Genomic DNA, 47,493 nt, shown 5'->3' on the forward strand with positions numbered 1-47,493 from the left:
TTGCGCTTTTCAAAAGTGAGCCGCTGTAAAAGCGGAACCGTTAGCAGCCGTTACCGCAGAAACGGATATGTACTCGGTCCAATCCAACATCCTGATCGGCCCTGAGGCCGCCATCGGGGGCAAGCCCCCTCCCACATTTTTACCGAGTACCGCCAAGCTCCTCTGTGTATCAGATGCGGAAGCTGCCCACCAATTGCTTCAGGCGCGACGCCTGTTGCTCCAGGTCCGTGCAGGCGCGCAGTGTCGATTGCAGGTTTTCCACGCCTTCCTGGTTGAGGGTGTTGATTTCAGTAATGTCCATATTGATCGACTCCACGACCGAGGTCTGCTCTTCGGTGGCGGTGGCCACGGACTGGTTCATCCCGTCGATCTCGCCTATGCGCTGGGTCACGCTGTTCAGGCGCTCGCCGGCCAGGTTGGCGATTTCCACGCTGTCCTGGCTGTGGCGCTGACTTTCACTCATGGTGCTCACCGAGTCGCGGGCGCCGATTTGCAGTTCCTCGATCATCTTCTGCACCTGTTGCGCCGATTCCTGGGTGCGGTGCGCCAGGTTGCGTACTTCATCGGCCACCACCGCGAAGCCGCGACCGGCTTCTCCGGCACGCGCGGCTTCGATGGCGGCGTTGAGTGCGAGCAAGTTGGTTTGCTGGGAAATACTGGTGATCACTTCAAGGATCTGGCCAATGTTCACCGTCTTGCTGTTCAGCGCCTCGATATTGCTGCTGGAGGCGCTGATCATGCTCGACAGCTGGGTCATGGCCTTGATATTGCGCTCTACCACCTGCTGGCCGTCTTCGGCCAAATGCCGCGCATCACTGGCCTGGCTGGAGGCCTGCGCCGCGTTGCGCGCGATTTCCTGGGCGGCAGCGCCCAGCTGATTGATCGCAGCGGCGACGCTGTTGGTGCGGTTGGCCTGTTCGTCTGAATTGACCATCGACGAGTTGGACGCGCTGACCACCCGCAGTGCCACTTCATTGACCTGCTCGGTGGCCGATGACACTTCGCGGATCGAGGTGTGGATGCGCTCCACGAAACGGTTGAATGCGGTGCCCAGGGTGCCGAACTCGTCGTTGTTCTGGATGGTCAGGCGCCGGGTCAGGTCGCCTTCACCGTCGGCAATGTCCTGCATGGCGCGGGTCATCACGTGCAGCGGTTGCAACAACACGCGGATCAGCATGCCCAGCAACGCGATGATGATCACCACGGCGATGAGGGTGGCGATGACTGCCGACGTGCGGAACTGGGTGAGCATGGCGAACGATTTGGCTTTATCCACCGAAATGCCCAGGTACCAGTTTACCGAGGGCAGGCCCTTGATCGGGGTAAACGTAACGATATTGGTCTTGCCATTGGCCTGCACTTCGCTGAAATCAGCGCTGATCTTCGGCGTGTCGTTGGGGTAGACGTCGGCCAGGGTCTTCATGACCAGGGCCTTGTCCGGGTGCACCAGCACTTTGCCGTCGGCGCTGACCAGGAACGCGTAACCCATGCCGCCCAAGTCCAGCGCGCCAATGTTGTCCACCAGGGTTTGCAGGCTCAGGTCACCGCCCACCACGCCGATGCTCTGGCCGGCCTTGGCACTCGGTGTGGCGATGGAAATAATCAAACTCCCCGTGGCCGCGTCGATATAGGGCTCGGTCAGGGTCGAGCCGTTGCTGTTCTGGGCGTCCTTGTACCAGGGACGCACACGCGGGTCGAAACCGTCGGGCATCCTGGTGTCGGGGCGGATCGTGAACTTGCCCTGGCTGTCGCCGACGTAGGTGGCCATGAACGATGAGGTCAGGGCTTTCTGTTCCAGCAGGCTGGCAACCACCGACGGTTCGGGATTGAGGGCGATATTCTGTGCGGCGTTTTCGACCAGCGCGATACGCCCGGTGAGCCAGGTCTGAATACTGCCGGCGGTGACGTCGCCCATTTCATGCAGGTAGCTATTGAGATCGTCACGAATCGCATTGCGCTGAAGGTAGTCGTTATAGAGGGTAAACAACGCAAAGGCGGCGATGACGATAAGGGAGGCTGCAAGCAAAATTTTGTGGCTGAAGCGCAGGTTTTTATTCATGGCTTGTAAGGTCCGCTAAGGTCTTGATGTCCGGGGCGCGCCCTCTAGACAAGGCGCAAAATGGCAGCGTAAAAAAAGGTGTGATATTTCTGCTGATAGCTCCGTTGGTCCGTATAGGAATTATCTGACTATTTTTTAGTCTTTGTCGGGCTTACATCCGTCTATATCGACCTCGCGGCACTAAAGATTAACCATAGGTGACGAAATGCCTGACTCCACACAACTGCTTATCGGTGCCGGCCCGGATGGCCAGCCCATCGCCCAGCCCATGCGCCTGGCCAACCGTCACGGGTTGATCGCCGGCGCCACGGGCACCGGCAAGACCGTCACCTTGCAGCGCCTGGCGGAAGCGTTCAGTGACGCGGGGGTGGCGGTATTCGCCGCCGACATCAAGGGCGACCTGTGCGGCCTGGGCGCTGCGGCCAATCCCCAGGGCAAAGTCGCCGAACGCATCGCCGGGATGCCCTTCCTTGATTACGCGCCGAAGGCTTATCCGGTCACGCTGTGGGATATCCACGGTCAGTCCGGTCATCCGTTGCGCACCACCATCAGTGAAATGGGCCCGTTGTTGCTCGGCAGCCTGCTGGAACTCACCGACAGCCAGCAGTCGGCGCTGTACGCGACATTCAAGGTGGCCGACCGTGAGGGCCTGCTGCTGCTGGACCTTAAAGACCTCAAGGCATTGCTCAACCACCTGCGTTATCACCCTGAACTGTTGGGCGACGATGCGGCGCTGATGACCACCGGTTCCAGCCAGGCGTTGTTGCGGCGCCTCGCGGTGCTGGAGCAGCAGGGCGCCGAGGCCCTGTTCGGCGAGCCGGCCCTGCAGCTCGAGGATATTTTGCAGCCCGCCGGCGACGGGCGCGGCCGTATCCATCTGCTGGACGCCAGCCGCCTGGTGCATGACGCGCCGAAGGTCTATGCGACCTTCCTGTTGTGGCTGCTGGCGGAACTGTTCGAGCAACTGCCCGAGCGCGGCGACGGGGAAAAGCCGCTGTTGGCGCTGTTTTTCGATGAAGCGCACCTGTTGTTCGCCGACACCCCCAAGGCGTTGCAGGACCGTCTGGAGCAAGTGGTGCGGTTGATTCGCTCCAAAGGGGTGGGCGTGTACTTCGTCACGCAATCGCCGGGCGACTTGCCTGACACGGTGCTGGCGCAACTGGGCCTGCGTATTCAGCATGGCCTGCGGGCATTCACCACCAAGGAGCAAAAATCCCTGCGGGCGGTGGCGGACGGTTTCCGGCCCAACCCGGCCTTCGATGCCCTGGCGGTGCTGACCGAGTTGGGCACCGGTGAAGCGCTGGTGGGCACCTTGCAGGAAAAGGGCACGCCGGAGGTGGTCCAGCGAGTGCTGGTCGCACCGCCACAGTCGCGGATCGGGCCGCTGACCGAGGCCGAACGGGCGGCATTGATCGCCAGTTCGCCGCTGCAGGGCCGTTACGACAAGCCGATTGACCGCGAATCGGCCTACGAGGTGCTGATGGCGCGCAAGGACTTGGGGCCGACCGAGGAGACCAAGCCTGCGACGCAAGAGCCCAGCTTCACCGACAAGGCCGGTGCGTTCCTGGGAACCACGGCAGGCAAGGCGCTGAAATCCGCCATGCAGCAGGCCGCCAATCAGATGGGGCGGCAGTTGGTGCGCGGCTTGCTGGGCTCGTTGCTGGGCGGCAGCAAGCGCAAGTGAGGTTCAGGGTTTGGGCCTGGCATGGGCGGCCAGCCGTTGCAGTGCCGCGCGCAGACCCGGATCGTTGATCCCTTCAGCGGTGGCCTGGAGGGTTTCGGCGGCATTTTCCGACAGGTCCATCGTATGCCCCGCCGTGCTGCGCAGCACGGTGGGCGGCTGGACCTTGAACTGGATACGCACCAGGCCGGCAAACTCATCGAACACCATCAATTGGCGCTGCAGGCGTTTTTGCTGGTAACGCAAACGGGTCGCCCAATGGCCGTCAGTGACAATTAATAGCAGATTGCCTTCACGCCAGGACGCCACATGACAGTGTTCGCGCGCGGCCGGTTGCAACTGGCTTTCGAGCAGGCGTTGCAAATGCCCCAGCCGTTTCGCGTGGCCGAAGATGGCTTTCAACGGCTTGGCTTCGCGAAGCAACACGCCGGGAGCGCGGGCTGGAAGAGGGCGAAAGGCCATGTTTAGACACCTTAGGTAACAGAGCCGCCATCTTAACAGAAAGCGTCCGTGGGCCCCGAAGCCATGCATCGGCAGGGCTTTTCCCGTGAAATCAATAAGTAACTTCTGCGCTTGATGGGTTGAAGTTCCAGCAAAAGCCCTTATTTTAAACAGGCGCTCTCACAGCGCCGTGCCCGCATCCGGGAACAACGCCACTTTCCTCACCCACGATTCCGGGTAGAATGCGCGTTCGCATGCGGCCGTGAGGGCTGCTCGGGCCACTGACGGTGCGCCCTCCATCCCTATGTGTGGAAGAACCTGCCGATATGTTTGCGCCTTTGTTAAAGAAACTTTTTGGAAGCAAGAATGAGCGCGAAGTCAAACGCATGCTCAAGACGGTGCAGCTGGTCAATGCCTTCGAAGAGCAGATGGTTGCCCTGTCGGACGAGCAATTGCGCGCCAAGACCGAAGAGTTCAAGGCCCGCATAGCCAAAGGTGAAACCCTCGACAAGCTGCTTCCCGAAGCCTTTGCGGTCGCCCGTGAAGCCGGTAAGCGCGTCATGGGCATGCGCCACTTCGACGTCCAGTTGATCGGCGGCATGACCTTGCATGAAGGCATGATTGCCGAAATGCGCACCGGTGAAGGCAAGACCCTGGTGGCAACCCTGGGCGTTTACCTCAACGCATTGTCCGGCAAGGGCGTGCACGTTGTGACGGTGAACGACTACCTGGCTCGCCGCGACGCCAACTGGATGCGCCCGCTGTATGAATTCCTCGGCCTGACCGTCGGCGTGGTGACGCCGTTCCAGCCGCCGGAAGAGAAGCGCGCCGCCTACGCCGCCGACATCACCTACGGCACCAACAACGAATTCGGTTTCGACTACCTGCGCGACAACATGGCGTTCAGCATGGAAGAAAAATTCCAGCGCGAACTCAACTTTGCCGTGATCGACGAAGTCGACTCCATCCTCATCGACGAAGCCCGTACCCCGCTGATCATCTCCGGCCAGGCCGAAGACAGCTCGCGCCTGTACACCGAGATCAACAAGTTGATCCCGCGTCTGGAGCAGCACATCGAGGAAGTCGAAGGCGTGGTGACCAAAGAAGGTCACTTCACCATCGACGAGAAGACCCGTCAGGTCGAACTCAACGAAGCCGGTCACCAGTTCGTCGAAGACATGCTGACCCAGATCGGCCTGCTGGCCGAGGGCGAGAGCCTGTACTCGGCGCATAACCTGGGCCTGCTGACCCACGTGTATGCCGGCCTGCGCGCGCACAAGCTGTTCCATCGCAACGTCGAATACATCGTGCAGGAAGGCCAGGTCGTTCTGGTCGACGAACACACCGGCCGTACCATGCCCGGTCGTCGTCTGTCCGAAGGCCTGCATCAGGCCATCGAAGCCAAGGAAATGCTCAACATCCAGGCCGAGAGCCAGACGTTGGCATCCACCACCTTCCAGAACTACTTCCGTCTGTACAACAAGCTGTCCGGCATGACCGGTACAGCCGACACCGAAGCGTTCGAATTCCACCAGATCTATGGTCTGTCGGTAGTGGTCATCCCGCCGAACAAACCACTGGCGCGTAAAGACTATAACGACCTGGTGTTCCTGACCGCCGAAGAGAAATACGCGGCGATCATCAACGACATCAAGGACGGCATGGCCAAGGGCCGCCCGATCCTGGTGGGTACCGCGACCATCGAGACGTCCGAGCACGTGTCCAACCTGCTCAACAAGGAAGGCATCGAGCACAAGGTCCTCAACGCCAAGTTCCACGAGAAGGAAGCCGAGATCATCGCCCAGGCCGGTCGCCCCGGCGCGCTGACCATCGCCACCAACATGGCCGGTCGTGGTACCGACATCCTGTTGGGCGGTAACTGGGAAGTGGAAGTGGCCTCCCTCGACAACCCGACCCCCGAGCAGATCGCCCAGATCAAGGCTGACTGGCAGAAACGCCACCAGGCCGTACTGGAATCCGGTGGTTTGCAGGTGATTGCGTCCGAGCGTCACGAATCGCGCCGTATCGACAACCAGTTGCGTGGTCGTGCCGGTCGCCAGGGTGACGCCGGTTCCAGCCGTTTCTACCTGTCCCTGGAAGACAGCCTGATGCGTATCTTCGCCTCGGACCGGGTGAAGAACTTCATGAAGGCCCTGGGCATGCAGTCCGGGGAAGCGATCGAACACCGCATGGTGACCAACGCCATCGAGAAGGCTCAGCGCAAGGTAGAAGGCCGCAACTTCGACATCCGTAAACAGCTGCTCGAGTTCGATGACGTCAACAACGAACAACGTAAAGTGATCTATCACATGCGTAACACGTTGCTGGCCGCCGACAACATTGGCGAAACCATCGCTGACTTCCGCCAGGACGTGCTCAACGCCACCGTCAGCGCGCATATCCCGCCGCAGTCGCTGCCTGAGCAGTGGGATGTGGCCGGCCTGGAAGCCGCGTTGAAGAGCGACTTCGGCGTCGACCTGCCGGTTCAGCAGTGGCTGGACGAGGACGATCACCTGTACGAAGAGACGCTGCGCGAGAAGCTGATGACCGAGCTGCTGGCCGCGTACAACGAGAAAGAAGAGCAGGCGAGTGCCGAAGCACTGCGCACCTTCGAGAAGCAAATTGTCCTGCGCGTGCTGGACGACCTGTGGAAAGACCACCTGTCGACCATGGACCACTTGCGCCACGGTATCCATTTGCGTGGCTACGCCCAGAAGAACCCGAAGCAGGAGTACAAGCGCGAGTCGTTCACGTTGTTCTCCGAGCTGCTGGATTCGATCAAGCGCGACTCGATTCGCGTGCTGTCCCACGTTCAGGTGCGTCGCGAAGACCCGATCGAGGAAGAAGCACGCCTGCGTCAGGAAGCCGAGGCACTGGCTGCGCGCATGCAGTTCCAGCATGACGAAGCGCCTGGCCTGGACGCGCCTGAGGTGTTGGGCGAAGAGGTCGATGTGGCCCTGGCTCAAACCCCGGTACGCAATGATCAGAAGCTGGGCCGCAATGAGCTGTGCTACTGCGGTTCGGGCAAGAAATTCAAACACTGCCACGGCCAGATCGAATAAGATTTTCGCCTGACGCTGCAACATCCTGCGCCGCGACCGGCATCAGCCGTCGCGGCGTTTTGCCATTAATTCCCGTCGACAGTGACGGCATACACATCCTCTCTCTCAAGGAGCGCATACATGGCTGTTGGTCTTGGTCCTTTGCCCACATTGCACCCGGTCGCCGGTTTTGAACTCGGTATCGCTTCGGCCGGTATCAAGCGTCCGGGGCGCAAGGATGTGGTGGTGATGCGCTGTGCCGAAGGCTCGACCGTCGCCGGTGTGTTCACCCTCAACGCCTTTTGCGCTGCGCCGGTGATCCTGGCCAAGCAACGTGTGGCCGGGTCGATTCGTTACCTGCTGACCAACACCGGCAATGCCAACGCCGGTACCGGCGAGCCTGGCCTGGTCGCCGCTGCGCGCACCTGCGCCAAGCTGGCTCAGTTGACCGGCGTAGACGCCAGCCAGGTGATGCCCTATTCCACCGGCGTGATCGGTGAGCCCTTGCCGGTGGAGAAAATCGAAGGCGCCCTGCAAGCCGCGCTGGATGACCTGTCTGTGGATAACTGGGCGGCTGCGGCCACCGGCATCATGACCACCGACACCTTGCCCAAGGGCGCGAGCCGTCAGTTCGTGCACGATGGCGTCACCGTCACGGTGACCGGTATCAGCAAGGGCGCCGGCATGATCCGCCCGAACATGGCCACCATGCTCGGTTATATCGCCACTGACGCCAAAGTCTCCCGCGATGTGTTGCAGCGCCTGATGCTGGACGGCGCCAACAAGTCGTTCAACCGCATCACCATCGACGGTGACACCTCCACCAACGACTGCTGCATGCTGATCGCCACCGGCCAGGCCAACCTGCCGGAAATCACCTCCACCGAAGGCCCGCTGTTTGCAGCGTTGAAGCAGGCGGTATTCGAGGTGTGCATGGACGTGGCCCAGGCCATCGTGCGGGACGGCGAGGGCGCGACCAAGTTCGTCACCGTTGAAGTCAACGGCGGCGGCAACCATCAGGAATGCCTGGATGTGGGTTACACCGTGGCGCACTCGCCGCTGATCAAGACCGCCTTGTTCGCTTCCGACCCGAACTGGGGCCGCATCCTCGCAGCCGTTGGTCGCGCCGGGGTGCCTGACCTGGACGTGAGCAAGATCGACGTGTTCCTCGGCGACGTGTGCATTGCCAGCCGTGGCGCTCGCGCCGAAACCTACACCGAAGCCCAGGGCTCGGCAGTGATGCAGCAGGAAGAAATCACCATCCGCATCGAGCTGGGTCGCGGCGAGTGCAGCGAAACCATCTGGACCACGGACCTGTCCCACGAATACGTGAAGATCAACGCGGAATATCGCACCTGAAAGCAGGAGCGAGCTTGCTCGCGAAAAACTCAACGCCATCGCGTTCATCCAGGGTGTACGCGATATGGTTGACGTTCTTCACGAGCAAGCTCGCTCCTGCAAGGGTTACAACGAGAGGAAGCAGTGGCGGTGAAACGAGTGCATGTAGCAGCAGCGGTGATCCGCGGTGTCGAGGGCAGGATCCTGCTGGCACGCCGCGCCGATACTCAACATCAAGGCGGCCTCTGGGAATTTCCCGGCGGCAAGGTGGAGGCCGATGAGTCGGTCCCCACGGCCTTGTCCCGCGAATTGCAGGAAGAGCTGGGTATCCAGGTCACCACCGCGCGGCCGTTGATCCAGGTGCAACATGACTACCCGGACAAACAGGTGCTGCTGGATGTCTGGGAGGTCTCGGCCTTCACCGGCGAGCCCCACGGCGCTGAAGGGCAGCCGTTGGAGTGGGTGACGCCACGGGACCTGGTCAACTATGCGTTCCCGGCGGCGAATACACCGATTGTCGCCGCTGCGCGCTTGCCCGCCGAGTACCTGATCACCCCTGGCGAGCTGGAAACCCCGACGCTGCTGCGTGGCATCCAGAAGGCGATCGCCGGTGGCATCAAGCTGGTTCAACTGCGCGCACCCAACGGCTACGACCCCAAATACCGTGACCTGGCAGTGGATGCGGTGGGCCTGTGTGCCGGCAAGGCGCAATTGATGATCAAGGGGCCGTTCGAATGGCTGGGGGATTTCCCCGCAGCCGGCTGGCACATGACCTCGGCGCAATTGCGCAAATATGCGAGCAAGGGCCGTCCGCTGCCTAAGGATCGTTGGCTGGCGGCTTCTTGCCACAATGCTGAAGAGCTGGCGCTGGCGGAATTGATGGACGTGGATTTTGTCACGCTGTCACCGGTTCAGCCGACTCAAACCCATCCCGAGGCCCAGCCGTTGGGTTGGGAGCAGGCGGCGGAGCTGATCCGTGGGTTCAGCAAGCCGGTGTTTTTATTGGGCGGCGTTGGGCCTGCGCAGCGTGAGCAGGCGTGGGCGGCTGGCGCGCAGGGTGTGGCGGGGATTCGGGCGTTTTGGCCCGAAGACTGATGCTGCTCTGACGGGCGCTATCGGGATGTAGGAGCGAGCTTGCTCGCGAAAAGCGTCAACGATAACGCGTGCTTTCTGAATGGGCGCGGCGCCTGTGAGTTTTTCGCGAGCAAGCTCGCTCCTACACCCCGATGAGGCCCTGCCAGCCCCCGAAAAACATCAGTGTGGCTTGGCAGCCGCCTGCCACAACACCTCGGCAACCCCCTGGCGCCTGGCAATTACCCTGGCCGCCACGAACAGCAAGTCCGACAACCGATTGATATACGCCAACCCCACCCCCTCCAACGGTTCTACCGCATTCAAGTGCTGACAGCGACGTTCGGCACTGCGCGCCAGGCTGCGGCACACATGGGCCTGGGCGATCAGCGCTGAACCACCGGGCAGGATGAAATTCTCCAACGGCCCCACCTCTTCGTTCCAGCGATCGATTGCCGCTTCCAGCCGATCCACTTCCGCTGCAGTCAACGCCTTGTAAACCGGCATCGCCAGCTCGCCGCCGAGGTCGAACAATCGATGCTGACAGGGCGTGAGCACTTCGATGACATCATTCAATTCGGGGTGCTTGCCGCTCTGTTCCTCCAGATTGGCCAACAGCAACCCCAACTGACTGTTCAGCGTATCCACCTCGCCAATGGCCTCGACCCTGGGGTGATCCTTGGGCACGCGGCGGCCGTCGCCAAGGCCGGTTTCTCCCTGGTCGCCGGTGCGGGTATAGATCTTTGACAGGCGAAAGCCCATGGTCATTGCTCCAGTCGGGTGAGTTCAGCAGGGGATAATTGGCTGCCGGCCAGCGGCAGGCGCAAGGTGAAACACGTGCCTTGGCCGAGGGTCGAGTGCACTTCCATCTGGCCCTTGTGGTTATTGGTAATGATGAAATACGACACCGACAATCCAAGCCCGGTGCCCTGGCCTATTTCCTTGGTGGTGAAGAACGGCTCGAAGGTGCGTTTGCGCACGTTTTCGCTCATGCCGATGCCATTGTCTTCCACCTGGATCTCGGCCCAGGGCGGGTTGAGGCGGGTGCGCAGGATGATGCGCCCCGGTTCGCTGTCGTCCTCACGCAGGTGAATCGCCTGGGCGGCATTTTTCAGCAGGTTGAGCAGCACTTGCTCCAGTTCGTTGGCCGTGCCCGGCACCGGGCCCAGTTGCGGATCGAACTGGCGGATGATTGCCTGGCCCTTGAAGTCAAAGCCGATGGCCAGGTCGAAATCGTTACCCGCGATCTCCACGGCCTGGTCGATCAGGGCCGGCAAGTCGCAGGGCGCCATTTGCCGATTGCTGCGTCGGCTGAAGCTGAGCATGTGCGTGACGATTTTCGCTGCACGCGCGCCCGCCTGTTGAATGCCGTCAAGTAACTGCGGGACTTCGCGCGCTTGCAGGTAACGGTTGACGGTTTCCAGTTCGATACCTGCCTGTTCGGCGTGTTCCAGGTTCCTGGGCAGGTCGGGTGACAGGCGCCGCCGGATGTTTTGCACGTTGTGCAGGATCGCGCCCAGCGGGTTGTTGATTTCATGGGCCATGCCGGCCGCCAGGCCGCCGACGGAGAGCATTTTTTCCGATTGCACCATCATTTCTTCCAGGGACAGGCGCTGGGTGATGTCGTCGATGCGGATCACCACGCCACGCCCGGCACCGCCCATCAACGGGTAGAACGTCAGGGCGTAGTGCTTTGGCTCGTCGTCCTTGACCCAGGTGACCCGCTCGATCCGCTCCACCGTGTGCTGTTCCACCGTGGCCTTGATTTGCGGCAGGTACGGCTTGAGCGGTTGGAACGCGAGGAAGATCGGCTGATTGAGGGCTTCATCCAGGCGCGTGCCGGAAAGCGCAGTGGCTTCCTGATTCCACTGGGTGACGTAGAGCTGTTCGTCCAGGGCAATCAGCGCTGAAGGCATTGAGTCGATAATGCTGTTGAGGTAATTCTGAAAACCGGTGAGTTTTTTCTCGATTTTGCTGCGCACCTGGACTTCCAGTTCCAGCTTGCGGTTGGTATGGCGGGTTTCCTCGGCCAGGCCCTGGGCCTGGTCGTAGGCGGCCTGGGAATCATCCCGCGCACGTTTGAGCTGTTGTTCACGGGCCTCGATGCGCGACAGCATGGTGTTGAACGCTTCCGCCAGGCTGCCGATTTCGTCACGGTTGCCGGGGCCTGCGCGCAGGGCGTAGTTCTCTTCGCGCGTCACCTGGCGCGACAGTTCTTCAAGCTCATGGATGGGGCGGGTGATCAAGCGTTTGATCTGCCGGGCAATCACCAGCCACAGCAAGACGCTGAAAATCAGGATGCCCAGGCTCGCGGTCAGGGTGCCGGTATAGAACGCCACCGGTAGCTCACTGCTGGCCACCAGCAGCAGATGCCCCGAAGGCTGGCCGGGGCGGGGCAGGGTGATGATCTGGTTGCTGCGAAACTCGGTGAGGCGCCAGGCTTCGACATGCCGGTAATTGTCGGGCAGGTGCAGGCGGTCGCCGTGTTGCATCTGCGCCAGGCGATTGCCCTCGCCGTCGTACAGGGCGGCGGCGCGCAACGGCGAATAGCTGGTCAGCTCATTGAGCAGGGCATCGGCCTTGTCCGGGGATTGAAGGGCCTCGGCGGCGAGTGCCGGGTTGGACACCAGTCGACCGATGGCCTGCAACGCCTGGGGCGCCATGCTTTCCTGGGAGATCCAGTAGGCGGCGCTGATAAAGGTCAGGTTGGCCACCAGCAATACGGTGGTCAGCAGTACCAGCAGGGCGGCCAGCAATTTCTGCCCTACCGGTAAGTTTTCAAGACGCTGGCGCAGTGGCATCAGGTTTTTCGCAGGCAATAGATATAAGGCAGGGTAGCGCGTGCCTCAGTCGTGGGGCAATCGGCGTGCAACCAAGTGCTCGATCAAACGCGCCTGCACCTGCTGCAGATGCGGCAGCACTCGTTGATGACGAGCCGCCGCCTGGCAGGCGTAGCCCAATAAGTAGCTGATTTCGGTACGCCGCGCGTTGGCCACGTCCTGGTACATGGACGAGTAGTTGGCCGCGGTGGCCTGGATCACCCGTTGCACTTCACTGAGCAAATCCTGCGCAGCCGCAGGCTGGCCGCAGCACTCCAGCAGTTCGCTCAATTCGGCGCACAAGGTGGCCACTTCGCATTGATGGGCCTGGAGTCCCCCGTTGCGGCACTGGTAAAGCACGGTCAGCGGGTTGATCGCGCAATTGAGCGCCAGCTTGTGCCATAGGCGCGTGAGAATATCGGTGCTCCATTCATGGGCAATGACGGCGGCCTGCAAGTCCTCCAGCCACAGCGGCGCGGTCGGGCGCGCGGGGTCCCCCAGCCAGGTGTAGCCGTGGCCGGCAAATACCACGCGCCACTCGCCATCGCGGAACGCGCCTTCGGTGCTGGAGGCAAAGATGCAACGCGCCTGCGGCACCTGCGCGGCGACGGCATCCTGGCTGCCGAGGCCGTTTTGCAGCAGGATCAGTTCCGCGTCAGGCGCCAGGCGATGTTTCAACTGTGCGACAGCGCTTTGGGTATCGTAGGCTTTGCACGCCACCAGCAGGCGGTGGATAGGTTCAGGGCTGTCGGGCGTTTCGCCGGTTACGCGGTAGGTGTGCGCAACGCCTTGTTCGACCAGGGTCAGGCCCGCGCCCGACGCATAGCTGGCCAGGCGCGCCTGATCGCGCAGGATCAGCCGCACCGGCACGCCCGCCCGCGCCAGACGCGTGGCCCAGAGGGTGCCCAGGCTACCGGCGCCGAGAATATGCCAGGTGGTCGCCATCAGTGTGTGCTCCTTGGGGTCGCCAGCGGTGAACGCGGCGAAAGAACCGCTATAATGCCCCGGCATTTTAGCTCGGGCGCGCTCCATCTCTACTGAGCCCGCCCCTTATATTGGAGAAATGACATGCCTTCGTTCGACGTGGTATCCGAACTGGACAAACACGAAGTCACCAACGCCGTCGAAAACGCCGTCAAGGAACTGGACCGTCGCTATGACTTGAAAGGCAAGGGCAGCTTCGAATTCAAGGAAAAGGAACTGACCGTCAACCTGACCGCTGAAGCCGATTTCCAGCTGGAAGCGATGATCGAAATCCTCAAGCTGGCCCTGGTCAAGCGCAAGATCGACGTGCAGTGCCTTGAAGTCAAGGACGCCTATGCTTCCGGCAAGCTGATGAAGCAGGAAGCCGTGCTCAAGGAAGGCATCGACAAGGAGCTGGCGAAGAAGATCGTCGCCCACATCAAGGATGCCAAGCTCAAAGTCCAGGCGGCCATCCAGGGCGAACAGGTGCGTGTCACCGGCAAGAAGCGCGACGACCTGCAAGAGGCCATCGCGGCCCTGCGCGCCAAGACGTTCGACATGCCGCTGCAATTCAATAACTTCCGCGACTGATGGCCATTTGTGGAACCTGTGGCCGTTTTTGACGTCCCACGGCCCAGAATCGGCGCCTACAATTGAGCCCTACGGGGCTCAATTGCGTTTTCAGGCAGTCAATCAAGCCGCATATCCGCTAAGACAGGAGAAGCTACATGGATTTAAACGCAGAAGTGGATCACTTGATCAAAACCTCGCAGTCCTGGATCCCGATGATCATGGAATACGGCAGCCGGGTGCTGCTGGCCGTTATCACCCTGGCCATCGGTTGGTGGCTGATCAACGTGTTTACCCACCGCGTAGGGCGCCTGCTGGCGCTGCGTAACGCCGACCTGGCGCTGCAGCACTTCATCACCAGCCTTGCGAACATTGCGCTGAAAGTCATGCTGATCGTCAGCGTGGCGTCGATGATCGGCGTGGCGACCACCTCGTTCGTCGCCGCCATCGGTGCGGCTACCCTGGCTATCGGCCTGGCACTGCAAGGCAGCCTGGCCAACTTCGCCGGCGGCGTGCTGATCCTGCTGTTCCGTCCGTTCCGTATCGGTGACTGGATCGAAGCCCAGGGCACCTCGGGCACCGTCGACAGTATCCAGATTTTCCACACGGTGCTGCGTACCGGCGACAACAAGACCGTGATCGTGCCGAACGGCATCCTGTCCAACGGCATCATCACCAACACCAACCGCCAGCCGACCCGCAAGGTCGTGTTCGATGTGGGCGTGGACTACGAGGCTGACCTGCAGAAAGCCCGTGAAGTGTTGCTGGAACTGGCCAAGGACCCGCGCGTGCTGGCCGACCCGGCGCCCGTCGCAGTGGTATCGACCCTGGGCGACAGTTCCATCACCGTTTCCCTGCGCTGCTGGACCAAAACTGCGGATTATTGGGATGTTGTGTTCATGCTCAATGAACTGGCGCGCGACCGCTTGAAAGCGGCGGACATTGATATTCCGTTCCCGCAGCGCGTTATTCGCGTGATGCAGGAAGCCCCGGTGAAGTGATAAAGCCGTGTTGCCTTTAAGTTGGCCGAAAGGTCAGCTTAAACGCGACAGTGAAATATCGTTACTGGCTGTCATACGGAATAGTTACTTAGCTTGCTAGTTACTTTTTCGTTGCCATATAACTGCAATAAAAAAGCCGCTCCCTTGTAAACAGGGGAGCGGCTTTTTATTCAAGGTCGAAACCTTAAGTCATCGTTGTAACGGCTTGTGCAATTACAGGATGTTCAACGGGTAGTTCGCGATCAGACGCAGTTCGTCGATCGAAGGCGAACCGTAGTAAACGCCATCACCGGAACGATAGGTCGCTTGACGCAGACGCAGGCTGAGGTTTTTAGCCGGGCCGCTCTGGATCACGTACTTGGCTTCGATGTCACGTTCCCACTCTTTACCGTTGCTGGTGGTGGCCGTGTTGGCGCCGCTACCGGTAACGTAACGGGTCATGAAGCTCAGGCCGGGAATGCCGAAGGTCGCCATGTTGATGTCGTAACGCGCCTGGTAGGACTTCTCGCCTTCGGCGTTGAAGTCGGAACGGGCGATGGAGTTGGCCAGGAACACGGTGCCGCCGCCATCTACGCCATAGCCGTAGTCGCCGTCGCCGGAAACCTTCTGCGCAGCCAGGGTAAAGGTGTGAGCGCCGATGGTGTACGCGCCCTGCAGGCTGAATGCGCGGTTGTCGAGCTTGGTCACGCCATCTTTCGCCGCGCGCTGCAGGCCGGCGCCTTCGCTCTTGGTGTCGTAGATGTTGAAGTCCAGCGCGAACGACTGGTCATCGCTCAGGGCGTGGGTCCAGTTCAGGTTGCTGTAGTACTTGCGGAAGTAATCTTCGGTTTTCGCGTAGTACAGGCTACCGGTGACTTCAGGCGTGAAGGCATAGACACCGCCGACAAAGTCGGTCTTGGTCAGGCCCAGGCTGTCATGGAAGGTCTGGTTCTGCGCGACGCTGGAAGTGAAGTGACCGCCTTCGAGCTTCAGGCCCTTGATTTCGTTGCTGGTGATCGAGATACCTTGAGGCAGCTCGGGCAGCAGACGGCTGTCATCGGAAGCGAATACAGGGGCTGTGGTGTACTGGTCACCGATTTTCAGCACGGTATTGGAGATGCGGAACTTAACGGCAGCGCCGCCTTTGGAGTAATCGTCCTGCGAGCGACCGTCGGAACCGGTAGGGAACAGGCCGGTGCCGGCGCGGCCCTTGCCGCTGTCGAGCTTGAGGCCCATCAGGCCGATCACGTCGACACCGACACCAACGGTACCCTGGGTGAAGCCCGATTCGTACAACGCGTTGAAGCCCAGGCCGGTTTCTTCGGCACGGCTTTTGGAGCCGGGGCCCGACGGGTTGTTACGGAAGTCGCGGCTGAAGTACAGAGCGCGAGTATTGATGCTGAAAGTGCTGTCTTCAACAAAGCCCTTGGAATCGTCCTGGGCGGACGCCATTGCGAACTGCGAGGTGCCTGCTGAAACAGCCAGGGCGATCATGCTCCACTTCATCACGCGCATCGTGATTTGCTCCTTTGGTTTTAGGAAGAGTACTGCCGTCCCACCTGTATTTTTATCTGGGCGGCTCTTTCTTTATTGTGTCGGCGCAAAGTTATCTCACGCCGGCGCTATTGACGATACTTACTCAACTATCCTTTCAGCTTCTTTACGAGGCTGTCGTAAATTGCTAACTCCGTGTCGCAAATCACAGCCCGGCTATCACCCGGCTGACAACTTCAATGTTCTCTTCAAACGGTTTAAAAGTTTGAAACTCGTCCCTGATACACATTGAAACGCTACTGTTTCCTATCGCGAAACCCTGGCATCCCTCCAGGTGTCGTTGCCGACGATAAGGAGGTGAATGCAACAAGCGTGCACAAAGCGCTGATCGAATGTCATTTTTTCGTGAAAAACGTTACGGGAATGTAAAAACCGCATAAACACGGGCCCTTTAAGCCGTTTGGTTCTCACTTGGCATGCGCGTGTTAACCCCGGTCAGGTGGTCCGCTACATTCGCACCTGAGCAAAACGTTACCGATTGACCCTCCAGTGGGTAGCCTTGGACCTCTTTGAGGCACGGCTGGGTCATTTTGGTGCATCCCCTCGAGGCCCGAGTTAGGGTGGTTCAAACCTCCCGTTGCCTCGAAAGGGTGCGTGGATGCGATCCGTCTGCCTCAAGGCTTCCTGCGCATTCACCGTGAAGCCGTGAGCATTCGGCGTTATGCTGGGCACCTGAAATTGACCTGCCGAACGGAGTGCCCACGTGTTCGCTTTAGATCAACGCCTGCAACAAGACACTCTGGCCATTGGGGACTTCCCGCTCTGTTGCCTGCTGCTGTCCAATGACGCGAACTACCCCTGGTTCATCCTGGTGCCGCGTATCAACGGTATCAGCGAAGTGTTTCAGCTGGATGTCGCCGATCAACAGCGGTTGTGGCAGGAAACGACGACCCTCGCCCAACTGCTGAACGAAGGCCTGTGCGCCGACAAGATGAACATCGGCGCGCTGGGCAATGTCGTCAGCCAGTTGCATGTGCATGTCATCGTGCGCAAGCGCGATGACGCAGCCTGGCCGGCGCCGGTGTGGGGCAGGCATCCGGCCGTTTCCTACAGCCCGGAGCAGGTGGCGGCGATCCGCAGCCGACTGCGTGAATTGCTGCCTGCCGACTTCATTTTTACCCAGGACTGAACCATGGACCTGCAAGATCGCGTCACCGATCTGGAAAGCCGCCTGGCCTTCCAGGACGACACCATCGAAACCCTCAATGACATTCTGGTCGCCCAGCAGCACGCTGTGGAGCGCCTGCAATTGCAGATGAACGCATTGCTCAAGCGCCAGGAAGAGATGGGCGGCCAGTTCGAAACCTCGGAAGAAGAAGCACCGCCGCCGCACTATTGAATGAGGGCGCAATAAAAAACCGCGATCCGGGCAACGCCGGATCGCGGTTTTTTTTGCAGCGCCGTCTGGAATCAGCGACGCGGCAGGGCAGCGATTACATCTTCAGCTTGCAGGCCTTTGTCGCGGTTCATCACCGAGAACTCCACGCGCTGGCCTTCGACCAGGACGCGGTGGCCTTCACCGCGGATAGCCCGGAAGTGGACGAAGATATCGTCGCCCGAGTCGCGCGAAATGAAGCCGAAGCCTTTGGAGGTGTTGAACCACTTGACGGTCCCGGTATCCCGGTTGGTCATGTCGTAGTTTTGCGACGCGGCCGCTGGGGACGAACGGTAGAAGCTGATGGCCAGGTGAAGAACGATGGCGACCACAGCAATCACCAGGCTGAGCAGGATGGCCGGGTGGCCGCCCACTTCAGGCATGGGTGCCAGCAGGGTGAGGGTTTGAACGACAACGGTCAGTACCAGCAGCGCGCTGACCAGGTTTTGCAGTTGATGACGCGTGCCTTTGTTCCAGTAAGGGATTACCGGTGCCAGTGTCAGGTTGAGAAGGCCGAACAAGGCCAGGTATAGAGCGTCGTGTTGTTGCAGGTAGGGCAGGCTTTCAGGCTGCAGGCTCGGGATAAAGGACAGCAGCAAAGCCGCAACGCCCGTCAGCAGGTGGACGATTTTCAACATTTTGATTAACTCACGTTAAGACGGATCACAAGGAAGAGCTGACTGGCACGGTTCGCTTCTGAACAATGGGAGGCGTTGAGCACGTGCGCGGGTATCAGCCTATGTGACGTGCCGCAGAAATGAACGGCAGCCACACGGCGCCTATTTAACAGCAAAGGCTGTGCCTACTCAAATCAAGCGTTTCGGGGTGTTGCAATCGCGGCGGCATTTTTGCGCCGAAGGCTTGTCCTAGACGGGTGCAGGTAATTTGAGCGGCCTCTCGAGCGTTTTTCCTACAGGATACAGGCTCGCCGGCCGCTGCCTCGCAAGCGATGCGGGGCGATTTGCCGCACGTCGCCTGGACGTGCCGGGCTGCACGTGAGCGACACTCTTGCTAGAGTGGTCCTGCACCTGATCAATGAATGCTCATCAATTGAAGGGGAAAAACATGGCAATCGATATTGGTATCAGTGAAGAAGACCGTAAATCCATCGTCGACGGACTTTCGCGGCTGCTGTCCGATACCTATGTACTGTATCTGAAGACCCACAACTTCCATTGGAACGTCACGGGCCCCATGTTTCGTACGCTGCACCTGATGTTCGAGGAGCAGTACAACGAACTGGCGCTGGCGGTGGATTCCATCGCCGAGCGTATCCGTGCCCTGGGCTTTCCGGCGCCGGGTGCCTACTCGATCTACGCCCGTCTGTCTTCGATCAAGGAAGAAGAGGGGGTGCCGAGCGCCGAAGAGATGATCAAGCAACTGGTGGCCGGCCAAGAGGCCGTCACTCGCACCGCGCGGGGCATTTTCCCGTTGCTCGACAAGGTCAGCGATGAGCCGACGGCCGACCTGCTGACCCAGCGTATGCAAGTGCACGAAAAAACCGCCTGGATGCTGCGCTCGCTGCTCGAAAACCAGTAACCGTCAAGCTTGGGTGGCGTCTTCATGCCGCCACCCACTTGTTTCCCTGTGTTTCCTGGCGTTGTCCTACGACGCCCAACTCCCGCGTCTTCTGGCTGCCCATCGCTTCCTGCGGTTTTATAGGGCTACCGTCCAATGGGACAAACCCATGGACTGCTGTTTGGCAAGGGAGTGTCAGGTGTATGTCGTGTGGATTGGGTAAGGGCGTGGAAACCGCAGGTTTTCACAAGATAAAGGTCGACCCTTTCGCGAAAGGGTTCGACATGGGGCTCGCCAAACCCTTATCGCGGTCGGTGCGCCTCAACGGGTTTTCCACGTGCCTGCGGCTTGAACAGATCTATTGGAACATCCTGACGGAAATAGCCAGGATCAATACCTGCTCGGTCAGTGCGTTGTTGTCCTATGTCGACCGCGAAGTGCATCTGCGTTATGGCGGCGTGAAGAACTTCAGCGGGCTGGTGCGGGTGGTGTGCGTCGTTCACCTGTTGAAAGATCGCGTCGGCACCTGCGGGTCAGTCTGACTGGAGGGCGCCAGGGCCCGGCCCATGCTTGCGGCGGGCCGGGCCTCCGGCAGAAAGCCGGCTGCGCTGCCTCGATTTACCAGATATAATCCCGCGCTTTGCTGCGCATGCCGGGTTATATGCACGACGGCAAGGCGTGGCGCCGTTACGATCTGATCGCCGAGACATCTCCATGCCCATGTACGACTATCAATGTGCTTCCTGTGGTCATCAGTTGGAAGCCATTCAGAAGATCAGCGCCGCGCCGTTGGTCGATTGCCCAGCCTGCCAGGCACCTGAGTTGAAAAAGATGTTGTCCATGCCGGGCTTCCGCCTGAGCGGCAGCGGCTGGTACGAGACCGATTTCAAGACCGGCGCCAAGAAGAACCTGGCGGGCGGCGACAAAGCAGACTGAGTTGAACTCTACGCGCAGGCTCCTGCATTATCCGTCCCCTGCTTTAATGTACGGTGACGCGGCAGGCCTGCCACCGAATTTCGAATTACGAGAAGTGAAACCACTACCATGATGCGCAGCCACTATTGCGGCCAACTGAACGAGACCCTGGAAGGTCAGGAAATCACCCTTTGCGGATGGGTTCACCGTCGCCGCGACCACGGCGGGGTGATCTTCCTCGATATCCGTGATCGTGATGGTCTGGCCCAGGTGGTGTTCGACCCGGATCGCGCCGAGAGCTTCGCTGCCGCCGACCGCGTGCGCAGCGAATACGTCGTGAAAATCACCGGCAAGGTGCGTCTGCGCCCGGCCGGTGCGGTGAACAAGAACATGGCGTCCGGCGGCATTGAAGTGCTGGGCTATGAGCTGCAGGTGCTGAACGAGTCGGAAACCCCGCCGTTCCCGCTCAACGAATATTCCGACGTTGGCGAGGAAACTCGCCTGCGCTATCGCTTCCTGGACCTGCGTCGCCCGGAAATGGCCGAGAAGCTGCGTCTGCGCTCGCGCATGACCACCAGCATCCGCCGCTTCCTCGACGAGAACGGCTTCCTTGACGTTGAAACGCCGATCCTCACCCGCGCCACTCCGGAAGGCGCGCGTGACTACCTGGTGCCTAGCCGTACCCACCCAGGCAGCTTCTTCGCCTTGCCGCAATCGCCGCAACTGTTCAAGCAGCTGCTGATGGTGGCCGGCTTCGACCGTTACTACCAGATCGCCAAGTGCTTCCGCGACGAAGACCTGCGCGCCGACCGCCAGCCGGAATTCACCCAGATCGACATCGAGACCAGCTTCCTCGATGAAAAAGAGATCATGGGCCTCACCGAACAAATGATCCGCAACCTGTTCAAGGAAGTGCTGGACCTGGAGTTCGGCGACTTCCCGCACATGACCTTCGCAGAAGCCATGCGCCGCTACGGTTCCGACAAGCCGGACCTGCGTAACCCGCTTGAACTGGTGGACGTGGCCGACCAGTTGAAAGAAGTCGACTTCAAGGTGTTCAGCGGCCCGGCCAACGACCCGAAATGCCGTATCGCCGCCCTGCGCGTGCCGGGCGGCGCGAGCATGCCGCGCAAGCAGATCGACGACTACACCAAGTTCGTCGGCATCTACGGTGCCAAGGGCCTGGCTTACATCAAGGTCAACGAGCGCGCTAATGGCGTTGACGGTCTGCAATCGCCGATCGTTAAAAACATCCCGCTGGACAACCTGAACGAAATCCTCGATCGCGTTGGTGCAGTCGATGGCGACATCGTGTTCTTCGGCGCCGACAAGGCCAAGATCGTCAGCGAGGCCCTGGGCGCGCTGCGCATCAAGCTCGGCCACGACCTGAACCTGCTGACCTGCGAATGGGCGCCGATGTGGGTTGTCGACTTCCCGATGTTCGAAGAAAACGACGACGGCAGCTTCAGCGCCTTGCACCACCCGTTCACCGCGCCGAAGTGCTCCCCGGCCGAGCTGGAAGCCAACCCGGCCGGCGCGCTGTCCCGTGCCTACGACATGGTGCTCAACGGCACCGAGTTGGGTGGCGGCTCGATCCGTATCCACCGCAAGGAGATGCAACAAGCGGTGTTCCGCCTGCTGGGTATCAACGAAGCGGAACAGGAAGAGAAGTTCGGCTTCCTGCTCGACGCGCTCAAATACGGCGCGCCGCCCCACGGTGGCCTGGCGTTCGGCCTGGACCGCCTGGTGATGCTGATGACCGGCGCCCAGTCGATCCGTGAAGTGATTGCGTTCCCGAAAACCCAGAGCGCCGCGGACGTCATGACCCAGGCCCCGGGTGTGGTGGATGCCAAGGCACTGCGCGAACTGCACATCCGTCTGCGCGAGACGCCGAAGGCTGAGTAAGGCTGCTGCGTGAAAGCGCGATAAGGTTGTAAGCAGTCAAAAAGGCGCATCTTCGGATGCGCCTTTGCGTTTAAAAGAGGGAAATCTCGCCGGCGGCGGGATTGATAGGTTTCTAGAGAATTTCGGAGTTGTGTTATGGCTGGCCATTCCAAGTGGGCGAACATCAAGCACCGCAAAGAGCGTCAGGATGCCAAGAAAGGCAAGATCTTCACCAAGTGGATTCGCGAACTGACCGTCGCCGCCCGCCAGGGTGGCGGTGACCCGGGCTCCAACCCGCGCCTGCGCCTGGCGCTGGACAAGGCGCTCGGCGCGAACATGAGCCGCGACATCATCGACCGCGCTGTGGCCCGTGGTGCCGGTGCGGCCGATACCGACGACATGGTCGAATTGACCTACGAAGGCTACGGCCCGGGCGGCGTGGCGGTGATGGTCGAATGCATGACCGACAACCGCAACCGTACCGCCGCAGCGGTGCGCCACGCGTTCAGCAAGTGCGGCGGCAACCTGGGGACCGACGGTTCGGTGGCCTACCTGTTCGAGCGCAAGGGGCAGATCACCTTTGCTCCGGGCACGGATGAAGACGCGCTGATGGAAGCCGCGATGGAGGCGGACGCCGACGACGTCGTCACCAACGAAGATGGCTCCATTGACGTGTTCACCTCGTTCGCCAGCTTCTACTCAGTGCGCAATACCCTGGAAGCCGCAGGCTTCAAGGGCACCGACGCGGAAATCGTGATGCTGCCGACCACCAGCGCCGAACTCGACCTGGACGGTGCGCAGAAGGTGTTGAAGCTGCTGGACATGCTCGAAGACCTGGATGATGTGCAGAATGTGTACTCCAACGCCGACATCCCCGAGTCCGTGGCTGAACAGCTAGTCTAAAAAGCGATGAGGTCAAAATGTGGGAGGGGGCTTGCCCCCGATGAGGGAGTGTCAGTAGGCACATTTGTGACTGACCCACCGCCATCGGGGGCAAGCCCCCTCCCACATTGAAACTACGGTGTGTCAGAAATTGTATTTATCCAACCCGCAGGCGTTATGACTTTAATCCTAGGTATCGACCCCGGTTCGCGCATCACCGGTTTTGGCGTGGTGCAGCAGACCCCGCGCGGCTGCGTGTATGTCGCCTCGGGCTGCATCCGCACGGGCGCTGGGGAACTGGCCGAACGCCTGCAGATCGTCTATCGCGGCGTACGGGAAGTCATCCAGACCTACGGCCCGGTGACCATGGGCATCGAAAAAGTCTTTATGGCCAAGAATGCCGATTCGGCGCTCAAGCTCGGCCAGGCGCGTGGCGCGGCCATCGTGGCGGGGGCCGAGGAGGGCATGGAGATCGCCGAATACACCGCGACCCAGGTCAAGCAGGCCGTCGTGGGTACGGGTGGAGCCAATAAAGAGCAGGTGCAGATGATGGTCATGCACATGCTCAAACTCACCTCAAAACCCCAGATCGACGCCTCCGACGCCCTGGCCATCGCCATTTGCCACGCCCACACCCGCTCCAGCCTGCTGCCCCATGGCCTGGGTGCGGCACGCAGTCGTGGCGGACGCCTGCGTCTCTGATAGCATCAGCGCAATCGTTATTTCCGGTCAGGCCTGCTCTGACCCCCAAGCTTTAAGGATCTGAACCGTGATTGGACGCTTGCGCGGCACCCTGGCCGAGAAACAGCCGCCGCACCTGATTCTGGATGTGAATGGATTGGGTTATGAGCTTGAAGTGCCCATGACCACCTTGTACCGCTTGCCGTCGGTCGGCGAGCCGATAACCTTGCACACGCATTTAGTGGTGCGCGAAGACGCGCAACTGCTCTATGGTTTCATCGGCAAGCGCGACCGCGATTTCTTCCGCGAGCTGATTCGGCTCAATGGCGTCGGGCCCAAATTGGCCCTGGCATTGATGTCGAGCCTGGAAGTGGATGAACTGGTACGCGCCGTTTCAGCCCAGGACACCTCGGCCCTGACCAAGGTGCCGGGTGTGGGCAAGAAAACCGCCGAGCGTTTGCTGGTGGAACTCAAGGACCGTTTCAAGGCCTGGGAAGTGGTGCCGAGCATGTTCGCCCTGGTCCCGAACCAGCCGGATATGCCGGCAGGCCAGGTCGCCAGTGCCGAAAGCGATGCGGTCAGTGCGTTGATCTCCCTGGGCTACAAGCCGCAGGAGGCCAGCAAGGCCGTATCGGCCATCAAGGACAAGAACCTGAGCAGTGAAGACATGATCCGCCGAGCCCTGAAGGGAATGATTTAAGTGATAGAAGCTGATCGTCTGATCGCGGCTACCGGCCCGCGCGACCGTGAAGAAGTCCAGGACCGCGCCATCCGCCCCCTGAGCCTGGCCGACTATATCGGCCAGCCCACCGTGCGCGAGCAGATGGAGCTGTTCATCCAGGCCGCGCGCGGGCGCAGTGAGTCGCTGGACCACACGCTGATCTTCGGCCCGCCGGGCCTTGGCAAGACCACCCTGGCCAACATCATTGCCCAGGAAATGGGCGTGTCGATCAAGTCCACGTCCGGCCCGGTGCTGGAGCGCCCCGGCGACCTGGCCGCGTTGCTGACCAATCTGGAACCCCACGACGTCCTGTTTATCGACGAGATCCACCGGTTGTCGCCGATTGTCGAAGAAGTGTTGTACCCGGCGATGGAGGACTTCCAGCTTGACATCATGATCGGCGAAGGCCCGGCGGCCCGTTCGATCAAGCTTGACCTGCCGCCGTTCACGCTGGTGGGGGCCACGACCCGCGCGGGCATGTTGACCAACCCGCTGCGAGACCGTTTCGGCATTGTTCAACGTCTGGAGTTCTATAGCACGGCAGACCTTGCGACCATCGTCAGCCGTTCGGCGAACATCCTCGGCTTGCCGCTGGACCCGGAAGGCGCGTTCGAAATCGCCCGGCGTGCCCGCGGTACACCTCGGATTGCCAACCGCTTGCTGCGCCGTGTGCGCGATTTTGCCGAGGTACGCGCCAAGGGGCATATCACCAAGGCGGTCGCGGACCTGGCCTTGAACCTGCTGGATGTGGACGAACATGGCTTCGATCACCAGGATCGGCGTCTGCTCCTGACCATGATCGAGAAGTTCGACGGCGGCCCGGTGGGCGTGGACAGCCTCGCTGCAGCCATCAGTGAAGAGCGTCACACCATTGAAGATGTACTGGAGCCCTACCTGATCCAGCAGGGCTATATCATGCGCACGCCGCGGGGCAGGGTGGTGACGCGTCATGCCTATTTGCACTTTGGGCTAAACATTCCGTCACGATTGGGAGAGATGCCTGTGGTAGACGAATTTCTCGATGCGGTAGACGATTAAAAAACTGTAGGAGCGAGCTTGCTCGCGAAAAACGTCAACGATAACGCGATATGCCTGGTTATACGCGGCGGCCTCAGGTTCTTCGCGAGCAAGCTCGCTCCTACAGGGTATTTGCGATGTGGGGTGATTTATCCGGGCTTTGTGCTGTCCCAGTGTCTGGCGTCGTCATTTGTCACTGAAGAAAGTGTCAGGAATGCAAAAACAGTTGTCCAGCCGGATTGGCAACCTGAGGAGTAAGCACTAGAGTATGCGCGCGCAAAACGGGGATCAGTCGTTCGCACATCGCTGTCGCGTTTATTACGAGGACACGGATGCCGGCGGCATCGTTTATTACGTCAATTACCTGAAATTCATGGAACGGGCTCGAACCGAGCGGCTAAGGGAGCTGGGCTTTGCCCAATCCACGCTGGCCGGGGAGGACCTGTTATTCGTCGTGCATTCCAGCGAGGCGCGTTACCACGCACCGGCGCGACTGGACGATGAGTTGCTGGTCAGCGCTGAAGTCATCGAATTGAACCGTGCCAGCCTGCGATTCAAGCAGCAGGTCAGGCGGGCTACGGATGCAACGCTGCTCTGTGAGGGGCAGTTCCTGGTGGCATGTGTACGCACCAACAGTTTGAAACCTCGGGCCATTCCCGAAACTCTACGTGCGGCCTTTGCTGCCGTGAGCGGCGCGGGTAAACAATCAAAGCAGGAGATTTAGCGTGGAACCTACCGTCGTCGACCATTCCTCGATGTGGAGCCTGGTCAGTAATGCCAGTATCGTGGTGCAATTGGTCATGCTGACCCTGGTAGCCGCATCGGTTACCTCTTGGGTCATGATTTTTCAGCGCAGCAACCTGCTGCGTGCCGGTCGACGCGCCCTGGAGAGCTTCGAGGAGCGCTTCTGGTCGGGTATCGACCTGTCCAAGCTGTATCGCCAGGCCGGCAGCAATCCGGACCCGGATTCGGGCGTCGAGCAAATCTTCCGCGCCGGCTTCAAGGAATTCTCGCGTCTGCGCCAGCAGCCGGGCGTTGACCCGGAAGCCGTGATGGAAGGCGTGGCCCGAGCCATGCGCGTGGCCATCTCCCGCGAAGAAGAGAAGCTGGAGCAAAGCCTGCCGTTCCTGGCGACCGTCGGCTCCGTCAGCCCGTACATCGGCCTGTTCGGTACCGTATGGGGCATCATGAACTCCTTCCGGGGTCTGGCCCAGGCACAGCAGGCGACCCTGGCCACCGTGGCTCCGGGCATTGCCGAAGCCCTGATCGCCACCGCGATCGGCCTGTTCGCCGCTATCCCCGCAGTAATCGCCTACAACCGTTTTGCCGCCACCAGCGAAACCTTGATCGGCCGTTACTACACCTTCGCCGATGAATTCCAGGCGATCCTGCACCGTAAAGTGCACACCAGCGAAGAATAAGCAGGTAATTCCCAATGGCTTTAATCGCTCGAGCTCGCAAAAAGCGCAAGCCGGTCGCCGAGATGAACGTAGTGCCCTACATCGACGTGATGCTGGTGCTGCTGGTTATCTTCATGGTGACCGCGCCGATGCTCAACCAGGGCGTGAAGGTTGATCTGCCCAAGGTTTCCAGTGAAGCCTTGCCGCAGGACAACAACACTCAGGTCCTGACCATTTCGATCAAGGCTGACAAGACCTACTACTGGAACCTTGGCAGCGAAGTCGACACGCAAAAACAGCAGGACAAGGCCCTGACCTTGCCGGCGATGACCGATGCCGTGACCAAGATCATTCGCTCCGGCAACGAAGGCGGCAAGCACACCCAGGTGTTCATCCGCGGTGACAAGTCGGTCGACTACGGTTCCGTCATGGGCGCCATGGGCGGGCTGCAGAAGGCCGGCGTGGGTAACGTTGGCTTGATTACCGAGGCGCCCTGATGCAGCAACAGCGAGAGCCGTCCGCCTCGGAAAGCTTCTTCTGGCCTAGCGTCTGGGCAATTGCCCTGCACGTCCTGGTGTTCGGCATGCTGTTTGTCAGCTTTGCCATGACCCCGGACCTGCCGCCAGCCAAGCCGATCGTGCAGGCGACCCTGTATCAGCTGAAATCGAAAAGTCAGGCCACCACCCAGACCAATCAGAAGATTGCGGGTGAGGCCCAGAAGTCGGCTGCGCGCCAGACCGAAGTCGAGCAGATGGAACAGAAGAAGGTCGAGCAGGAAGCGGTGAAGGCTGCTGCGGAACAAAAGAAAGAAGAGGCGGCTCAAAAGGCCGAGGAATCGAAAAAGGCTGACGAAGCGAAGAAAGCCGACGAGGCGAAAAAGGCTGATGAAGCCAAGAAGTCCGAGAAAGCTGCCGAAGCCAAAAAGGCCGAAGAGAAACAATTGGCTGATATAGCCAAGAAGAAGTCCGAAGAAGAAGCCAAGAAAGCTGCCGAAGAAGAGGCCAAGAAAAAGGCCGCTGAGGAAGCCAAGAAAAAGATCGTCGAAGACGCGAAGAAGAAAGCCGCCGAAGACGCCAAGAAAAAAGCTGAAGCAGACGAGGCGAAGAAGAAAGTCGCCGACGACGCGAAGAAGAAAGCTGCCGCCGACGCCTCCAAGAAAAAGGCCCAGGAAGCAGCCCGTAAATCCGCCGAAGAGAAAAAGGCCCAGGCCCTGGCAGATTTGCTTTCCGACACGCCGCAGCGTCAGCAAGCCTTGGCCGATGAACGTGGCGATGAAGTCGCGGGCAGTTTTGACGACCTGATCCGGGCGCGGGCAGCGGAAGGCTGGACACGTCCACCTTCGGCACGTAAAGGCATGACAGTAGTGCTGCAGATCGGCATGTTGCCGGACGGTACGGTGACTTCGGTCAGCGTGGCCAAGTCCAGTGGTGACGGTTCGTTCGACAGTTCGGCGGTTGCCGCAGTCAAGAATATTGGCCGGTTGACCGAGATGCAGGGAATGAAACCAAGCGACTTCGCTCCCTATCGTTCATTCAAGATGACATTCACACCTGAGGATCTAGCCTTGTGAGAAACCTTCTTCGAGGAATGCTTGTCGTTATTTGCTGTATGGCAGGGATAGCGGCGGCGGATGAAAAGAACATCCTGGTTACCAGCGGCAGCGATCGGGCCACCCCGATCGCGGTAGTACCGTTCGGCTGGCAGGGCGGCAGCGTTCTGCCGGATGACATGGCCCAGATCGTCAGCGACGACCTGCGCAACTCCGGCTACTACGCACCGATTCCAAAAGGCAACATGATCAGCCAGCCCAACCAGGCCAGTGAAGTCGTGTTCCGTGACTGGAAAGCTGTGGGCGCGCAGTACCTGATGGTCGGCAACATCACGCCGGCCGGCGGTCGCCTGCAAATCACCTACACCTTGTTCAACGTGGCCACCGAGCAGCAGGTCCTGACCGGCAATGTCTCCGGCACCGCTGAACAACTGCGTGACATGGCCCACTACATTTCGGACCAGTCGTTTGAAAAACTCACCGGTATCAAGGGGGCGTTCTCCACGCGCCTGTTGTATGTGACCGCTGAGCGTTTCTCTGTCGACAACACCCGCTACACCCTGCAGCGTTCGGACTACGACGGTGCGCGTGCGGTGACCTTGCTGCAGTCCCGTGAGCCCATCCTGTCGCCGCGCTTCGCGCCGGACGGCAAGCGTATTGCCTACGTATCGTTCGAACAGAAGCGTCCACGTATCTTCGTCCAGCACATTGATACCGGCCGTCGCGAGCAGATCACCAACTTCGAAGGCCTCAACGGTGCACCGGCCTGGTCGCCGGATGGTTCGCGCCTGGCATTCGTGCTGTCCAAGGACGGCAACCCGGATATCTACGTGATGAACATGGCCTCGCGTCAGCTCTCGCGTGTGACCAGCGGCCCGGGTATCAACACCGAACCGTTCTGGGGTAAAGATGGTTCGACCATCTACTTCACCTCTGACCGTGGCGGCAAGCCTCAGGTCTACAAGGCAAATGTGAACGGTGGCGGCGCGGAACGTGTGACCTTTATCGGTAACTACAACGCCAATCCCAAGCTTTCGGCCGATGAAAAGACGTTGGTAATGATTCACCGTCAGGATGGTTTCACTAATTTCCGGGTTGCGGCCCAGGATTTGCAGCGCGGAACCGTGAAAATCCTTACAGATACCAACCTTGATGAGTCAGCCACTGTTGCGCCCAACGGCACCATGGTAATCTACGCCACCCGCCAGCAGGGCCGGGGAGTCTTGATGCTCGTGTCCATCAACGGACGCGTAAGGCTCCCGCTTCCTACCGCACAAGGCGAAGTCAGAGAACCATCCTGGTCCCCTTACCTGAACTGACGCGGCGCTACAAAAAGAAGTACTTAACACACTGGGGTTCATTAGGAGTTTCACGATGGAAATGCTGAAGTTTGGTAAGTTTGCTGCTCTGGCTCTGGCTCTGTCCGTAGCCGTTGGTTGCTCCTCTAAAGGCGGCGACAATGCCGGTGAAGGCGCAGCTGTTGATCCAAACGCTGGTTACGGCGCTAACACTGGTGCAGTCGACGGCTCCCTGAGCGAAGAAGCTGCTCTGCGCGCGATCACCACTTTCTACTTCGAATACGACAGTTCGGACCTGAAGCCAGAAGCCATGCGCGCTCTGGACGTTCACGCCAAGGACCTGAAAGCTAACGGCGCTCGCGTTGTTCTGGAAGGTAACACTGACGCCCGTGGTACTCGTGAGTACAACATGGCTCTGGGCGAGCGTCGTGCGAAAGCCGTTCAGCGCTACCTGGTACTGCAAGGTGTTGCTCCAGGCCAACTGGAACTGGTTTCCTACGGTAAAGAGCGTCCAGTTGCAACTGGCAACGACGAGCAGTCGTGGGCTCAGAACCGTCGCGTCGAACTGCGTAAGTAATTCGTCATGCGAACGTGCCGTCGTGCTCTGACTGTATTGGCTCTCAGCCTCGCACCGCTTGCGGTGTGGGCTGCGGTTCCTGTAACGGATAGCAACTCTGGCTATAACAATAGCGGCAGCAGTTATCCGCCAGCAGGTTATGGCACGAACGGCGCCTATGCTGGGGGCGCGGCTACGGCCGCGCCCTCGGCACAGGGCGAGCTGTTCAACCAGCTGCAACGCATGCAGGATCAATTGGCCCAGCAACAAGGCGCCATTGAAGTTCTGCAGAATCAAGTGAACCAACTCAAGCAAGAAGGCCTGGAGCGTTACCAAGATCTTGATCGACGTATTGGAGCCGGTGTTGCACCTGCCGCTACTCCTGATAATTCTTCTACCGGTGGCGCGCCCAGTGCCGCTGCCGGTGGTGCCGCTGCCGGTGGCGCAGCAGCGGGGGCCGCAGCAGCTGCCCCTGCCGCGAGCAGCGAACCGGGCGATCCGGCGAAGGAAAAACTGTATTACGATGCAGCCTTCGACCTGATCAAGGCCAAGGACTTCGATAAGGCCAGCCAGGCCTTTACCGCGTTCCTGCGCAAGTACCCGAACAGCCAGTACGCGGGCAATGCCCAGTACTGGTTGGGTGAGGTCAACCTGGCGAAAGGTGATTTGCAGGGGGCGGGCCAGGCGTTTGCCAAGGTCAGCCAGCTGTACCCCAAGCATGCCAAGGTGCCTGACTCGCTGTACAAGCTGGCTGACGTAGAACGCCGCCTGGGTCATACCGACAAGGTCAAAGGCATTCTGCAGCAGGTGGTTGCCCAGTATCCGGGCACCTCCGCCGCGCAGTTGGCCCAGCGGGACCTGCAACGCTTGTAGGCAATGCAGCCCGTTTAGAAGAAACCCGCGCCTGGCGCGGGTTTTTTCGTTAGAATCCACGCCCTTTTATGAAACACGCTTCCTGGGGTTGACGCGTTGGCGCAATCCCTTGAAGTGCCTGACGGAGGCGGACAGCCTGTTTAGCTGTTACGCCCGTGGCGACTATGCAAGACACATTACGTATTACCGAAGTTTTTTACTCGTTGCAGGGTGAAACGCGCACTGCCGGCCTGCCCACCGTATTCGTACGGCTCACCGGCTGCCCCTTGCGTTGCCAATACTGTGACAGCGCCTATGCCTTCAGCGGCGGCACCGTTCGCACCCTGGATGACATCCTGGAGCAGGTTGCCGGTTACCGGCCGCGCTACGTCTGTGTAACGGGCGGCGAGCCGTTGGCGCAACCCAATGCCATCCCCTTGCTCAAGCAGTTGTGTGATGCCGGTTACGAGGTCTCCCTGGAAACCAGCGGCGCCTTGGACATCTCTGCGGTAGATCCGCGTGTCAGTCGGGTCGTCGATCTAAAAACCCCTGACTCCAAGGAAGCCCATCGCAATCGCTACGAGAACATGGACTTGCTGACGGCCAACGATCAGGTCAAGTTCGTCATTTGCTCTCGCGACGATTATGACTGGGCGACTTCCAAGCTTATCCAGTTCGGCCTTGAGCATCGAGCGGGGGAGGTGCTGTTTTCCCCAAGTCATCACGACCTCAACGCACGCGATCTTGCGGACTGGGTAGTGGCGGATAACCTGCCGGTACGCCTGCAGTTGCAGTTGCACAAATACCTGTGGAATGACGAACCAGGTCGCTGAGACGGCTGTGGAAGGCCTTCAAACCGCGCCATTTTTGGCTTCAATGGGTTTTTTCTGATTTATTTCAAATAAGGTGTTGAATAATCCTTAGAAATCAGTATTATACGCGCCACCACACAGCGGGTCGTTAGCTCAGTTGGTAGAGCAGTTGGCTTTTAACCAATTGGTCGTAGGTTCGAATCCCACACGACCCACCATTTTTTGGCGGTTTAGAAAATCCGGAAGGCCCACGCAAGTGAGGATTTCCGGGTTTTTTTTTGCCTGTCATTCCGCGTCACCCAATCGATACGCATTGCGCCGTGATCGATTCATCTCGCTGCTCAGCCGATACACCATCTTTTGTCTCGCCCCTGTGCCGATCCCTCAAAGTTATTGCTCTTAAAATAGACAAGTTGAAAGAATTCACCAATATTTTTATAGATATTGGTTGTTTGTGTATTTTTCTTCACCTTGTCGACTCAAATACGCAATTCATGCCAAGCTTTCTTTGTTTAGTATTGGATCCAATGTCGAGCACGGTCAGCGAGGCTGCCCAGGCAACCGACGATCAGTTCTAAAAAGGAGAAGCCGCATGATGCTCAAGGACCCTTCCAGCAAATACCGCCATTTCACCACCGTCGATCTGCCGGACCGCCAATGGCCCAGTGTCGTGCAGGCTGCGGCGCCGACCTGGTGCAGTGTCGATATGCGTGATGGTAACCAGGCGCTGATCGAACCCATGAATGCCGAGCGCAAGCGTCGCTTCTTCGAGCTGCTGGTGAAGGTGGGTTTCAAGGAGATCGAGGTGGGGTTTCCCGCTGCATCCCAGACCGATTTCGATTACGTGCGTGAACTGATCGACAGTGGCGCGATTCCCGACGATGTGACTATCCAGGTGATGACGCAGGCGCGCAGTCATTTGATCGAGCGCACCTTTGAGGCCTTGAAGGGCGCACCGCGAGCGATTGTGCACGTGTACAACGCCACCGCCCCGGTGTTTCGCGAAGTGGTGTTCGGCGTCGACCGCGCCGGCTGCATCGACATCGCCACCCAGGCAACGCGTGAAATCAAGCGTCACATGGACAACAATCCAGATACGCAATGGACGTTCCAGTATTCTCCCGAAACTTTCTGCTTTACCGAACTGGACTTCGCGCTGGAGGTCTGCGAGGCGGTGACGGATGCGTTTGGGCCGACGCCGTCGAACAAAATGATCCTGAATCTGCCGACCACCGTGGAAGTCTCCACGGCGAACGTCTTCGCCGATCAGATCGAGTGGTTTTGCCGACATTTCAGCCGGCGCGACAGCGTGGTCATCAGTGTTCACCCGCATAACGATCGCGGCACCGGAGTGGCGACGGCCGAGCAGGCTTGCCTGGCCGGGGCCGAGCGTGTCGAGGGCACCTTGTTCGGCAACGGTGAGCGCACCGGCAACGTGGATATCCTGACGCTGGCAATGAACCTCTACACCAGCGGCATCGACCCGCAACTGGATTTCTCCGACATCATTCATGTGCAGCGTGAGGTTGAGTTCTGCAACCAACTGCCCACGCACCCGCGCCATCCCTACGCCGGGGAGTTGGTGTTCACGGCGTTCTCGGGCTCGCACCAGGACGCGATCAAAAAAGGTTTCGCGGCGCGCCAGGCCAATCCCGACGGACGCTGGGAAGTGCCGTACCTGCCGATCGATCCGGCCGACATGGGGCGCAGCTATGAGGCGGTGATTCGCGTCAACAGCCAGTCGGGCAAAGGCGGCGTCGCGTACCTGCTGGAACAGCATGGCATTGTTATGCCGCGCCGGTTGCAGATGGAATTCAGCAGCCTGGTCCAGCAGGAAGCCGATGCTTCCGGCCAGGAAGTCAGCGGCGAGATGATCCTGGCCTGCTTTACCCGGCACTACCTGGATCAGGGCAACCCTTACACGTTGTTGCAGCCCAAGTTGGTCAGCGAAGGCAGCGTGACTTACCTGGAGGGCACGCTGACCGGCGGTGCGAGGGACATCGACTTGAGCGGCGAAGGCAATGGCCCGCTGGCGGCGCTGGTGGATGCCTTCGCTCAACGCGGCGTGCACTTCGACATCGCCGATTACCATGAGCATGCCACCCGTGACGGTGCCCAGGCCGAGGCGCTGGCCTACGTGGAGATCCGTGTGAACAACCAGCTGCTGTTTGGTGCCGCCCGCGATGGCAGTATCCTGCTGGCGTCCCTCAAGGCGGTGACGAGTGCGGTCAACCGCGCATCGCGTCTGGGCCTGCTCAGCGTGGTGAGTGCTGCGGTGCCTTCCTGAGATGAATGCGCATACCGCATTGGCGGCGCTCACCGGTAACTTTGGTCACGGTGACATCGTTGCCTCGCATCGACATGAAGAAGGCCAGTTGGTCTATGCAATCAACGGCGTGATGCTGGTATCGGTGGTCGGCACCACGTGGGTGGTGCCTTCCGGACACGCGTTGTGGGTGCCCTCGGGGCAGGAGCATCAGATCCGCATGACCGGCGAGGTGCGCATGCGCACGTTGCTGATCACCCCCGGCGCCCACCGTGCCTTGACCGAGGAGTGCCACGTCATCCGCGTATCGCCACTGCTGCGCGAGTTGATCATCGCTGCGTCCGAGGTGCCGGACAGTGAGTCGGCCGTAGTGCGTCACGTGCAGATTGTCGACCTGATTTTCTCCGAACTCGACAGGGCACAAAGGGTCTTGGCCCATGTACCGATCCCGGACGAACCGCGCCTCAAATCACTGTGTGCCGACTTTATCGACAACCCCTCCCAGGAGTCGAAACTGGAGAGCTGGGCGGTGCAACTCAATATGAGTTCGCGCACCCTGGCTCGGCTGTTCCAGAAAGAGTTGGGCATGAGTTATGGCGAGTGGCGCAAGCGCACGCGGCTGCTGCTGAGCATGCAGCGCCTGGCCTGCGGCGTGTCCATTCTGGAAGTGGCGCTGGAGCATGGTTACCAAAGCCCGAGCGCTTTTACCGCGATGTTCAAACGCACCATGGGTTATACACCGAGCAACTGCCGTCTGGTCTGAGCCGCACCCGGCGTTCACACCCCTCCCACTGGACATGGCCCGCGACTACGCAGGGCCATGTTTGCGTCTGCGCGGCCGGCGGTTGCTCAGGATTCAACGGTGGCACGCAGGTTGTCCCAATCGAAACGATGGTTGTCTGGAACTCGGGAGATGCGCGACGCGGTGCTCTCTTAATCTGCGTCTCTACTTAGCACTCTGGATTTCTGCGATGGGTTCGCCTTCTTTTTCCGCGCGGCACTGCCGTCTTTCGCTCCTGGGCGTGGCGGTTGTCTGGTTGACGGGGTGTTCCTCCTGGGTCGCCCATACGCCGGCGCAACCCCACCCGCAGCGCATCGATGCCTTGAGTCGCCTGCCGCAAGGCGTATCGGCCCAGGCGTTACCCGACCGTTGGTGGCAGTTGTACAACGACCCCAGACTCGATGCGCTGGTGCAGCAAGCGTTGGCGCACAACCGTGACCTGGCGGCGGCGCAGGCCCATGTTCAGGCGATGCTGGCCGGGATCATGCAGGCCGACGCCGAGCGCTGGCCGTCCACGCAGGCCTCGCTGGGCGCCGTTTACGGCAAGACGGCCGATGATCAGACTCTGGCCAAGGCCACCGACAGCCACGCGCCATCGCAGTGGGCGTTCAACCCGGGCTTCGAGTTGGCTTACCAGGTGGATGTGTGGGGCCAGGTCCAGCGCAGTATCGAGCGGGCGCAGGTGCAGGCGGCGGCGGCCCAGGACGCCGAGGACCTGCTGCGTATCACGGTCGCTGCGCAAACCACTCGCGCTTACGTGAATGCCTGTGCCCTGGGCGCACGCGCCAAGGTGCAGCGCCATTCACTGGAAGTGGTCGGGCACAGCCTGGCACTGACCGATCGCCAGCGTCAGGCAGGCGTGGTCACGGATCTTGAATACAGCCGCATGCAGGCATTGCAGGGCGAAACCCTGGCCTTGCTGCCGATGCTGGAGGCGCGTCGCCAGGCCGCGTTGTATGAGCTGGCGATGCTGACTGGCGTGGCGGACCTGGAGCAAGGCTCAGGCGCGGCGACCTGCGAAGTGGTGCCGCAACTCGCCGCCGCGCTGCCGGTGGGGGACGGCTGGCAATTACTGGCGCGCCGCCCGGATATTCGCCAGGCCGAGCGGGCATTGCAGGCAGCCACGTTACAAGTGGATATCGTCCAGGCCGACCTGTATCCGAAGGTGACCTTTGGTGCGTCAGTGTCTTCCTCGGCCAGCAAACCCCATGAATTGGGCGACAGTAGCGCGGTGATGTTCGGCATCGGCCCGCTGATCACCTGGCAGTTCCCCAACTGGCGTGCCAATCGCGCACGGGTCAACCAGGCCCGGGCGCTCGAGCAGGTGCAGGTCGCGCAATTCGAGGCCAGCGTGCTCAACGCCCTCAAGGACGTGCGCCAGTCACTGGCGTTGTACGACGGCGAGCGCCAGCGCCACGCCGCCCTGAGCCAGGCGCTGGAGAGCAGTCAGCACGCCTACAGGCTCGCGCAGTTCAATTACAACGCCGGCTCCATCGACTTTCTCGACGTGCTCGACAGCGAGCGTGAGCTGATCCGCCTGCAAGCCACGCGCGCTGACGCCGATGGCCAGTTGCTGCAGCGCCAGATCAGTCTGTTTCGCGCCCTGGGCGGCGGCTGGCAGTCCGCTTCCAGCCAGGCCCCGACCGCTGCGCTCACCCACGCTTCCGTCAATTCTTCCGGTACCCAGCCATGAATATTGCTGTTGATGAGAAAAACACTGTGCAGGATGAGCAGGAGCAGGTGGTCGAGCAACTCATGCACGACCGCAAGCAACGCCGCAAACGCAACCTGATCCTGCTCGGTGGTGCTGTTTTATTGATCGCGGCAGTGGCGTTCGGCGTGTATTGGATGACCATCGGGCGCTACCTGGAACAGACCGATGATGCCTACGTGCGCGCTGACTGGATTCCCATCAGTCCGCGGGTATCGGGCTACGTGGCCCAGGTGTTGGTCGAGGATGACCAGCCCGTCAAGGCCGGCGATGTGCTGGTGCGCATCGAGGACCGTGACTACCAGGCGAGGTTGGCCCAGGCCCGTGCGGAGTTGGCCGAAGCGCAAGCCTCGATTGCCGCCCAGCAGGCCAACCTGCAAGTCACCGACAGCCTGATCGCGCAACAAAAGGCCGGTATTGCCCAGGCTGAGGCGCACACGCGCAGTGTGGGAGCGGAGTTGCGCCGCGCCGGTCTGGATCAGCGTCGCTATGAAGGCCTGGTCCGTGAGCATGCCGCCAGCGCCCAGCGCCTGGAAAGCGCAGCCGCCAGTTACACCCAGGCCAGCGCTGCGGTGGAAATTGCCCGGGCGATGCAACGCCAGCAGGAAACCCGGCTGAATGTCGCCATTACCCGGCGCCAATTGGCCGATGCCTCGCTCCAGCAGCAAATAGCCCGGCGCGGCCAGGCCGAGGCGCAGTTGAAACTGGCGACCAACGCGCTTGAAGACACCTTGATCCGCGCGCCGATCGACGGGGTGGTGGGGCAGCGCAAGGTGCGCACGCGCCAGTACGTCGCGCCGGGCCTGCCGCTGCTGGCGGTGGTGCCTTTGCACCAGGCCTATGTGGTGGCCAACTACAAGGAAACCCAACTGCGCGACATGCGCGCCGGGCAACCGGTGGACATCAGTGTCGACAGCTATTCGGGACGCAAGCTCACGGGGCATGTGGTGAGTTTTTCGCCGGGCTCGGGAGCGGTGTTCGCACTGCTGCCGTCGGACAACGCCACCGGCAACTTCACCAAGATCGTGCAGCGCTTCCCGGTGAAGATCGTGATCGATCAGCACGATGAAGGTGGCCCGATTCTGCCGGGCATGTCGGTGATTACCACGGTAGATACCCGTCCTGCCGTGCAGGACGCCAAGCATGACTGAGATCGGCGAGAAAACCGTCTCCTTTCGCGCCTGGGTGGCGGTGATCGGCGGGCTGTTCGGCTGTTTCATGGCCGGCATGAACGTACACGTGACCAGCGCCGCGCTGCCTGAAATCGAAGGCTCGCTGGGCGCGACCTTTGAGGAGGGCTCGTGGATTTCCACGGCGTATCTGGTCGCCGAAATCGTCATGATCCCGCTGACCGCCTGGCTGGTGCAGGTGTTTTCCCTGCGCCGGGTGATGCTGGTGGGCTCGTTTGTATTCCTGGTGGCTTCCATCGCGTGTTCCTGGGCGCCCAACCTGGAAGTGATGATCATCATCCGGGTCATCCAGGGCGCCGCCGGCGCGGTGCTGATCCCGTTGTCGTTCCAACTGATCATCACCGAACTGCCACCGAGCAAGATCGCCATGGGCATGGCGCTGTTCGCCCTGTCCAACAGCGTGGCCCAGGCCGCCGGGCCGTCGATTGGCGGCTGGCTGACTGACGCCTATTCCTGGCGCTGGATTTTCTACCTGCAACTGGCCCCCGGCATTCTGCTGTTGCTGGCGGTGGCGTGGTCCATCGATGCCAAACCGATGCAGTTGAGCCTGCTCAAGCGCGGCGACTGGGGCGGTATTTTGGCCATGATCGTCGGCCTTGGCGGTTTGCAGATCGTGCTCGAAGAGGGCGGGCGCAAGGACTGGTTCGGCTCCGATTTCATCGTGTGGATGTCCTTGGTCGCAGGCATTGCCCTGGTGTATTTCGTGCTGTCACAGCTCTACGGCAGCCGCTCCTTCATCAACCTGCGCTTGCTCAAAAGCTACAACTTCGGCGTGGCGAGCGCGGCGATGTTCATTTTTGGCGGGGCCACGTTCGGCCTGGTCTTTCTGGTACCCAATTACCTGTCCCAGTTGCAGGGCTACAACGCGCGCGAAATCGGCATCAGCCTGATTGCCTACGGCATGGTGCAACTGGTGCTGGCACCGTTCATGCCGCGCCTGATGAAGTGGCTCAACCCGAAGCTGATGGTTGCCAGCGGCTTTTTCATCATGGCCCTGGGGTGCTATCTAGGTGCGCATCTGGACGTGGACAGCGCCGCCAACGTGATCATCCCGTCCACCGTGGTACGGGGCATCGGGCAGCCATTGATCATGGTGGCGTTGTCGGTGTTGGCCGTGTCCGGGTTGGCCAAGGATGAAGCCGGTTCGGCTTCCGCCTTGTTCTCCATGCTGCGCAATTTGGGGGGCGCCGTGGGCACAGCCGGGTTGACGCAGATCGTTGCGATGCGCGAGCGCTTTCATTCCGAGCGCGTCGGCGAGTCGATCACCCTGTTTTCCCCATCATTGCAGGAGCGCCTGCGCGCCAGCATGGCGGACAGTGAAGCATTCATCTTCAACCAGCTAATGCCCGCCCAACAGCAAGTGATTGAAAGCCTGATGCATACGGTGCGTCGCGAGGCCTACCTGATGGCCTACAGCGATGCGTTCTACGTGTCCTGTATCGCGTTGATCCTGTGTGGTGTGGCGGCATTGGCATTGCGTCAACAAGCAAAGAATTAAATGCATAAAGTCCGCAATTGATACGCGGTACTTCTCAACGAGCAAGAGGGAACTTGAATGGTGAAAAGGCGAATGGCCTGTTGACAGTTTAGTGACTTGCTAACTTAGCAATGACATACAGTTTGCAAATGCTCAGATCCGGTGGGTAGGCAAACTCACGCCCGACAAAGTTGATGTCTATAACTTTGATCGGGCTTCTGTTGTTGTATGTTTTATAGTTCGGAAATATTTTGTATTATTTATTGAGAAAACACTTGCTGAGCGTAATGAACTTCCTCTAAGTTTCGTCTTGCTTCGGCGGCTGACCGCTCGGTCCGACGAAGTGTCATGCTGTAATTCAACTGAAATACATAGTGTGCTGGCCGGTAATGGCGAGATAAGCCTGCTCATGCCTGAAAAAAGGCAGGCTGGTTTATATCGAACGGTCGGGACCCAACTAAGCCTGATGAGGAGAGCAACATGGAAGATAAAAAGTCGCACTTGAACGCCAAGAAAACCGAACTGGGCAATCATCGGATCTTTGCTGAGATCAATTCATTGCCGGTCTTGCGCGCCTTTATGGAAACCCATGTCTTTGCCGTGTGGGATTTCATGTCTCTGGCCAAGCGTCTGCAACAGGACCTGACCTGTACTCGACTGCCATGGCTCCCACCCCTGGACCCGGCGGCAGCGCACTTGATCAACGAAATCATCCTCGGCGAAGAGTCTGACCAGAACCTGCAGGGCGGTCACTACAGCCACTTCGAACTCTACCTGCACGCTATGCGTGAAGTCGGCGCCAGCACCGACAAGATTGAATTCTTCGTCAAACTGATGCGTGAAGGTGTTGACCTGCAGACCGCGTTGAACCGCTGCGGCGCAGGCCTGGCAGCCTCGGCCTTTGTGACCGACACCATCGAAACCGCCATAAACGCTTCCACGCACTGTGTCGCCGCAGCGTTCCTGCATGGGCGTGAGAGCGTTATTCCGGAGATGTTCCAGCGCATTCTTGATGACTGGGATATCACCGCCGACGACGCCCCGACCTTCCGCTACTACTTGCAACGCCATATTGAAGTCGACTCCGAAGATCACGGCCCGGCGGCGGAAAGCCTGCTCGCGCGCCTGGTCAACGGTGATGCTCAGCGCCAGGACGAAGTCTACGAATCGGCCATCGCAGCCGTGCAAAGTCGCCTGGCGCTTTGGGACAACTTGCGCGTGGCCATGCGCGAAAATGTCAGTGAGTGCGTGGCATGAACATAGAAATCATCGAAGCGGACCAGGCCCAATGGTTCGAGGTCAAGTCCGAGCGCGGAATCACGTTGACGGTATTCAAGGACACGTTGGACCCCATCAATAAAACCGGTATTCGCACGCGTCTGGTGCGTTTTCATCCGGGCGGCGGCACCCGTGAAATCTACACGCATGAGTATCACGAAGAAGTGTACTTGATCGAAGGCGATCAAACAGAGTTGGCCAGTAATGAACGTCCCGAGAAGACGTACCGTGATGGCGCTTACTTCTTCAGGGCGGCGCACACCGAGCACGGTCCGTTCAACTCCAAAGACGGCTGCCTGTTGTTTGAAGTGCACTACTACTGATCATCATGAACAAAGGGAACGCTTCATGAGAGCTGAAGAATATCAATCATTTTCCGAAGCGTGGGAGGAGCGTGCGACGATTCGTACGCGCCCGAGGCGTCGTTTGGAAGATGATGAAAAGTTAATATTCCCGATCAGTCGCCAACCGCTGGTAATGGGCGCAACGTTCATCCGCGAATGTGCGCACTTGCAGCACTTTGTGCTTGTTCAAAGCCTGTACAAGTTCATTAATGATGTGGTGATTTTCGAGACGGAAATCGTCGACAAAACCGCCAGGAGCATCGCGAAAGATAACTTCGCCATCCGCTTCCCGTTTGCCTGCCGGTATGACGCGATGACCGTGGTAGTTGATGAGGACTATCACGCATTGGTGGCGATGGATTACATGCAACAGACCATCGAGCTGACCGGGATCGAACCCATCACCTTGCCTGCGGAAATCGAACTCAGCCGTTCGATTCCCAAAGCCCTGGCGATGGCGCCCGAGCACCTCAAAGCGGCTGTGGAGTTGATCTGCGTCGCGGTGGCCGAAAATACCTTGACCAACGATGTCGCGGCATTTGCCCGGGACGACTCGGTGAAGGCATCGGTCAAGGGGTTGATGGCAGACCATTTGGCGGACGAGGGACGGCACTCCGGTTTCTGGGCCAAGTTGACGCGCATTTACTGGCGCACCGCGAGCGAGGAAGACAAGCGCACGCTCGCCGCGATCATGCCGGTGTTTCTCGCTGAGTACCTGACGAACGAAATCCAGCAGGGGTTCGATTTCGCCTTGATCGAGCAGTTGCCGGTGAGCCCTGCTGTCAAGGCGGCGCTGCGCGAGGAGGTCGAAGGCATGAGTTTTCCGATCACGCCGACGCACCCGCTGGTGGGCAACATCGTCCGATTCTTCAAACACAGCGCCATGCTCGACGCTCCCTGCATGCAGGAAGCGCTCGCCGATTATTTGCGCTAGAGGAGAACTTCAATGAGACATCTTGATATCGTTCTGTGCGGGCGCAGCCATGCGCTCGCCTGCCTTACGCAAGAGTTGCAGCAGATGGGCCATACCACCCATCTGCTGCCCACTGACAATGCCAATGAGCACGCCCGGTTACCGGTGCCGGACCTGCTGATCGATGACGCCAGCACGACGCGGTTCCCTCAGTATCCTGCGTGCCACCGTCTGTCCTTACGGATGCGGTCCGACGATGCCGGCGATGTGTTCGCGCCCTTGCACCTTGAATGCCTGTGGCGTGCGGGGGAGGGCGACTGGATGACGCTGGGACGTCGTGAAGTCGATGCCGACACGGCCGGCAATGGCGCCGACCTGATGCAGGAAGCCATCGCACACGTGGTGGACATGGCCAGCGTGCACATCGGCCGCTACTCGCGCAGTGCCGACTACCTCGAGACGCCGCGTGAGCCGGTCAAGGCGCTCGACAGTCTGTCGAGCCTGACCCGGCTGGATCGACTGGCCTGGCAGCATCGCCACAATGCGACTGCCAACCTCGGGTTGCTGCAGGAAGCCCGGCAACCCTTCGTCCAGCGCCTGGCCGACAGTCTGCTGGCCAATGCCGAGCGCAGTGCCTTGAAAGTCGATGGGCACGGCATGTCCTATGCGCAACTGCATGCTTACAGCGTGGCCATCCAGGAGCGCTTGCAGCCTTTGCTTCACGCGCAGGGCGGGGGGCTGACCGTGGTCGGCATCTCCTTGCCCAAGGGCTCGGCACTGTACGCAGCGATCCTGGCGGTGATCGGCTGCGGCGCCGTGTACCTGCCGCTCGACCCGAACCATCCTGCCGAGCGTCGTGGGGCGATCCTCAAGCATGCCAATGCCAGCTTGCTGATCCAGGAGACCGACGCCGTCAACCCGCTCGCGGGCCTGGCGACCCTGGACATCAGCCACCTGGATTTCTTCCACCATGGCGCCAAAGGCTACAGCCGCGTGGCCCTGGCGCCGGATCAGAGTCTGCTGCGCGTGCCGTTGGCGGGGGCGGCGCCCTGTGTGGCGATCTATACCTCGGGCACCACCGGGCAACCCAAGGGCGTTTTGCTGAGCGTCGACAACCTGAGCCACTTTTGCGCGTGGTATGCGCGCTATGTGGAGCTGGACCGTCACAGCCGTGCGTTGCAGTTTTCCACGATCAATTTCGATGCCTCGCTACTGGACATCTTCCCCACGCTGATCCAGGGCGCCGAACTGATCGTCCCCACCGAGGACCAGCGTCGCGATCCCGTCGCGCTGGCCGAGTTGATTGAGCAGGAGCAGGTGACTCACGCCTTCCTGCCACCGGCCTTGCTCAGCATCCTTGCGCTCGAATCGCTGTACGGCCTGCAGCATCTGGTGACGGGGGGCGATGTGTGCGAGCCCCATGTCATCGAGCAACTGGTGGGGCACTGCCAGTTGCATAACATTTACGGCCCGACCGAGACCACGGTGCTTGCCACGTGCCGCACGTTCCAGGCAGGCGACAATAACCGCAACCTCGGCGTGCCGATTGCCAATACCGCGATTTACCTGCTCGATGAGCAGGGGCAGCCGGTCGGGCAAAACGGCAGTGGTGAGATCCATATCGCCGGGCCGGGGGTGGGCCTGGGTTATCTGGACGCCGCGCAAATGACCGCCGAGCGTTACCGCCTGCATGAATTGCCCGACGGGCAACGGTTGCGCCTGTACCGCACCGGCGACCTGGCGCGTTGGACCGAGGACGGCATCCAGATCATCGGACGCCTGGATAACCAGGTGAAGATTCGCGGTTTTCGTGTCGAGCCCGAAGAAATCGAACACTTGCTGCAATCAAGCCAGTTGTTCCGTCAGCTGGCGGTGGTGATCGATCAGCAGCGGCGCATCCTCGCGTTTTTCTCCCAGTCCCACGGCGGTGACGGCCACGCCGCCAGCGAACAGTTGCAGGCTTATGCGCTCAAGCACTTGCCCGACTACATGCGCCCCAGCGCTTACTGCCTGCTGGAACGCCTGCCGGCCACGGCCAACGGCAAAGTCGACCGTAAGGCCTTGAAGAATCTGCCCGTGAACTACAAACCCCAAGGGCCGCGTCAGGCACCGCAGAACCCCACGCAGGAGCAGTTGCTCGGGCTGTGGTCCACCCTGCTGGACATGCCCGGCGCCGACATCTCCGTGGAGGACAGCTTTTTCAATCTCGGCGGCCACTCGATCCTGCTGTCGCAAATGCTCATGGGCATTCGCGAGATGTTCGGCAAAGGGGTTTCGATCAACCGCTTTATCGAACAGCCGACGCTGATCAATCTCGCGAACCTGATCGACCAGGACGTCGAAGCCACCGCCACCGTCAGCCCGCAGGCATTGCGTGACGCGACGCTGCGGCCTGAGCTGGACGTATTGCCGATCAGCCGCCTGGGCAACCTGCATAAAGTCATCGTCACCGGCTCCAACGGGTTTCTGGGTGTGCACATCGTTGAAGCACTGCTGGAACTGGGCAGCACCGAAGTGGCCTGCCTGGTGCGCGAGTCGGGGGGGATGAGCGCTCAGCAGCGTTTCGAACAGGCGTTGATTCAGAACCGCCTCGAGCACCTTGACCTGAGCCGGGTGCGGGTGTTGGCGGCCGATATCAGCCAGCCTCGCCTGGGCCTGTCGGAAGCGGACTACGAGTGGCTGGACCGTGAATACGGCGTGTTGATCTATAACGCGGCCAACGTCAACCACGTGCTCGACTATGAATCGCTGGTCAAGGACAACGTCACGCCCGTGCTGGAATGCCTGCAACTGTGTGAGGGGCGCAGCAAGAAGGTGTTCAATTTCATCTCCACCTTGTCCGCGTCCAGCACGGTGGATGCACAGGGGCGCGTGCTGGAAGAACCACCGGCGTTCACACCGCCGATCTACATTCGCAATGGCTACAACCTGTCCAAGTGGGTGGCCGAGCGCATCTTGTGGAACGCCAGTGAGTCGGGGGTGTGGGTGAACCTCTATCGTCCGGGAAACATTGCCTTCAATACGCGGACCGGGGTGTGCCAGCCCCATCAGAACCGCTTGATGCTGATGCTCAAGGGGTCATTGCAGCTTAAGGAAGTGCCTGAGCTGGCGCTGAACTTCGACCTGATGCCGGTGGACTTCCTGGCTCGCTTCATCGCGTTTCACGCCAGCCGGCATAACCGCTCCAAGGCGGTCTTCAACCTGCACAACCCGTTGCCCTTGAGCTGGGCGCATTACCTGGAGGCGTTTCGCGCCGCTGGTCACGATTTCCAGATGGTCCCGGTGACACAATGGCAGCAGCGCCTGTCGGCGATCGACAGTGACAATGCGTTATTCGGTGTCGTCGGCTTTTACCTCAATGGCTTTGAAGAGGACATCGGCGATATCTCGATGATCGAGTACCACAATGCGCTCTCAGGCATCCGTAGCATGGGTGAAGACTACCCGGCCAAAAACAGTGCGCTGCTGCAAAAAGGCTGCGACTACCTCAAGCAAATCGATTTCATCTAAGCAAAAAAAGGAGCTGTCCCATGCAACATTTTGAACCCGATACCCTGGTACGCAACCCCGTGGGCAACCCTGTGGTCGCCAGCGTCACGGTCAATGGCGACGCGCGCAGCGTGTGGAATATCGTCGGAGACTTTTCCGGTTTCGCCAAATTCATCCCGGCGTTGTCCCACATCGAAATGACCGGCGAGGGCGTGCGCTCGGTACGCAAGAAGCTGTTCAAGGACGGCAATGTGGTGATCGAGCAACTCAACAGCCATGACAACGAAGGCATGACCATGACCTGGTCGCTGATCTACACCTCGCTGAATATCGGCAACCTGTGGGCCGTCATGCAAGTGGAGCCGCAAGGTGCGAATCAAAGCCTGGCGACCTGGACCATCATTGGCCAGCCCTATACCGGCGGCCCGGAGGACGTGCCGGCGTTCGAGGCGTTCCTGCAAGGGTTTGCCGATGATGCGATGAGCAACGTGCAGAAGCTGTTTGCCTGACGCTTCAGGTGTGCCGCCCTGTGAGTACCGTTGGATCAGCGGTATTCGCGGGGCTTTGAACCCGCCGTACTCCCCCCGCAAAATGCCCGCGTACTGCCAGATTAGGCTTTTGAATCCATTCGATATTCTGTAGCCTTGCGCAGCTTCAGCTTTACCCGTGCTTGATGAACACACACTTCGTCCGGCGGCGCCCGAAGGGCTCCAGAGCCGGTGGTACACTCGACTTTCGCGCTACTGCGCCTGCAGGTCTTGCGAACATGACGCACATTTCCGAACGCCTACTGGTTCAAGCCCATCTCGACGCCAAGCAGCCCAAGGCCCTCAGTGCCGATGAGGAAGCGAGCCTGCGTGCCGCCATCGCCGCCGAGCTCAAGGCTCAGGACGCGGTGCTGGTTGCCCACTTTTATTGCGACCCGGTGATTCAGGCGCTGGCCGAAGAGACCGGCGGTTGTGTTTCCGACTCCCTGGAAATGGCGCGCTTCGGCGCCGCGCACCCAGCCAAAACCGTGCTGGTGGCGGGGGTACGGTTCATGGGCGAAACCGCAAAGATTCTGACCCCGGAAAAACGTATCCTGATGCCGACCCTGGAAGCGACCTGCTCCCTGGACCTGGGTTGCCCGGTGGACGAATTCTCCGCGTTCTGTGACCAGCACCCCGAGCGCACGGTGGTGGTCTACGCCAATACCTCGGCGGCGGTCAAAGCCCGCGCCGATTGGGTGGTGACGTCCAGTTGCGCGCTGGAGATCGTCGAAAGCCTGATGGACAACGGCGAGACGATTATCTGGGGCCCGGACAAGCACCTGGGCACCTACATCCAGCGCCAGACCGGCGCCGACATGCTGCTGTGGGACGGTGCCTGCATCGTCCACGAAGAGTTCAAGTCCAAGCAGCTCGAAGACATGAAAGCGCTTTATCCGGACGCGGCGATCCTGGTGCACCCGGAATCGCCGACCTCGGTGATCGAGCTGGCGGACGCCGTCGGTTCCACCAGCCAGTTGATTGCGGCAGCCCAGCGCCTGCCGAACAAGACGTTCATTGTCGCCACCGACCGCGGCATCTTCTACAAGATGCAGCAGCTGTGCCCGGACAAAGTCTTCATCGAAGCGCCTACCGCCGGCAACGGCGCCGCGTGCCGCAGCTGCGCGCACTGTCCGTGGATGGCGATGAATACGCTGGAACGTACGTTGCAGTGCCTGCGCGAGGGCAGTAACGAGATATTCGTCGAGCCTTCGGTGATCCCGCAGGCGGTGCGGCCGCTCAAGCGCATGCTCGACTTCACCCAGGCTGCACGCCTCAAGCTCGCCGGTAACGCCTGATTCAAGACTGCCTGGGTAAAAACTGTGGGAGGGGGCAAGCCCCCGATGGCCATAGGTATCGACACAACTCTGTAGCGCTCAACTGTAACCACGATGCGAAGCGAGTCGTTCTTGATCTTGATCTGCTTTTGATCCTAGGCGCCCCGTTAAACCACGCTGGCCGAACGCAGGCTTGAATTCGTGGGTAACCCGGCAGGACGCCGGGTTAGCCGCACTGGGCCATGGATGGCCCATTGCGGCGG

The 47,493-nt window shown here is 60.2% G+C and carries 42 protein-coding genes, 1 tRNA gene and 1 pseudogene; 36 read left to right on the top strand and 8 right to left on the bottom strand.

Annotation, left to right across the window (positions count from 1 at the left end):
* Positions 1 to 169: 169 nt before the first annotated feature.
* Together BFP89_RS29805 and BFP89_RS29810 are read right to left on the bottom strand one after the other, a co-directional pair.
* The gene (locus tag BFP89_RS29805; RefSeq protein WP_370671232.1) at positions 170 to 934 is read right to left on the bottom strand and encodes a methyl-accepting chemotaxis protein; all 765 of its coding nucleotides are present in this window, start codon (positions 932 to 934) and stop codon (positions 170 to 172) included.
* 93 nt (positions 935 to 1,027) lie between these two features.
* Positions 1,028 to 2,059: pseudogene (locus BFP89_RS29810) on the bottom strand (cache domain-containing protein); the annotation flags it as partial.
* 205 nt (positions 2,060 to 2,264) lie between these two features.
* On the opposite strand from BFP89_RS29810, the gene BFP89_RS22235 reads away from it, so the two are divergent.
* Positions 2,265 to 3,743 carry a helicase HerA-like domain-containing protein gene (locus BFP89_RS22235; protein WP_065887590.1) on the top strand — a complete coding sequence of 493 codons (1,479 nt, stop codon included), beginning with the start codon at positions 2,265 to 2,267 and terminating at the stop codon, positions 3,741 to 3,743.
* A 3-nt stretch (positions 3,744 to 3,746) separates the two neighbouring features.
* On the opposite strand, the gene BFP89_RS22240 is transcribed toward BFP89_RS22235, so the two are convergent.
* Positions 3,747 to 4,202: a DUF721 domain-containing protein gene (locus BFP89_RS22240; protein WP_065887591.1), complete on the bottom strand. Its 456-nt coding sequence runs from the start codon at positions 4,200 to 4,202 to the stop codon at positions 3,747 to 3,749.
* 305 nt (positions 4,203 to 4,507) lie between these two features.
* Between BFP89_RS22240 and secA the strand changes: the two genes are divergently transcribed.
* From secA to BFP89_RS22255, 3 genes are all read left to right on the top strand, one after another.
* Complete coding sequence (gene secA / locus BFP89_RS22245) at positions 4,508 to 7,243, top strand: preprotein translocase subunit SecA (protein WP_065887592.1); 2,736 nt, start codon at positions 4,508 to 4,510, stop codon at positions 7,241 to 7,243.
* 120 nt (positions 7,244 to 7,363) lie between these two features.
* The gene (gene argJ / locus BFP89_RS22250) at positions 7,364 to 8,581 is read left to right on the top strand and encodes a bifunctional glutamate N-acetyltransferase/amino-acid acetyltransferase ArgJ (protein ID WP_065887593.1); all 1,218 of its coding nucleotides are present in this window, start codon (positions 7,364 to 7,366) and stop codon (positions 8,579 to 8,581) included.
* Positions 8,582 to 8,710: 129 nt separating this feature from the next.
* Positions 8,711 to 9,655: a Nudix family hydrolase gene (locus BFP89_RS22255; protein ID WP_065887768.1), complete on the top strand. Its 945-nt coding sequence runs from the start codon at positions 8,711 to 8,713 to the stop codon at positions 9,653 to 9,655.
* Positions 9,656 to 9,814: 159 nt separating this feature from the next.
* Here the strand turns inward: BFP89_RS22255 and BFP89_RS22260 are convergent, their stop codons facing one another.
* The 3 genes from BFP89_RS22260 to BFP89_RS22270 are packed head-to-tail and all read right to left on the bottom strand — an operon-like array spanning position 9,815 to position 13,395.
* Positions 9,815 to 10,393: a cob(I)yrinic acid a,c-diamide adenosyltransferase gene (locus BFP89_RS22260; protein ID WP_065887594.1), complete on the bottom strand. Its 579-nt coding sequence runs from the start codon at positions 10,391 to 10,393 to the stop codon at positions 9,815 to 9,817.
* Between the two features lie 2 nt (positions 10,394 to 10,395).
* On the bottom strand, positions 10,396 to 12,432 hold the full coding sequence (locus tag BFP89_RS22265; RefSeq protein ID WP_065887769.1) for a sensor histidine kinase: 2,037 nt from the start codon (positions 12,430 to 12,432) through the stop codon (positions 10,396 to 10,398).
* Positions 12,433 to 12,477: 45 nt separating this feature from the next.
* The gene (locus BFP89_RS22270; protein WP_065887595.1) at positions 12,478 to 13,395 is read right to left on the bottom strand and encodes a putative 2-dehydropantoate 2-reductase; all 918 of its coding nucleotides are present in this window, start codon (positions 13,393 to 13,395) and stop codon (positions 12,478 to 12,480) included.
* A 123-nt stretch (positions 13,396 to 13,518) separates the two neighbouring features.
* On the opposite strand from BFP89_RS22270, the gene BFP89_RS22275 reads away from it, so the two are divergent.
* Together BFP89_RS22275 and BFP89_RS22280 are read left to right on the top strand one after the other, a co-directional pair.
* A complete protein-coding gene (locus tag BFP89_RS22275) occupies positions 13,519 to 14,004 on the top strand; it encodes a YajQ family cyclic di-GMP-binding protein (protein WP_003193880.1) in 486 nt (161 codons plus the stop codon).
* A gap of 137 nt (positions 14,005 to 14,141) precedes the next feature.
* Positions 14,142 to 14,984 carry a mechanosensitive ion channel family protein gene (locus BFP89_RS22280; protein WP_065887596.1) on the top strand — a complete coding sequence of 281 codons (843 nt, stop codon included), beginning with the start codon at positions 14,142 to 14,144 and terminating at the stop codon, positions 14,982 to 14,984.
* Positions 14,985 to 15,197: 213 nt separating this feature from the next.
* Here the strand turns inward: BFP89_RS22280 and BFP89_RS22285 are convergent, their stop codons facing one another.
* A complete protein-coding gene (locus BFP89_RS22285) occupies positions 15,198 to 16,478 on the bottom strand; it encodes an OprD family porin (RefSeq protein WP_065887597.1) in 1,281 nt (426 codons plus the stop codon).
* Between the two features lie 742 nt (positions 16,479 to 17,220).
* Between BFP89_RS22285 and BFP89_RS22290 the strand changes: the two genes are divergently transcribed.
* Both BFP89_RS22290 and BFP89_RS22295 read left to right on the top strand, forming a co-directional pair.
* Entirely contained in the window at positions 17,221 to 17,646 is a 426-nt protein-coding gene (locus tag BFP89_RS22290; protein ID WP_065887598.1) for an HIT domain-containing protein, read from the top strand.
* Positions 17,647 to 17,649: 3 nt separating this feature from the next.
* Positions 17,650 to 17,856: a SlyX family protein gene (locus tag BFP89_RS22295; RefSeq protein WP_057723846.1), complete on the top strand. Its 207-nt coding sequence runs from the start codon at positions 17,650 to 17,652 to the stop codon at positions 17,854 to 17,856.
* Positions 17,857 to 17,927: 71 nt separating this feature from the next.
* On the opposite strand, the gene BFP89_RS29565 is transcribed toward BFP89_RS22295, so the two are convergent.
* Positions 17,928 to 18,530 (bottom strand): cold-shock protein, encoded by a 603-nt coding sequence (locus BFP89_RS29565; RefSeq protein ID WP_005790922.1) that lies wholly within the window; start codon positions 18,528 to 18,530, stop codon positions 17,928 to 17,930.
* A gap of 427 nt (positions 18,531 to 18,957) precedes the next feature.
* On the opposite strand from BFP89_RS29565, the gene BFP89_RS22305 reads away from it, so the two are divergent.
* From BFP89_RS22305 to nadA, 28 genes are all read left to right on the top strand, one after another.
* Positions 18,958 to 19,431, top strand: coding sequence for a Dps family protein (locus tag BFP89_RS22305; protein WP_003193874.1), 474 nt, complete (start codon positions 18,958 to 18,960; stop codon positions 19,429 to 19,431).
* Between the two features lie 182 nt (positions 19,432 to 19,613).
* Positions 19,614 to 19,952: a ribbon-helix-helix domain-containing protein gene (locus BFP89_RS22310; protein ID WP_065887599.1), complete on the top strand. Its 339-nt coding sequence runs from the start codon at positions 19,614 to 19,616 to the stop codon at positions 19,950 to 19,952.
* Positions 19,953 to 20,124: 172 nt separating this feature from the next.
* Positions 20,125 to 20,346 carry an FmdB family zinc ribbon protein gene (locus BFP89_RS22315; RefSeq protein WP_003193872.1) on the top strand — a complete coding sequence of 74 codons (222 nt, stop codon included), beginning with the start codon at positions 20,125 to 20,127 and terminating at the stop codon, positions 20,344 to 20,346.
* Between the two features lie 108 nt (positions 20,347 to 20,454).
* Positions 20,455 to 22,230 carry an aspartate--tRNA ligase gene (aspS, locus tag BFP89_RS22320; protein ID WP_065887600.1) on the top strand — a complete coding sequence of 592 codons (1,776 nt, stop codon included), beginning with the start codon at positions 20,455 to 20,457 and terminating at the stop codon, positions 22,228 to 22,230.
* 135 nt (positions 22,231 to 22,365) lie between these two features.
* Positions 22,366 to 23,112 (top strand): YebC/PmpR family DNA-binding transcriptional regulator, encoded by a 747-nt coding sequence (locus BFP89_RS22325; RefSeq protein ID WP_065887601.1) that lies wholly within the window; start codon positions 22,366 to 22,368, stop codon positions 23,110 to 23,112.
* Positions 23,113 to 23,268: 156 nt separating this feature from the next.
* Positions 23,269 to 23,793, top strand: coding sequence for a crossover junction endodeoxyribonuclease RuvC (gene ruvC / locus BFP89_RS22330; RefSeq protein WP_019821257.1), 525 nt, complete (start codon positions 23,269 to 23,271; stop codon positions 23,791 to 23,793).
* Positions 23,794 to 23,860: 67 nt separating this feature from the next.
* Complete coding sequence (ruvA, locus tag BFP89_RS22335; RefSeq protein WP_003175802.1) at positions 23,861 to 24,472, top strand: Holliday junction branch migration protein RuvA; 612 nt, start codon at positions 23,861 to 23,863, stop codon at positions 24,470 to 24,472.
* Entirely contained in the window at positions 24,473 to 25,531 is a 1,059-nt protein-coding gene (ruvB, locus tag BFP89_RS22340; RefSeq protein WP_053135842.1) for a Holliday junction branch migration DNA helicase RuvB, read from the top strand. It abuts the gene before it with no gap.
* A 247-nt stretch (positions 25,532 to 25,778) separates the two neighbouring features.
* Entirely contained in the window at positions 25,779 to 26,234 is a 456-nt protein-coding gene (ybgC, locus tag BFP89_RS22345; RefSeq protein ID WP_003175800.1) for a tol-pal system-associated acyl-CoA thioesterase, read from the top strand.
* Between the two features lies 1 nt (position 26,235).
* A complete protein-coding gene (gene tolQ / locus BFP89_RS22350) occupies positions 26,236 to 26,931 on the top strand; it encodes a protein TolQ (RefSeq protein WP_034115768.1) in 696 nt (231 codons plus the stop codon).
* 23 nt (positions 26,932 to 26,954) lie between these two features.
* A complete protein-coding gene (gene tolR / locus BFP89_RS22355; protein ID WP_161793227.1) occupies positions 26,955 to 27,407 on the top strand; it encodes a protein TolR in 453 nt (150 codons plus the stop codon).
* A complete protein-coding gene (tolA, locus tag BFP89_RS22360; RefSeq protein ID WP_065887602.1) occupies positions 27,407 to 28,480 on the top strand; it encodes a cell envelope integrity protein TolA in 1,074 nt (357 codons plus the stop codon). Before tolR ends, tolA begins: the two co-directional genes overlap by 1 nt.
* 17 nt (positions 28,481 to 28,497) lie before the next feature.
* Complete coding sequence (tolB, locus tag BFP89_RS22365; RefSeq protein ID WP_065887603.1) at positions 28,498 to 29,778, top strand: Tol-Pal system beta propeller repeat protein TolB; 1,281 nt, start codon at positions 28,498 to 28,500, stop codon at positions 29,776 to 29,778.
* A 55-nt stretch (positions 29,779 to 29,833) separates the two neighbouring features.
* Complete coding sequence (gene pal / locus BFP89_RS22370) at positions 29,834 to 30,334, top strand: peptidoglycan-associated lipoprotein Pal (protein WP_003193861.1); 501 nt, start codon at positions 29,834 to 29,836, stop codon at positions 30,332 to 30,334.
* Between the two features lie 6 nt (positions 30,335 to 30,340).
* Positions 30,341 to 31,186, top strand: coding sequence for a tol-pal system protein YbgF (ybgF, locus tag BFP89_RS22375; protein ID WP_065887604.1), 846 nt, complete (start codon positions 30,341 to 30,343; stop codon positions 31,184 to 31,186).
* A gap of 164 nt (positions 31,187 to 31,350) precedes the next feature.
* Complete coding sequence (queE, locus tag BFP89_RS22380; protein ID WP_065887605.1) at positions 31,351 to 31,998, top strand: 7-carboxy-7-deazaguanine synthase QueE; 648 nt, start codon at positions 31,351 to 31,353, stop codon at positions 31,996 to 31,998.
* A 121-nt stretch (positions 31,999 to 32,119) separates the two neighbouring features.
* Positions 32,120 to 32,195 (top strand) — tRNA-Lys (locus BFP89_RS22385).
* Positions 32,196 to 32,569: 374 nt separating this feature from the next.
* Positions 32,570 to 34,264, top strand: a complete 1,695-nt coding sequence (gene leuA, locus BFP89_RS22390) for a 2-isopropylmalate synthase (RefSeq protein ID WP_065887606.1) — start codon at positions 32,570 to 32,572, stop codon at positions 34,262 to 34,264.
* Position 34,265: 1 nt separating this feature from the next.
* The gene (locus BFP89_RS22395; protein WP_065887607.1) at positions 34,266 to 35,006 is read left to right on the top strand and encodes an AraC family transcriptional regulator; all 741 of its coding nucleotides are present in this window, start codon (positions 34,266 to 34,268) and stop codon (positions 35,004 to 35,006) included.
* Positions 35,007 to 35,214: 208 nt separating this feature from the next.
* Positions 35,215 to 36,717: an efflux transporter outer membrane subunit gene (locus tag BFP89_RS22400; RefSeq protein WP_065887608.1), complete on the top strand. Its 1,503-nt coding sequence runs from the start codon at positions 35,215 to 35,217 to the stop codon at positions 36,715 to 36,717.
* Positions 36,714 to 37,886: an HlyD family secretion protein gene (locus tag BFP89_RS22405; protein ID WP_065887609.1), complete on the top strand. Its 1,173-nt coding sequence runs from the start codon at positions 36,714 to 36,716 to the stop codon at positions 37,884 to 37,886. The genes BFP89_RS22400 and BFP89_RS22405 overlap by 4 nt, the downstream gene beginning before the upstream one ends.
* Positions 37,879 to 39,423 (top strand): MDR family MFS transporter, encoded by a 1,545-nt coding sequence (locus BFP89_RS22410; RefSeq protein ID WP_065887610.1) that lies wholly within the window; start codon positions 37,879 to 37,881, stop codon positions 39,421 to 39,423. Before BFP89_RS22405 ends, BFP89_RS22410 begins: the two co-directional genes overlap by 8 nt.
* 459 nt (positions 39,424 to 39,882) lie before the next feature.
* Positions 39,883 to 40,659 (top strand): DUF3050 domain-containing protein, encoded by a 777-nt coding sequence (locus tag BFP89_RS22415; protein WP_065887611.1) that lies wholly within the window; start codon positions 39,883 to 39,885, stop codon positions 40,657 to 40,659.
* Positions 40,656 to 41,003, top strand: a complete 348-nt coding sequence (locus tag BFP89_RS22420; RefSeq protein WP_065887612.1) for a DUF4437 domain-containing protein — start codon at positions 40,656 to 40,658, stop codon at positions 41,001 to 41,003. The genes BFP89_RS22415 and BFP89_RS22420 overlap by 4 nt, the downstream gene beginning before the upstream one ends.
* A gap of 25 nt (positions 41,004 to 41,028) precedes the next feature.
* On the top strand, positions 41,029 to 41,958 hold the full coding sequence (locus BFP89_RS22425; RefSeq protein WP_065887613.1) for a diiron oxygenase: 930 nt from the start codon (positions 41,029 to 41,031) through the stop codon (positions 41,956 to 41,958).
* Between the two features lie 12 nt (positions 41,959 to 41,970).
* Positions 41,971 to 45,447 (top strand): amino acid adenylation domain-containing protein, encoded by a 3,477-nt coding sequence (locus BFP89_RS22430; protein ID WP_065887614.1) that lies wholly within the window; start codon positions 41,971 to 41,973, stop codon positions 45,445 to 45,447.
* A gap of 20 nt (positions 45,448 to 45,467) precedes the next feature.
* Complete coding sequence (locus tag BFP89_RS22435) at positions 45,468 to 45,935, top strand: SRPBCC family protein (RefSeq protein WP_065887615.1); 468 nt, start codon at positions 45,468 to 45,470, stop codon at positions 45,933 to 45,935.
* A gap of 257 nt (positions 45,936 to 46,192) precedes the next feature.
* Positions 46,193 to 47,251 carry a quinolinate synthase NadA gene (gene nadA / locus BFP89_RS22440; protein ID WP_065887616.1) on the top strand — a complete coding sequence of 353 codons (1,059 nt, stop codon included), beginning with the start codon at positions 46,193 to 46,195 and terminating at the stop codon, positions 47,249 to 47,251.
* The last annotated feature ends 242 nt before the right edge of the window (positions 47,252 to 47,493 follow it).

The sequence above is a fragment of the Pseudomonas sp. 31 R 17 genome, from assembly GCF_900004915.1.
In the GTDB taxonomy this organism is placed as follows: Bacteria; Pseudomonadota; Gammaproteobacteria; order Pseudomonadales; family Pseudomonadaceae; genus Aquipseudomonas; species Aquipseudomonas orientalis_A.

What these genes read in the sequence shown, in the direction of transcription:
- BFP89_RS29805 (WP_370671232.1), bottom strand. Translation starts at nt 934, where the DNA reads ATGGTCAATTCAGACGAACAGGCCAACCGCACCAACAGCGTCGCCGCT.
- BFP89_RS22235 (WP_065887590.1), top strand. Translation starts at nt 2,265, where the DNA reads ATGCCTGACTCCACACAACTGCTTATCGGTGCCGGCCCGGATGGCCAG.
- BFP89_RS22240 (WP_065887591.1), bottom strand. Translation starts at nt 4,202, where the DNA reads ATGGCCTTTCGCCCTCTTCCAGCCCGCGCTCCCGGCGTGTTGCTTCGC.
- secA (WP_065887592.1), top strand. Translation starts at nt 4,508, where the DNA reads ATGTTTGCGCCTTTGTTAAAGAAACTTTTTGGAAGCAAGAATGAGCGC.
- argJ (WP_065887593.1), top strand. Translation starts at nt 7,364, where the DNA reads ATGGCTGTTGGTCTTGGTCCTTTGCCCACATTGCACCCGGTCGCCGGT.
- BFP89_RS22260 (WP_065887594.1), bottom strand. Translation starts at nt 10,393, where the DNA reads ATGGGCTTTCGCCTGTCAAAGATCTATACCCGCACCGGCGACCAGGGA.
- BFP89_RS22265 (WP_065887769.1), bottom strand. Translation starts at nt 12,432, where the DNA reads ATGCCACTGCGCCAGCGTCTTGAAAACTTACCGGTAGGGCAGAAATTG.
- BFP89_RS22270 (WP_065887595.1), bottom strand. Translation starts at nt 13,395, where the DNA reads ATGGCGACCACCTGGCATATTCTCGGCGCCGGTAGCCTGGGCACCCTC.
- BFP89_RS22275 (WP_003193880.1), top strand. Translation starts at nt 13,519, where the DNA reads ATGCCTTCGTTCGACGTGGTATCCGAACTGGACAAACACGAAGTCACC.
- BFP89_RS22280 (WP_065887596.1), top strand. Translation starts at nt 14,142, where the DNA reads ATGGATTTAAACGCAGAAGTGGATCACTTGATCAAAACCTCGCAGTCC.
- BFP89_RS22285 (WP_065887597.1), bottom strand. Translation starts at nt 16,478, where the DNA reads ATGCGCGTGATGAAGTGGAGCATGATCGCCCTGGCTGTTTCAGCAGGC.
- BFP89_RS22295 (WP_057723846.1), top strand. Translation starts at nt 17,650, where the DNA reads ATGGACCTGCAAGATCGCGTCACCGATCTGGAAAGCCGCCTGGCCTTC.
- BFP89_RS29565 (WP_005790922.1), bottom strand. Translation starts at nt 18,530, where the DNA reads ATGTTGAAAATCGTCCACCTGCTGACGGGCGTTGCGGCTTTGCTGCTG.
- BFP89_RS22305 (WP_003193874.1), top strand. Translation starts at nt 18,958, where the DNA reads ATGGCAATCGATATTGGTATCAGTGAAGAAGACCGTAAATCCATCGTC.
- BFP89_RS22310 (WP_065887599.1), top strand. Translation starts at nt 19,614, where the DNA reads ATGTCGTGTGGATTGGGTAAGGGCGTGGAAACCGCAGGTTTTCACAAG.
- BFP89_RS22315 (WP_003193872.1), top strand. Translation starts at nt 20,125, where the DNA reads ATGCCCATGTACGACTATCAATGTGCTTCCTGTGGTCATCAGTTGGAA.
- aspS (WP_065887600.1), top strand. Translation starts at nt 20,455, where the DNA reads ATGATGCGCAGCCACTATTGCGGCCAACTGAACGAGACCCTGGAAGGT.
- BFP89_RS22325 (WP_065887601.1), top strand. Translation starts at nt 22,366, where the DNA reads ATGGCTGGCCATTCCAAGTGGGCGAACATCAAGCACCGCAAAGAGCGT.
- ruvC (WP_019821257.1), top strand. Translation starts at nt 23,269, where the DNA reads ATGACTTTAATCCTAGGTATCGACCCCGGTTCGCGCATCACCGGTTTT.
- ybgC (WP_003175800.1), top strand. Translation starts at nt 25,779, where the DNA reads ATGCGCGCGCAAAACGGGGATCAGTCGTTCGCACATCGCTGTCGCGTT.
- tolA (WP_065887602.1), top strand. Translation starts at nt 27,407, where the DNA reads ATGCAGCAACAGCGAGAGCCGTCCGCCTCGGAAAGCTTCTTCTGGCCT.
- tolB (WP_065887603.1), top strand. Translation starts at nt 28,498, where the DNA reads ATGCTTGTCGTTATTTGCTGTATGGCAGGGATAGCGGCGGCGGATGAA.
- pal (WP_003193861.1), top strand. Translation starts at nt 29,834, where the DNA reads ATGGAAATGCTGAAGTTTGGTAAGTTTGCTGCTCTGGCTCTGGCTCTG.
- ybgF (WP_065887604.1), top strand. Translation starts at nt 30,341, where the DNA reads ATGCGAACGTGCCGTCGTGCTCTGACTGTATTGGCTCTCAGCCTCGCA.
- queE (WP_065887605.1), top strand. Translation starts at nt 31,351, where the DNA reads ATGCAAGACACATTACGTATTACCGAAGTTTTTTACTCGTTGCAGGGT.
- leuA (WP_065887606.1), top strand. Translation starts at nt 32,570, where the DNA reads ATGATGCTCAAGGACCCTTCCAGCAAATACCGCCATTTCACCACCGTC.
- BFP89_RS22395 (WP_065887607.1), top strand. Translation starts at nt 34,266, where the DNA reads ATGAATGCGCATACCGCATTGGCGGCGCTCACCGGTAACTTTGGTCAC.
- BFP89_RS22400 (WP_065887608.1), top strand. Translation starts at nt 35,215, where the DNA reads ATGGGTTCGCCTTCTTTTTCCGCGCGGCACTGCCGTCTTTCGCTCCTG.
- BFP89_RS22405 (WP_065887609.1), top strand. Translation starts at nt 36,714, where the DNA reads ATGAATATTGCTGTTGATGAGAAAAACACTGTGCAGGATGAGCAGGAG.
- BFP89_RS22410 (WP_065887610.1), top strand. Translation starts at nt 37,879, where the DNA reads ATGACTGAGATCGGCGAGAAAACCGTCTCCTTTCGCGCCTGGGTGGCG.
- BFP89_RS22415 (WP_065887611.1), top strand. Translation starts at nt 39,883, where the DNA reads ATGGAAGATAAAAAGTCGCACTTGAACGCCAAGAAAACCGAACTGGGC.
- BFP89_RS22420 (WP_065887612.1), top strand. Translation starts at nt 40,656, where the DNA reads ATGAACATAGAAATCATCGAAGCGGACCAGGCCCAATGGTTCGAGGTC.
- BFP89_RS22425 (WP_065887613.1), top strand. Translation starts at nt 41,029, where the DNA reads ATGAGAGCTGAAGAATATCAATCATTTTCCGAAGCGTGGGAGGAGCGT.
- BFP89_RS22430 (WP_065887614.1), top strand. Translation starts at nt 41,971, where the DNA reads ATGAGACATCTTGATATCGTTCTGTGCGGGCGCAGCCATGCGCTCGCC.
- BFP89_RS22435 (WP_065887615.1), top strand. Translation starts at nt 45,468, where the DNA reads ATGCAACATTTTGAACCCGATACCCTGGTACGCAACCCCGTGGGCAAC.
- nadA (WP_065887616.1), top strand. Translation starts at nt 46,193, where the DNA reads ATGACGCACATTTCCGAACGCCTACTGGTTCAAGCCCATCTCGACGCC.